Annotated in this window: 50 protein-coding genes, 1 pseudogene and 1 riboswitch (2 of these 52 running past the window's edge); of the genes and pseudogenes, 20 read left to right on the top strand and 31 right to left on the bottom strand. The window is 70.6% G+C overall.

Annotation, left to right across the window (positions count from 1 at the left end; translation table 11 throughout):
- Positions 1-815, bottom strand: the 5' portion of a protein-coding gene (locus tag K313_RS0101275) for a sugar porter family MFS transporter (protein ID WP_029210093.1). Its footprint begins 595 nt before the window's first position; the window shows 815 of its 1,410 coding nt (coding positions 1-815); it begins with the start codon at positions 813-815; the stop codon falls past the left edge of the window.
- A 490-nt stretch (positions 816-1,305) separates the two neighbouring features.
- Here K313_RS0101275 and K313_RS19570 point away from each other — a divergent pair, with 490 nt between their 5' ends.
- A complete protein-coding gene (locus tag K313_RS19570; RefSeq protein ID WP_240483910.1) occupies positions 1,306-2,094 on the top strand; it encodes an Abi family protein in 789 nt (262 codons plus the stop codon).
- 5 nt (positions 2,095-2,099) lie between these two features.
- Here the strand turns inward: K313_RS19570 and K313_RS0101265 are convergent.
- Positions 2,100-2,513: pseudogene (locus K313_RS0101265) on the bottom strand (TrmH family RNA methyltransferase); the annotation flags it as partial.
- Positions 2,514-2,831: 318 nt separating this feature from the next.
- Here K313_RS0101265 and K313_RS0101260 point away from each other — a divergent pair.
- On the top strand, positions 2,832-3,137 hold the full coding sequence (locus tag K313_RS0101260; protein ID WP_009881334.1) for a hypothetical protein: 306 nt from the start codon (positions 2,832-2,834) through the stop codon (positions 3,135-3,137).
- 106 nt (positions 3,138-3,243) lie between these two features.
- Here K313_RS0101260 and K313_RS0101255 read toward each other — a convergent pair whose 3' ends face one another.
- The 9 genes from K313_RS0101255 to K313_RS0101215 form a co-directional block, all read right to left on the bottom strand.
- On the bottom strand, positions 3,244-6,378 hold the full coding sequence (locus K313_RS0101255; protein WP_029210091.1) for a type I restriction endonuclease subunit R: 3,135 nt from the start codon (positions 6,376-6,378) through the stop codon (positions 3,244-3,246).
- Positions 6,375-7,412, bottom strand: a complete 1,038-nt coding sequence (locus tag K313_RS0101250) for an ATP-binding protein (protein WP_156911083.1) — start codon at positions 7,410-7,412, stop codon at positions 6,375-6,377. The genes K313_RS0101255 and K313_RS0101250 overlap by 4 nt, the downstream gene beginning before the upstream one ends.
- Before the next feature lie 30 nt (positions 7,413-7,442).
- Positions 7,443-8,654, bottom strand: a complete 1,212-nt coding sequence (locus K313_RS0101245) for a restriction endonuclease subunit S (protein WP_029210089.1) — start codon at positions 8,652-8,654, stop codon at positions 7,443-7,445.
- A complete protein-coding gene (locus K313_RS0101240; protein WP_029210088.1) occupies positions 8,651-10,219 on the bottom strand; it encodes a type I restriction-modification system subunit M in 1,569 nt (522 codons plus the stop codon). The genes K313_RS0101245 and K313_RS0101240 overlap by 4 nt, the downstream gene beginning before the upstream one ends.
- A gap of 95 nt (positions 10,220-10,314) precedes the next feature.
- A complete protein-coding gene (locus tag K313_RS0101235; RefSeq protein ID WP_029210087.1) occupies positions 10,315-11,214 on the bottom strand; it encodes a TrmH family RNA methyltransferase in 900 nt (299 codons plus the stop codon).
- Positions 11,215-11,227: 13 nt separating this feature from the next.
- Positions 11,228-11,995, bottom strand: coding sequence for a sulfite exporter TauE/SafE family protein (locus tag K313_RS0101230; protein WP_029210086.1), 768 nt, complete (start codon positions 11,993-11,995; stop codon positions 11,228-11,230).
- An 80-nt stretch (positions 11,996-12,075) separates the two neighbouring features.
- The gene (locus tag K313_RS0101225) at positions 12,076-13,341 is read right to left on the bottom strand and encodes an SPFH domain-containing protein (RefSeq protein WP_029210085.1); all 1,266 of its coding nucleotides are present in this window, start codon (positions 13,339-13,341) and stop codon (positions 12,076-12,078) included.
- A gap of 3 nt (positions 13,342-13,344) precedes the next feature.
- A complete protein-coding gene (locus tag K313_RS0101220; protein ID WP_019284843.1) occupies positions 13,345-13,809 on the bottom strand; it encodes an NfeD family protein in 465 nt (154 codons plus the stop codon).
- 125 nt (positions 13,810-13,934) lie between these two features.
- A complete protein-coding gene (locus tag K313_RS0101215) occupies positions 13,935-14,729 on the bottom strand; it encodes an ABC transporter ATP-binding protein (protein ID WP_029210084.1) in 795 nt (264 codons plus the stop codon).
- Positions 14,730-14,770: 41 nt separating this feature from the next.
- Here K313_RS0101215 and K313_RS0101210 point away from each other — a divergent pair, with 41 nt between their 5' ends.
- The 3 genes from K313_RS0101210 (at position 14,771) to K313_RS0101200 (ending at position 16,925) form a co-directional block, all read left to right on the top strand.
- Positions 14,771-15,532, top strand: a complete 762-nt coding sequence (locus tag K313_RS0101210; protein ID WP_029210083.1) for a hypothetical protein — start codon at positions 14,771-14,773, stop codon at positions 15,530-15,532.
- Between the two features lie 155 nt (positions 15,533-15,687).
- On the top strand, positions 15,688-16,662 hold the full coding sequence (locus K313_RS0101205) for a MerR family transcriptional regulator (RefSeq protein ID WP_029210082.1): 975 nt from the start codon (positions 15,688-15,690) through the stop codon (positions 16,660-16,662).
- Complete coding sequence (locus K313_RS0101200) at positions 16,659-16,925, top strand: hypothetical protein (protein WP_029210081.1); 267 nt, start codon at positions 16,659-16,661, stop codon at positions 16,923-16,925. The genes K313_RS0101205 and K313_RS0101200 overlap by 4 nt, the downstream gene beginning before the upstream one ends.
- On the opposite strand, the gene glgA is transcribed toward K313_RS0101200, so the two are convergent.
- Positions 16,901-18,094 carry a glycogen synthase gene (gene glgA, locus K313_RS0101195; protein ID WP_029210080.1) on the bottom strand — a complete coding sequence of 398 codons (1,194 nt, stop codon included), beginning with the start codon at positions 18,092-18,094 and terminating at the stop codon, positions 16,901-16,903. The genes K313_RS0101200 and glgA overlap by 25 nt on opposite strands.
- A 147-nt stretch (positions 18,095-18,241) precedes the next feature.
- Between glgA and glgC the strand changes: the two genes are divergently transcribed.
- From glgC to cphA, 5 genes are all read left to right on the top strand, one after another.
- Entirely contained in the window at positions 18,242-19,495 is a 1,254-nt protein-coding gene (gene glgC, locus K313_RS0101190; RefSeq protein ID WP_029210079.1) for a glucose-1-phosphate adenylyltransferase, read from the top strand.
- Between the two features lie 26 nt (positions 19,496-19,521).
- Complete coding sequence (serB, locus tag K313_RS0101185; RefSeq protein WP_029210078.1) at positions 19,522-20,289, top strand: phosphoserine phosphatase SerB; 768 nt, start codon at positions 19,522-19,524, stop codon at positions 20,287-20,289.
- 12 nt (positions 20,290-20,301) lie between these two features.
- Complete coding sequence (locus K313_RS23330; protein ID WP_156911082.1) at positions 20,302-20,463, top strand: hypothetical protein; 162 nt, start codon at positions 20,302-20,304, stop codon at positions 20,461-20,463.
- 20 nt (positions 20,464-20,483) lie between these two features.
- Complete coding sequence (locus tag K313_RS0101175) at positions 20,484-21,380, top strand: cyanophycinase (RefSeq protein WP_019284835.1); 897 nt, start codon at positions 20,484-20,486, stop codon at positions 21,378-21,380.
- 184 nt (positions 21,381-21,564) lie between these two features.
- Positions 21,565-24,378: a cyanophycin synthetase gene (gene cphA, locus K313_RS0101170; RefSeq protein WP_029210077.1), complete on the top strand. Its 2,814-nt coding sequence runs from the start codon at positions 21,565-21,567 to the stop codon at positions 24,376-24,378.
- A gap of 514 nt (positions 24,379-24,892) precedes the next feature.
- Here the strand turns inward: cphA and K313_RS19565 are convergent.
- Entirely contained in the window at positions 24,893-27,145 is a 2,253-nt protein-coding gene (locus K313_RS19565) for a tetratricopeptide repeat protein (protein ID WP_029210076.1), read from the bottom strand.
- 228 nt (positions 27,146-27,373) lie between these two features.
- Between K313_RS19565 and K313_RS0101160 the strand changes: the two genes are divergently transcribed.
- Positions 27,374-29,152: an ABC-F family ATP-binding cassette domain-containing protein gene (locus K313_RS0101160; RefSeq protein WP_029210075.1), complete on the top strand. Its 1,779-nt coding sequence runs from the start codon at positions 27,374-27,376 to the stop codon at positions 29,150-29,152.
- An 81-nt stretch (positions 29,153-29,233) separates the two neighbouring features.
- On the opposite strand, the gene fabI is transcribed toward K313_RS0101160, so the two are convergent.
- Entirely contained in the window at positions 29,234-29,995 is a 762-nt protein-coding gene (gene fabI, locus K313_RS0101155; protein WP_029210074.1) for an enoyl-ACP reductase FabI, read from the bottom strand.
- A 76-nt stretch (positions 29,996-30,071) separates the two neighbouring features.
- Positions 30,072-30,797 carry a 3-oxoacyl-ACP reductase FabG gene (fabG, locus tag K313_RS0101150; RefSeq protein ID WP_029210073.1) on the bottom strand — a complete coding sequence of 242 codons (726 nt, stop codon included), beginning with the start codon at positions 30,795-30,797 and terminating at the stop codon, positions 30,072-30,074.
- Between the two features lie 120 nt (positions 30,798-30,917).
- Here fabG and K313_RS22775 point away from each other — a divergent pair, with 120 nt between their 5' ends.
- Positions 30,918-31,349: a DUF3099 domain-containing protein gene (locus K313_RS22775; protein WP_084412305.1), complete on the top strand. Its 432-nt coding sequence runs from the start codon at positions 30,918-30,920 to the stop codon at positions 31,347-31,349.
- Positions 31,346-31,546 carry a hypothetical protein gene (locus tag K313_RS0101140; RefSeq protein ID WP_029210071.1) on the top strand — a complete coding sequence of 67 codons (201 nt, stop codon included), beginning with the start codon at positions 31,346-31,348 and terminating at the stop codon, positions 31,544-31,546. The genes K313_RS22775 and K313_RS0101140 overlap by 4 nt, the downstream gene beginning before the upstream one ends.
- Before the next feature lie 43 nt (positions 31,547-31,589).
- Here the strand turns inward: K313_RS0101140 and moaA are convergent, their stop codons facing one another.
- On the bottom strand, positions 31,590-32,627 hold the full coding sequence (gene moaA, locus K313_RS0101135) for a GTP 3',8-cyclase MoaA (RefSeq protein ID WP_051273946.1): 1,038 nt from the start codon (positions 32,625-32,627) through the stop codon (positions 31,590-31,592).
- Between the two features lie 56 nt (positions 32,628-32,683).
- On the opposite strand from moaA, the gene K313_RS0101130 reads away from it, so the two are divergent.
- The gene (locus K313_RS0101130) at positions 32,684-33,613 is read left to right on the top strand and encodes an SURF1 family cytochrome oxidase biogenesis protein (RefSeq protein ID WP_029210069.1); all 930 of its coding nucleotides are present in this window, start codon (positions 32,684-32,686) and stop codon (positions 33,611-33,613) included.
- Entirely contained in the window at positions 33,610-34,443 is an 834-nt protein-coding gene (locus tag K313_RS21885; protein ID WP_029210068.1) for a class I SAM-dependent methyltransferase, read from the top strand. The genes K313_RS0101130 and K313_RS21885 overlap by 4 nt, the downstream gene beginning before the upstream one ends.
- A 31-nt stretch (positions 34,444-34,474) precedes the next feature.
- Here K313_RS21885 and K313_RS0101120 read toward each other — a convergent pair whose 3' ends face one another.
- The 6 genes from K313_RS0101120 to K313_RS0101095 form a co-directional block, all read right to left on the bottom strand.
- Entirely contained in the window at positions 34,475-36,343 is a 1,869-nt protein-coding gene (locus K313_RS0101120; protein WP_239264801.1) for an ABC transporter ATP-binding protein, read from the bottom strand.
- Between the two features lie 114 nt (positions 36,344-36,457).
- The gene (locus K313_RS0101115; RefSeq protein WP_029210066.1) at positions 36,458-37,237 is read right to left on the bottom strand and encodes an enoyl-CoA hydratase/isomerase family protein; all 780 of its coding nucleotides are present in this window, start codon (positions 37,235-37,237) and stop codon (positions 36,458-36,460) included.
- 57 nt (positions 37,238-37,294) lie between these two features.
- Entirely contained in the window at positions 37,295-37,576 is a 282-nt protein-coding gene (locus tag K313_RS0101110) for a PIN domain-containing protein (protein WP_029210065.1), read from the bottom strand.
- 42 nt (positions 37,577-37,618) lie between these two features.
- Complete coding sequence (locus K313_RS19550; protein ID WP_034250898.1) at positions 37,619-38,884, bottom strand: DUF480 domain-containing protein; 1,266 nt, start codon at positions 38,882-38,884, stop codon at positions 37,619-37,621.
- On the bottom strand, positions 38,881-40,071 hold the full coding sequence (locus tag K313_RS24075; protein ID WP_029210063.1) for an NYN domain-containing protein: 1,191 nt from the start codon (positions 40,069-40,071) through the stop codon (positions 38,881-38,883). The genes K313_RS19550 and K313_RS24075 overlap by 4 nt, the downstream gene beginning before the upstream one ends.
- 69 nt (positions 40,072-40,140) lie before the next feature.
- Positions 40,141-41,739, bottom strand: a complete 1,599-nt coding sequence (locus tag K313_RS0101095; RefSeq protein ID WP_029210062.1) for an ABC-F family ATP-binding cassette domain-containing protein — start codon at positions 41,737-41,739, stop codon at positions 40,141-40,143.
- A 175-nt stretch (positions 41,740-41,914) separates the two neighbouring features.
- On the opposite strand from K313_RS0101095, the gene ypfJ reads away from it, so the two are divergent.
- The gene (ypfJ, locus tag K313_RS0101090) at positions 41,915-42,841 is read left to right on the top strand and encodes a KPN_02809 family neutral zinc metallopeptidase (protein ID WP_029210061.1); all 927 of its coding nucleotides are present in this window, start codon (positions 41,915-41,917) and stop codon (positions 42,839-42,841) included.
- Between the two features lie 11 nt (positions 42,842-42,852).
- Here ypfJ and K313_RS0101085 read toward each other — a convergent pair whose 3' ends face one another.
- Positions 42,853-44,559 (bottom strand): alpha-glucosidase, encoded by a 1,707-nt coding sequence (locus K313_RS0101085; protein ID WP_029210060.1) that lies wholly within the window; start codon positions 44,557-44,559, stop codon positions 42,853-42,855.
- Positions 44,560-44,595: 36 nt separating this feature from the next.
- Between K313_RS0101085 and K313_RS0101080 the strand changes: the two genes are divergently transcribed.
- A complete protein-coding gene (locus tag K313_RS0101080) occupies positions 44,596-45,213 on the top strand; it encodes an HAD family hydrolase (protein WP_029210059.1) in 618 nt (205 codons plus the stop codon).
- A 96-nt stretch (positions 45,214-45,309) separates the two neighbouring features.
- Here the strand turns inward: K313_RS0101080 and K313_RS0101075 are convergent, their stop codons facing one another.
- Positions 45,310-47,043 carry an alpha/beta hydrolase gene (locus K313_RS0101075; protein WP_029210058.1) on the bottom strand — a complete coding sequence of 578 codons (1,734 nt, stop codon included), beginning with the start codon at positions 47,041-47,043 and terminating at the stop codon, positions 45,310-45,312.
- 109 nt (positions 47,044-47,152) lie between these two features.
- Complete coding sequence (locus K313_RS21880) at positions 47,153-49,069, bottom strand: HNH endonuclease signature motif containing protein (RefSeq protein ID WP_029210057.1); 1,917 nt, start codon at positions 49,067-49,069, stop codon at positions 47,153-47,155.
- Positions 49,070-49,318: 249 nt separating this feature from the next.
- Positions 49,319-49,450, top strand: a riboswitch (FMN riboswitch).
- Between the two features lie 127 nt (positions 49,451-49,577).
- Between K313_RS21880 and ribD the strand changes: the two genes are divergently transcribed.
- The 3 genes from ribD to ribH are packed head-to-tail and all read left to right on the top strand — an operon-like array spanning position 49,578 to position 52,493.
- Positions 49,578-50,741: a bifunctional diaminohydroxyphosphoribosylaminopyrimidine deaminase/5-amino-6-(5-phosphoribosylamino)uracil reductase RibD gene (ribD, locus tag K313_RS19540; protein WP_029210056.1), complete on the top strand. Its 1,164-nt coding sequence runs from the start codon at positions 49,578-49,580 to the stop codon at positions 50,739-50,741.
- Complete coding sequence (gene ribB / locus K313_RS0101060; RefSeq protein WP_029210055.1) at positions 50,741-52,000, top strand: 3,4-dihydroxy-2-butanone-4-phosphate synthase; 1,260 nt, start codon at positions 50,741-50,743, stop codon at positions 51,998-52,000. The genes ribD and ribB overlap by 1 nt, the downstream gene beginning before the upstream one ends.
- A 1-nt stretch (position 52,001) precedes the next feature.
- Positions 52,002-52,493 carry a 6,7-dimethyl-8-ribityllumazine synthase gene (gene ribH, locus K313_RS0101055; RefSeq protein WP_029210054.1) on the top strand — a complete coding sequence of 164 codons (492 nt, stop codon included), beginning with the start codon at positions 52,002-52,004 and terminating at the stop codon, positions 52,491-52,493.
- A gap of 38 nt (positions 52,494-52,531) precedes the next feature.
- Here ribH and K313_RS23800 read toward each other — a convergent pair whose 3' ends face one another.
- The 6 genes from K313_RS23800 to sufC form a co-directional block, all read right to left on the bottom strand.
- A complete protein-coding gene (locus K313_RS23800) occupies positions 52,532-53,950 on the bottom strand; it encodes an acVLRF1 family peptidyl-tRNA hydrolase (protein WP_169516801.1) in 1,419 nt (472 codons plus the stop codon).
- Positions 53,951-53,978: 28 nt separating this feature from the next.
- Positions 53,979-54,467, bottom strand: a complete 489-nt coding sequence (locus K313_RS0101045) for a phosphoribosyltransferase (protein ID WP_019284805.1) — start codon at positions 54,465-54,467, stop codon at positions 53,979-53,981.
- Positions 54,468-54,539: 72 nt separating this feature from the next.
- Complete coding sequence (locus K313_RS0101040; RefSeq protein WP_019284804.1) at positions 54,540-54,872, bottom strand: metal-sulfur cluster assembly factor; 333 nt, start codon at positions 54,870-54,872, stop codon at positions 54,540-54,542.
- Complete coding sequence (gene sufU, locus K313_RS0101035) at positions 54,869-55,357, bottom strand: Fe-S cluster assembly sulfur transfer protein SufU (RefSeq protein ID WP_019284803.1); 489 nt, start codon at positions 55,355-55,357, stop codon at positions 54,869-54,871. Before sufU ends, K313_RS0101040 begins: the two co-directional genes overlap by 4 nt.
- Positions 55,357-56,682: a cysteine desulfurase gene (locus tag K313_RS0101030; RefSeq protein ID WP_029210052.1), complete on the bottom strand. Its 1,326-nt coding sequence runs from the start codon at positions 56,680-56,682 to the stop codon at positions 55,357-55,359. Before K313_RS0101030 ends, sufU begins: the two co-directional genes overlap by 1 nt.
- Positions 56,682-56,931, bottom strand: the final stretch of a protein-coding gene (gene sufC / locus K313_RS0101025) for a Fe-S cluster assembly ATPase SufC (RefSeq protein WP_029210051.1). Its footprint extends 533 nt past the window's final position; only the last 250 of its 783 coding nucleotides appear in the window; its start codon lies beyond the right edge, outside the window; the stop codon is at positions 56,682-56,684. The genes K313_RS0101030 and sufC overlap by 1 nt, the downstream gene beginning before the upstream one ends.

The raw sequence follows: 56,931 nt of genomic DNA, 5'->3' as shown, positions 1-56,931 counted from the left end.
ACCTCGGGGGCGTAGTAGAGGATCGCGTTGATGCCGGACATCTGGTTGAACATCGCGATGGTGAACGCGAGCAGGATGACCTTGCGGTGCTCCTTGACGAAGAACGGCACGGAGGGCGCGTTGGCCGCGGACGCGAGCGAGGAGTTGATCTCCTGGATCTGGAGGTCGGCCTCCTCGCGCGTCTGGGTGAGTCGGCCGATGACCTCGCGGCCCTCCTCGTCGCGGCCGTTGGCCATGAGCCAGCGCGGCGTCTCGGGGACGGCCATCAGCATGATCAGGAAGATCACGGCGGGCACGGCCATGACGCCGAACATCCAGCGCCAGTCGGTGGCCTCGTCGTTGACGATGATGCGGATGAGGTAGTTGGACAGGTAGGCGAGCAGGATGCCCAGCACGATGTTGAACTGCACCAGCCCGACGAGGCGACCGCGGACCTTGGCCGGGGCGATCTCGGCGGTGTAGATCGGGGCGCACACGGAGGCCGCGCCGACGCCGATGCCCCCGAGGAAGCGGAAGATCGACAGGATCAGGATGTTGGGCGCGAAGGCCGTGCCGAGGGCGCCCAGGACGTAGAGGATGCCGATGACGAACAGGACCTTCTTGCGGCCGAACTTGTCCGCGGGCTGACCCGCCGTCAGCGCTCCGAGGATCGTGCCGAGGAGGGCGACGCCCACGGCCCAGCCCAGTGCCGAGTCCGACAGGGAGAACTGGGCCTTGAGGGCCTCGGTGGTGCCGGAGATGACTGCGGTGTCGAATCCGAAGACCAGACCACCGAGCGATGCGACGAGAGCGCTGCGCAGGACAAGTGGCTTCATGGCGCATGATCCTGCCCCCACCGACCCCGCATCGCGCGCCGAAAAATGGTGCAGGGACGCGGTTTCGACGATCGTGACCCGAGCGATACCTACCGGGCCGTCAATCGGGCGGTCGCCCGGCTGGTCAGACCCCTACCCGCAGCAGGATCGAGCAGGGGCAGCTGTTCCTGTGCACAGCAGCGCGGCCGAGCCTTGGACGTGCTATGTTCGGAGAACTACATCCCCCACGCCTCTCCACGATGCGCACTTGGGGGATTTTCTTTGCCCGTGGCGAGGGAGGACGCATGGCACGTTCCCCAGGACCACCGCGCCAGCGCGGCTCGCTGACCTACGCCAAGCCGCCTTTGAGCCTCGACAAGCTCCTCGACAGACTCTCCGACCGCGGTCTGGACATCCCCGATCCCCAGCGTTCCGCGCGATACCTGCGCCATCTCGGCTACTACCGTCTCTCGCCGTACACGATCCCGTTCCAGCAGGTCAGTCCGACCACGTGTTCCGGGAAGGCACCGCCTTCGACGATGTCCTCGACCTCTATGTCTTCGACCGCGCTCTGCGGCTGCTGGTCATGGATGCTCTCGAGCGCGTCGAGGTCGCCGTCCGTGCAGCGATGACCGACCACATGTCGACCACCTACGCCGACCCGCACTGGTACGTGGACGCCCGGCACTTCGGCGACCGGGGCAAGCACTCCGGCCTCCTGGAGATCGTGCGGGGCACCTGCGACGAGCGGCTGCGCGGGACACCGGACGCCGGGGAGGACTCACTCGTCCACCGCTCGGCCCTCGAGCACTATCTGACGACCTATGCCGCACCCGAGCTGCCACCGTCCTGGCTCATGGTCGAGACCCTGACGATCGGACAGCTCGCCAGCGCGTACCGGAACCTGGGCCGACGCGCCGACCGGACCGCTGTCGCCAAGAGCCTCGGCCTCACCGCGCCGATCCTGGAATCCTGGCTCCAGACCTACGTCAGGGTGAGGAACGTCTGCGCCCACCACGGCCGCCTGTGGAACGTCGGCCTCGGTGTCTACCCAGCCATCCCGAGCTCGCCCACGATCTCCTGGCTGGTGGGTCCGGACGCCCTCCCCGAGCGGTCGAGGAAGCGTCTCTATCCCGTGCTCGTATCGCTGCAGTCGGTGCTGGACTCGGTCTCTCCGCACAGCAGCTGGGCACGACGACTCCACGATCTGATCGGCGCTCGACCACCGATGAACCTGGCCGGGATGGGCATCCCTGAGCAGTGGGTGGACGACGACTTCTGGAGAAGGCACATCGTCTGACTCCTCTACCGCAGCGCCCACATGGCCACCGCCGAGGCCGCCGCGACGTTGAGCGAGTCCACTCCCCCGGCCATCGGGATGCGCACCACCGAGTCCGCCGACGCGACGGTCCGCGCGGACAGGCCGTCGCCCTCGGTGCCCATCACGACCGCGAGCCGCTCCGGCTGCGCGGCGGCCAGCTCGTCCAGGGACACCGAGTCGTCGCTCAGCGCCATCGCGGCGACGTGGAAACCGTTGTCCCGCAGCAGGTCCACGCCGGCAGGCCAGGGGTCGATGCGGGTCCACGGGACCTGGAAGACCGTGCCCATCGACACCCGGATCGAGCGTCGATAGAGGGGATCGGCGCAGCGCGGCGTCACCAGGACGGCGTCGACCCCGAGCGCCGCGGCCGAGCGGAAGATCGCGCCGACGTTGATGTGGTGTCCGGCTACGATCGGCTGCAAGGAAACCGCGCCTGACCAGGCACAACGGCATAAGCGCTTATCGCATGAGCAATTGGATAGATCATACCGATAGCGACGACTCTGGCTTTTGTATCGCAGTGAGTGAGGATGCCGAAGCGCCGAACTGCGATGAGATCGAGACGGCTCCGGCACTTGTCCAGGTGGCGTGCTGACGGGGATGCGGGCGGTCCTGCAATGTAGATTGGAACGTCGGACACACCGAGCGAGGTGGTGGTTTCGCCGAACGGTGCCACACTGCGAGATCGCCGAGCATTCGAGGAAGGAGGGGCATTGATGATCAGCAGCCCGTTCAACACGAGCGCGTCCAACTTCGGCAACGCGGCGATGCAGACGGCCGACGTCCCGTGGGACACTCCTGTGAAGATGCGGCTGGGAGCCGACGGGCCCGGTGAGACCGGCGCGTACATCGAGGTCAGCACCACTCGTGGATTCGCCAAGCGGATCCCGATCGACGAGGCACGCTTGTCCGAGTGCCGGCAAGAGCAGGACGGTGCGGCCGGGATCGCGCTGTGCCAGCAACTCGTCGACGACCTGGCCGCGCGGATCAAGACGGCCGTGGCCGAAGCGGTGCGCGGTTGAACGGCCAGGCCGAGATGCTCGAACATGCCGCACCCTTGCGTGCCTGGCTGAATGCGCAGATTGTGGCGCGTGAGCGGCTGTGCCGCCAGCGCCCTTCGTGCTGACCTCAGTCCCCAGGCTCCCCACCCCCAGTGGCAAGTCCCCGGAACCGCTCGAAGAACCTGGAGAGCGCTTCGATGACCCGCTTCTTCTTGTCGCCATGGTTGGACTCGCGGTTGAACCGCGACACGGGTGGCAGGATGCGGGTGATCTCGGTGCCCGCTGTGCGCAGCTGGCCGTCCCGGAACGCGGCATCCACGAACGACCGCGTCTGCTCCAGCTTGAGCTTGTGCGTTTCGATGAGCTCTTGAAGCTCGGCCTCTCGCTTCGCGGCGATGTACGCCTGCCACTGCTCATCGACCGCGCCCTGCAGCGACACCGACTCGACGAAGTCCTCGACGAGGTCGCGCTTGCTGCGGAGGGTCGGGCTCGCGTCGACGGCGCGGGTGATCTCGGCGCGGACTTCCTTGTCGTCTCCGTCGCCCTTCTCGGCGCGGAGCTTCTCGACGAGCATGAGGATGTAGTCGACGTTGATCTCGACCTGCTTGACGAGCTCGATCTCGAACACGACGTCGTCGTTGATGACTTCTCTGTCGCCGTCACGATCGCGCGTGAACTCATCGCGTAGCCGCAGGTAGACGCTGGTGTAGTCCTGCCGCTGTCGCTCGGTGAGCGGATCGTTGCCGTCGAAGTCGTCGAAGGACGTGAGGATGTTCTGCAGCCGCAGGTTCGTGCCGAACAGCTGGATGAAGTCCTTCAGCGCCTGCTCCCCCACGATCTGCTGCCCGATCGGGAAGTGCGTGAGCAGTTCGGTGACCTTGTCGACGTACTCGCCGTAGTAGTCGCCGTACGGTTTCAGCAGGACGACGCCGCGGGCATCCTTGTTGCCGAACAGCTCCAACGCGGCGTTGGTCTCCTCCTCGAGATCGCGGAAGGCGACGATGTTGCCGTAGGTCTTCACCGAGTTGAGGATGCGGTTCGTGCGCGAGTACGCCTGGATCAGGCCGTGCGCGCGCAGGTTCTTGTCGACGAACAGCGTGTTCAGCGTCGTCGCGTCGAAACCGGTGAGGAACATGTTCACCACGATGACCAGGTCGATTTCGCGGTTCTTCATCCGCTGCGACAGGTCCTTGTAGTAGTTCTGAAACCGGTCCGCGCTCGTGTCGTAGCTGGTCCCGAACATGTCGTTGTAGTCCTGGATCGCGTCTTCCAGGAACGAGCGCGCGTCAAGGTCGAGCGCATCGGTGTCGAACGCTTCATCATCGAGGATGCCGTCGGCTTCGGCCTCGTTCGCACCGTAGCTGAAGATCAGCCCGACCTTCAGGCGCTTGTCCGGTGGAAGCTCCGCCATCTGCATCTGGAACTGGTTGTAGTAACGGCGCGCGGCATCGATCGACGCGGTCGCGAACAGCGCGTTGAATCCGCGAACTCGCTTCCGCTCCTTGAGTGCCTCCGCCTGACGCCGACCCCGCACCGAGTCGGCGACGTTCGTCACAACGCCGTGCTCGTAGCTGGATGAGCGCTTCGTCTTCTGATCGAAGTGCTCCAGCGTGTACGCCACGACATCCCGGATACGACGCACATCCAGAAGAGCTCGCTCACGATCGATCGCTGACACCTGCGAGTCGTCGGGGTTTCCGACCTTGATGGTGTTGATGTAGTCGATCCGGAACGGCAGCACGTTCTTGTCCGTGATGGCGTCGACGATCGTGTACGTGTGCAGCTTGTCGCCGAACGCCTGTTCCGTAGTGCGCAACTGAGGGTTGCCACCGCTGCCCGCGTTCGCGGCGAAGATCGGCGTCCCAGTGAACCCGAACAGGTTGTACCGCTTGAACGCGCGTGTGATGTCGGTGTGCATGTCGCCGAACTGCGACCGGTGGCACTCATCAAAGATGATCACCGCGTGGTCCGAGAACACTTCGTGGCTCTTGTTCGCCTTGATGAACGTCGACAACTTCTGGATCGTCGTGATGATGATCCGCGCACCCCGGTCCTCAAGCTGCTTCTTCAGGACCGCCGTGGACGTGTTCGAGTTCGCCGCGCCCTTCTCGAACCGGTCATACTCACGCATCGTCTGATAGTCGAGGTCCTTGCGATCCACGACGAACAGCACCTTGTCCACACTCGGCATCTTCGATGCGAGCTGCGCTGCCTTGAACGAGGTAAGTGTCTTGCCCGATCCGGTCGTATGCCAGACGTACCCTCCGGCGTCGACGGTGCCGAGGGTTTTGTAGTTCGTCGAGATCTGGATCTTCTGCAGGATCAGTTCCGTCGCGACGATCTGGTACGGGCGCATCACCAGCAGGTCCCGATCTGCGGTGAGCACGCAGTACTTCGTCAGGATGTTCAACAGCGAGTGCTTCGCGAAGAACGTCTTCACGAAAGCCGTCAGCTCCGTGATCGGCTTGTTGTTCGCATCGGCCCACCAGCTGGTGAACTCGAACGAGTTGCTCGTCTTCCTGCCCTTGCTGGTACTGCCAGTCTTCTTCTGCTCGGCCAGGTGCCTGTTGCGAGTGCTGTTGGAGTAGTACTTCGTGAGCGTGCCGTTGCTGATCACGAACAGCTGCACATACTCGAACAGGCCCGAGCCCGACCAGAAGCTTTCGCGCTGGTAGCGATTGATCTGGTTGAAGGCCTCGCGGATGTCCACGCCGCGACGCTTCAGCTCGATGTGCACCATCGGCAGCCCGTTGACGAGCACGGTCACGTCGTACCGGTTGGCGTACTTCGCCCCGCCCTCGCCAGTGTCACCCTCGCCGCGCCCGATCTCGTACTGGTTGATGACCTGCAGCCGATTGTTGTGGATATTCGTCTTGTCAACCAGCGCGATGTTCTTCGTCGACCCGTCGTCACGCCTGAGGATCTGGACGTGATCCTCCTGGACACGCACGGTTTTTTCCACGATGCCGTCGTTGGCACCCGCGATCTTCGTCGTGTAGAACTGCGCCCACTCAGCATTTGAGAAGGAGATCTTGTTGACCTTCTCGAGCTGCATGCGGAGGTTCGCGACCAGATCTGTCTCCGATGTGATCGGCAGGTAGTCGTAGGCTTGCCCCTCGAGGAGTCGAATCATCTCCTTCTCGAGCGCAGACTCCGACTGATACGCATCAGCCTGCGACGGATCATGAACATACTCAGCGACGACCGTGCTCTCCGAAGAGATCGCGATCAGGTCGAACTTCCGTGCCGCTAACTCGCTCATGAGGCAGCCGCCCATCTGAAAGTCTTCAGAAACTCCTGAAACTCACTCCTAAAAGCTTCTTTGAAATCTTCGGCCACGTCGAAGGTGTCGATATCAGCGAATCGGTCGTGACTGTACAGATTGAGAACCTTAGTCACCAGGGCGGCGTCCGGCCCGACCAGCAGGTCGCCCCAACCTGCTGTGTGGCCGAGGAAGTTGGCCGTCTTCTCGAGCAATGCTCGGAACTGGTTGAAATGGGCTCGCTCAATCGCATTCGCGGAGATGGCCTCTTGAATATCTTTAATAATCCCGAGGTGGTAACTGAAAGGCGAGTCCTTTGATTGCCCAGCAAGCGTCCACCCGGCAATGGTGTCTCGCGCAAGAATATACGCTCGGTCAGTCTTCCGCCGGAGCGAGTTGAACAGAACATTAAAGAAGAGAGCGTGGTGGGTGGCGATCACAAACTTCAAGTCCAACTCTGATGCTCGCTTAATAAGCGCCGCCAGTGTGAGAGCCACTGATACGATACGCACATCATCCATTGACGACACCGGGTCATCTATGACAGCGAGCGTTAACTGGTCATAATCAGTCGTTGAACGCAGGTCGGGGCTATCGCTTAGCGTCTCAATCACGTCGTTCAAGACAGAGTGATATACACTCCAAACAAATATGCTCTCCTCTGCTCGTGATATTTTGATGCCGTCCGTCGAACTATCATCCCCCTTGTGTATGCCAAAGCTAATCTCGCCACTTTCGAAGTCAAGCCTTGGTTCAATTTTTCCGCTTGTGAAGCTTTGAAAGTTATCACTAATCACACTATCAAGACCCTGCGTCACGATAGTTTCAAACAGCTCGGCCTCCGGATTCATCTTGAATACGACACGCTCGTTATCCCAGCTGAATACGTCCTCGACAAAGGAGTTGTAGACGACCACACCCTCTGGATTGTGCTCCTTGAGGCGCTGCGCCAGCCGAGTCTTGCCGACCGTATTCGGTGCGTAAATTAGAGCGGTACGCGAATCGGCAAGGCCCTGTAATACCTCCTCAGCCAAGCTCGCGACCGTCTCATGAAATCTTTTCATCTAGACAGCCTCCTTGAACGTCAGCAGGCGGTCGCGGTAGTACTCGTACTGCTTGCGACGCGCGTCGAGTTCAGCCGGGAGACCAATGCGGATGTCGTTGACGAGCGCGTCGAACCTATCGAGTGTCTTCGTGATCCGATCCTGCTCTGCACGCGGAGGCACCAAGATTCGCGCCCGTAGTAGATTTGAATTGTACAACCGCCTAATGGTGCCGCCATCAGTAACCCACTCGATCACTTTGTACCAATGTCTCAAATAGGCGTTCGTTACGATCGACTCGTCATGGTCAAGCCACACGATATTCGAATCCTGAAAGTAGGCTGCCTCTCCGTCATAGACAACAGTGCGACCGATCGTTCCGGCTGCAGAGATTAGAACATCACCACGTCTCGGGAATGAGAATTTCTCACGATAAGAGTCGAACAGTTCTCGTGAAATATATGCATCAGGTGTACCACCAAATGTGCCGATCTTAAAGAACGGCACATCTCCGCTGTCACTTGTCTCGCTCTTGAATACACGTTTACACATCGCGACTCGGCCAATGTCGCCAAGCGTGAGCTCCTTCGCTTCACCTGCGCGAAATGAAAGCAAGTTCCTGAAGAAGTAATCGTATTGGGTGCGCCGGGCTTCCAGCTCCGCTTCCAGCTCCGCTTCCAGCTGAGTGAACTTATCCAATACTCGCACGATCTCGCGCTGCACCTCGAGAGGCGGCAAGGGGACGCGGAACCCACGCATGACGCTGGCGTTCAAGTTATTGATCGTCGAGGTCGAGAGCGAGCGATCGAGGTGAGTTTTGAATCGCTCACCCGTGAGAAGATGGAACAGAAATCGACTTTCCACACGCGCATCAGTCGTGCGAAGGACCGCCATGAAGCCACCAAACGTCTGCCCGATGTCCTCGCGAATGTATGCGACCTTGCCTATGTGATCGCGGCTACCGCTGCCAGCACAGATGAGTGTGTCGCCAGCTCGCAGGCGCTGTGCGTCGCGAACACGAACATGACTTGAAACACGCTTCACGTCCTCAAAGTTGAGCGTGTTGGAGGCGAGCGTGATGTTGTTGGCGCGGAGCACCTGAATCTCCCCTGCCGAATCCTCGTCGTTCTTGCTGTAAGTGATGCCACGCACATAGTCGGCGATATCGAGAACGCCAGTATGCTCCACCCCGTCCGGGCAAAGTTCCTGGATCAGGTCATCGATGCGGCTCACTTGGAGCCCTCCAGATCCGCCACGATCTCGTCAATCGCTGTACGAAGCTCCGCCTGACGGGCAACAATGCGCGCGATATCGGCATTCAGCTCCGTGATGTCGACTTCCTCGCGAGTGTCCTCGGCCTCTACATACGACGACACCGCGATGTTGTAGTCGTTGGCGGCAATGTCCTCGTTGCTCACGACGGTGGTGAAGTAGTCCTCGGGCTCGCGCGTCGTGAACGCCTCGAGGATCCTCGCCTGGTGCTCCTCGAGCAGCTTGTTCTTGTTGCCGACCCGCTTGAACTCCGCCGAAGCATCGATGAACAGCACGTCGCCGGTCTTCTTCGACTTCTTCAGCACGAGGATGCAGGTCGCGATCGTCGTGCCGAAGAACAGGTCGGGCGGCAACTGGATCACGGTATCGATGTAGTTGTTGTCAACGAGGTACTGCCGAATCTTCCTCTCCGCTCCCCCGCGGTACAGCACGCCGGGGAACTCGACGATCGCTGCCGTGCCGTTGACGGCCAGCCAGCTGAGCATGTGCATCGTGAACGCGAGGTCGGCCTTCGACTTCGGCGCGAGGACTCCTGCCGGTGCGAACCGTTCATCGTTGATGAGCAGTGGGTTAGCGTCGCCGTCCCACTTGATCGAGTAAGGCGGGTTGGAGACGATCGCCTCGAACGGCTCGTCATCCCAGTGCTGTGGATCGGTCAGGGTGTCGCCGTGGGCGAGGTTGAAATCGGCGTAGTTGACGTCGTGCAGGAACATGTTGATCCGCGCGAGGTTGTACGTGGTCAGGTTGATCTCCTGGCCGTAGAACCCCTGGCGGACGTTGTTCTTGCCGAGCACCTTGTCGAATTTCAGCAGTAGCGAACCCGATCCGACGGCCGGATCGTAGACCTTGTTGACCTGCTTCTTGCCGACCACCGTGATGCGGGCCAGCAGTTCGGAGACTTCCTGCGGCGTGTAGTACTCGCCACCGGACTTGCCGGCGTTGGCGGCGTACATCTGCATCAGGTACTCGTAGGCGTCACCGAACAGGTCGATCGAGTTGTCTTCCCACCGCCCCAGAGGCAAGTCACCGATCGCGTCGAGCAGCTTCACCAGCTTCTGGTTGCGCTTGGCAACCGTCGAGCCCAACTTGTTGCTGTTGACATCCAGATCATCGAACAGACCCTTGATGTCATCCTCACTATCCGTCCCCAGCGCCGACGCTTCGATGTTCTTAAAGACCCGCTCGAGCGTCTCGTTGAGGTTCTCGTCGCCCGCGGCACGATCGCGGACGTTGGCGAACAGGTCGGACGGCAGGATATAGAACCCCTTCTCCGCGACGACCTCGTCGCGCGCGAACTCCGCGTCAGAATCCGCCGCCAGCCGGTAGTCGAACGACACGTCACCCGCATCGTGCTCGTTCTTGTTGAGGTACGCCGTGAGGTTCTCGGAGATGAAGCGATAGAACAGCATGCCCAGCACGTAGGACTTGAAGTCCCACCCATCGACGCTGCCGCGCAGGTCGTTCGCGATACGCCAGATCGTCTTGTGCAACTCTGCTCGCTGCGCCTCTTTGGTGGTCGGTGCCATAGGTCTGTCTCCTCCGCGCCACTGCGCAATCACGGTGTTGGGTGGTTTGCTCTCACGATATCGGGCACGACTAACTCTCGGGATTCCAGCCATCATCACCTCGTCGCGTAGAACGCCACGGCGGCGGCTGCCGTCACGTTCAACGAGTCGACTCCGCCCATCATCGGGATCGTGACCCGGCGATCGAGTAGAGCATCAGTTTCCCGCGTGATGCCGTGGCCTTCGGTGCCGAACACGAGAGCGAGCTTCTCGTGATCCTCGGCCACCAGCTCGTCGAGGGTGATCGCGCCTTCCCCCAACGTCATGCCGGCCAGGACATAGCCAGCCGCCTTGAGCTCCGCAATGCCCTTTGTCCAATCGGGGATCCGTGTCCACGGCACTTGGAAGACCGTGCCCATCGAGACCCGTACCGAGCGCCGGTACAGCGGGTCAGCGCAGGTCGGAGACACCAGCACCGCATCGAGGCCCAAGGCGGCTGCATTACGGAAGGCGCTGCCGACGTTGGTATGGTCAACGAGCCCCTCCAGCACCGCGATCCGACTGCGTCTGCGAGGCTCGGCGGCGGGTTCCGGATGGGCTAGTTTGGGACCACACACGTTGGTGTGGTCGACGATGTCCTCCAGGACGACCACGCGCCGCGCAGCCTCCAGCACAGGGCCCACCGCGGGCAGCTCGGGCCGCTGCATCGACGCCAGCGCACCACGGTGCAGGTGGAAGCCCGTGAGGTCCTCGATGATGGGGTGGGTGCCGACATACACCGGGATGTCGCAGGACTCGGCCCAGGTGACGAGGTCGGCGAGGTCGGTGAGCCAACGCTCGGCCATCAGGAAGGAGCGCGGCCGGTGCCCGGCGGCCAGCGCGCGGCGGATGACCTTGTCGCTCTCGGCGATGTAGAGCCCGCGCTCCGGCTCGGTCCGGCGCCGCAGCGCGACGTCGGTCAGCCCCACGTAGTCGAGCAGTCGGGGGTCGGCGGGGTCGGTGATCGCGATGGGCACCGAGCAAGCCTAGTCAGGGAAAGACGACGAGCTTGACGATCGCGGCGACGCCCACGACGACGATCACCGCGCGCAGCGCCGCGGCCGAGATGCGGGTCCCGATCCGGGCGCCGAGCCAGCCGCCGCCGAGGGCACCGAGGGCGATGAGCGCCGCCACGTCCCAGCGCATCTGGTCGCGGGCGACGACGATGAAGACGATCGCCGCGACGAGGTTGGTCAGGTTGGACAGCACGACCTTGACGGCATTGACCTGCTGCAGCGGGTGGGGCAGGAGCAGGCTCAGCAGCGAGATGAGGATGATCCCCTGGGCGGCCCCGAAGTAGCCGCCGTAGACGCTCGTCGCCCCCACGGCCGCCACCGCCAGCCGCATCCGCTGGGGGCTGACCACGTCCTGGTGCACGGCCTTGGTCCAGCGGTTGATGCGCGGCCCGAGCACGACGAGCACCAGGGCCAGCGCGATGAGCACGGGCACGATCACCCGGAACGCCTCGGCCGGCAGGACCAGCAGCAGGACGGCCCCGGTCACGGCGCCGACGCACGCGGCGGGCAGGAAGCGCCGCAGCAGGTCGCCGAGGCCGGACAGCAGCGAGCGGAAGCCCGGGATGCTCGTGATGGCGGCGGCGCACAGCCCGAGGCTGTTGGAGATGTTGGCCGAGACCGGCGGGATCCCGAGCAGCAGCAGCGTCGGGAAGGTGATCAGCGTGCCTGACCCGACGACGGTGTTGATGGTCCCGGCGCCGAGACCGGCGAGGACGATGACCAGGGCTTCCCACAGCGACACCCGGCCACCATAGGTGGTGACCGGGTGTCCGTGCCCCGACGGGGCACATGTTGATCAGGCCGTATGCCGTGCGCCCGCCGTCAGCGCGGCTCGCTGCCAGGCGGCGGGGTCGGGCCGGCGGGCGGCTCGACGTGGGGCGCGGCCGGCGGCTCGGCGGCGGGCATCGCCTGGGTCGGCGCCGTCGGCATACCGGCGGGGTCCGTGGTCACGTCCGGGGCCAGGTCGGGCTGGCCGGGCGTGGTGACCGGGTCCGCCGCGGGAGCCGCGGCCGACGGCATGGACGCGGAGGCGCCGCCACGACGGCGGTCCTGGGCGTGGTCCTCGGCCTCCCGCTCGGTGGCCTGCGCCTGGCTGCGGGCCTCACGCAGGGCCTCGGCCGGGTCCTGCAGCTGCACGTCGTCGAAGGCCGCGCGGGACAGCTCGGCGTCCGCCGGGGTGTAGGGGTCGGACGCGTCGCTGCCCCAGCCGCCGCCCTTGGTGTCGGTGCCGCCGAGCGCGGAGCCGATGCCCTTGAGCGCCTCGGTGAGCTCGGACGGGATGACCCACAGCTTGTTGGCGTCGCCGCGGGCGAGCTGCGGCAGGACCTGGAGGTACTGGTAGGCGAGGAGCTTCTGGTCGGGCTTGCCGCGGTGGATGGCGTCGAAGACCTGGGTGATGGCGCGGGACTGACCCTGCGCCTCGAGGATGCGGGCCTGGGCCGAGCCCTCGGCGCGCAGGATCGAGGACTGCTTCTCGCCCTCGGCGGTCAGGATCTGGGACTGCTTGACGCCCTCGGCCGTGAGGATCGCGGCGCGACGGTCACGCTCGGCGCGCATCTGCTTCTCCATCGAGTCCTGCACGGAGTGCGGCGGGTCGATGGCCTTGAGCTCGACGCGGTTGACGCGGATGCCCCACTTGCCGGTGGCCTCGTCGAGGACGCCGCGCAGCTGGGCGTTGATCTGGTCGCGCGAGGTCAACGTCTGCTCGAGGTCGAGGGATCCGATGACGTTGCGGAGCGTGGTGACCGTCAGCTGCTCGATGCCCTGGATGAAGTTGGCGATCTCGTAGACGGCGGACTTGGCGTCGATCACCGAGTAGTAGATGACCGTGTCGATGGAGACGACCAGGTTGTCGCTCGTGATCACGGGCTGCGGCGGGAAGGACACCACCTGCTCGCGCAGGTCGATGTTGGCGCGCACCTTGTCGAAGAACGGGACGAGCAGGTGCAGGCCTGCCGTCAGCGTCCGCGAGTAGCCGCCCAGCCGTTCGATGATCAGGGCGGTCTGCTGCGGCACGATCTTGATGGTCTTGGCGATGACGATCACCGCGAAGAGAACCAGGATGCCGAGGACGATCAGGGTCTCCATGGGTCAGATGCCTTCCCGGCTGTCCGCAGCGTCGGCAACGACGGCGGTAGCCCCCTCGATGGACACCACCCGGACCTCCTGGCCCGGGGGTATGGCGGGTTGCCCCGCCTGGGTGCGCGCCGTCCACGTCTCCCCCGCGAGCTTGATCAGCCCGCTCGTGGTGGTCACCGTCTCGGTGACCAGGGCTGCGCGCCCGATGTTGGCACCAGCACCGATGCTGGTGTCCGGCGCGACGGTGAACCGCCGCTTGACCATGGGCCGCACCAGGAGGACGAGCAGCAGGGCGACCACCACGGCGACGACGACCTGCACCGCGAACCCGCCGCCCAGCGCGGCCGTGACGGCGCCCGCCAGGGAGCCCCCCGCCAGCATCAGCCAGAAGAAGTCGACGCTGGCTGCCTCGATGGCCCCCAGGATCAGGGCCAGTCCCACCCAGGCCAGCCAGCCGTTGTCAGCGAACCACTCCATGTCGTCCTACTCTCCTCGTCTCCAGCACGCCGGGCACCACGGGGTGCGCCTGCGGCGCGGACACCTGTATGACGCCCCCCGCGCCCCTGCGGTTCCCGGCGTGGGGTGATCCGCGCGCGGCCGGGTCACTCCCCGTCGGGGCGGGCGCGGGCGGCATACCGCTCGCCGTGCTGCTCGAGGACCAGGGGCAGGCCGAAGGTCTCGGACAGGTTGTCCTCGGTGAGAGTGAGCTCGAGCGGCCCGGCGGCCACGACCATGCCGTCGCGCAGGAGCAGCACGTCGGTGAAGCCCGGCGGGATCTCCTCGACGTGGTGGGTGACCAGGACCAGGGCCGGTGACATGACGTCCTGGGCCAGCTCGCCGAGGCGACGCACCAGGTCCTCGCGGCCCCCGAGGTCGAGGCCGGCGGCGGGCTCGTCGAGGAGCATCAGCTCGGGGTCGGCCATGAGGGCGCGGGCGATCTGGACGCGCTTGCGCTCCCCCTCGCTCAGGGTCCCGAAGGTCCGGTCCGCCAGGTGCGCCACGCCGAGGGTGCCGAGCAGTTCGTCGGCGCGCTCCTCGTCCAGCTCGTCATAGCTCTCGCGCCAGCGCCCGATCACTGCGTAGGTCGCCGTCAGCACCACGTCGCGCACCCGCTCCGAGAGGGGGACGCGCTCGGCCGTGGCGGCGCTGGCGATGCCGATGCGGGGACGCAGCTCGAAGACGTCGACCGCGCCCAGGGTCTCGCCGAGGATGCTCGCCGATCCGCTCGTCGGGTGCATGCGCGCGGCGGCCAGCTGCAGCAGCGTCGACTTGCCAGCACCGTTGGGGCCCAGCACGACCCAGCGCTGCCCCTCCTCGATCTCCCAGTCGATCCCCTCGACCAGCGTGGTGTCGCCACGGCGGACCGTGACATCGTCGAACTCGAGGACGTCGCTCATGCTCCGACCCTATGGCACCTCGCGCGCCTACGATGGACGGGATGTCCGAGCTGCCCCTGTCGTGTCGGCTGTCCCTGTGGGTGACGAGCGCGTATGCCGGCCGCCTGCCCCTCGATCGCGCCCTGGTGGCCGCGGCGGCCGAGCTGGACCACGTCTCCGGAGCCGAGCGCGTGCAGGACTGGAGCGCCCTCGGCGAGCGCGTCGTGGCGGTGGCCCTGCCCCGCGCCGGAGCCACCGCCTCGGTGCCGCGCGGCAACCCGGAGCTGGCGGGGGCGGCGGCCGGGGCGGGCGAGTGCTGCTACTCCCCCGCGCTGGGCGTGGCGCTGGTCCCGACCGTCGAGCCGTTCGGGCCTGCGGGGGACGTCGGGTGGGCGGCGCGGTTCACGGCATACGACTGCGACCCGGTGCCGACCCACCGGCTGGAGATGCTGTCGGTCCGCGAGGCGGAACGGGCCCTGCGGGCCGAGATCGCCTCGGCGACGGAGGATCTCGCGTCGCTGGGCGCGGTGTGGGGCGCTGCCGCGCGGGACGTGGCCGACGAGGCGCTGGGCTCGCAGCGCTGGGGCCTGCCGCCCGACCTGCCCGTCCGCGCGGTGTCGGTGATCACCCTGGCCGCGACGGTCGGGCGCATCGCCGACCTGGGGCTCGAGGCGGCCGACCCGTCGCTCGTCGCGGGCGAGGCCGGACGCCGGCTCCAGGCGCTGCGCCGGCTCCAGCGGGCGGCGGACGAGGCGCTGGAGACGGCCACCAACGTGGCGGCGCTGGCGATCGCGGGCTACCTCCCCGCCGACCGCCTCCCCTGACCCCGCCTCCACGTCCCGTTGTTCGCGCTCCCCCGCCCCCTCCCACGATCGTGAGTGTTTCCTCCAACATCCTTGGACCGAACACTCACGATCTCGGGGCTGGGGTCAGCCCTGGGGATTGACCCTCCACCAGGTCGAGGGTCCAGGCTCGGCGCATGACAGACCTCCTCGGGATCGGTGAGCTCGCCCAGGCAAGCGGGCTGACCGTGTCCGCGCTGCGCTTCTACGACACCCATGCCGTCCTGGTGCCGGCGGTGGTCGACGAGCGGACGGGCTACCGGCGGTATGCCGTCGACCAGGTCGTCGCGGCCCGCGTCATCGCCGGGCTGCGGCGTATCGGCCTGCCCGTCGCCGAGATGCCCACGGTGCTGGAGCGGCTCGACGACGCCGAGCAGGTCGCCGGCATCCTCCACGCGCACCTCACCCACCTCGAGGCGGGCGTGGCCGGCGCCCGCCTCGAGGTGGCACGGCTGCTGCGCCTGCTCGGCTCTGACGACGACGTCCCAGGAGTGCCTGTGCTCCCGCCGCAGCCCGAGCTACGTTTCCCGGCCAGCGGGTTCGAGCACGCCCTGCGTCGGGTGGAGTTCGCCGTGGCGACCCACGACGAGGCGGGGGCGCTGGGCGGCATACACCTGCGCGCCGCAGGCGGGGTCTGCACGTGGGTGGCGACCGACCGCTATCGCCTGGCCACCACGACCTGCCCTGTGTCTCAGGCGGACTGGGGGGCCACCCTGGCGCCGGCGCTGCTCCGGCAGGCGCTCGAGGACCAGGCGGACGGCGAGGTGCGGCTCCGGCCCGACCTGCCGACCGTCGACGGGGACTATCCGGACGTGGAGCGGATGCGGACCTACCTCGGGCAGGGGCGACACCGCGTGGTGGACCGAGCCGCCCTCCCGGAGCTGCTGGTCGACGCCGAGCCCGGTCGGGTGCGGCTCGAGCACCTCCTGCTGGACGGCGAGCTGCTCCGGGAGGCGGTCGAGGCGTTGCCGGGAGATCAGCTCATGCTCGAGCTCGACGGGCCGCTCGCCCCGATCGCCCTGCGCGACCCGCATGACGGCAGCACCTGGACGCTGCTCATGCCGATCCGTGACGACACCATCTCCTCCGACCCGGACCGCGAGGGAGCGTGAGCGTCCTCGTCCACCGGTGCCGCACGTGCGGGCACGACGTGGTGTGGCACGAGCCGCGGGAGGCGGGCTACACCAGGTGCGGGTGCTGCCGGGCCGGGCGTCCCGACCGCGACCCGGAGCCGACGCTGCGGGAGACGAGGACCTGGCGCTCCGAGCCCGAGCCCCTGTGGGAGCCGGGCGCCCTCCGCAACGCGGGCACCATGCACGCCATACGGCTCTGCGACTGCGACCGCTGCCGTCAGGCGTCGAGGACGGCGCGATAGACCTCGAGGGTCTTGTCGCCGATCGCCGCCCACGAGAAGTGCTCGACCGCGCGGCGTCGACCGGCGCGGCCCATCTCGCGCGCCCGCTCGACGTCGGACACCGCGTCGGTGAGAGCGGCGGCCAGGTCGGCGACGAACGTCTCCTCGTCCAGCGGGGTGCCGGAGCCGTCCTGCACCTGCTCGATGGGGACGAGCCAGCCCGTCTCGCCGTCGACGACGACCTCCGGGATGCCGCCGGTGGCCGTGGCGACCACGGCCGCCTCGCAGGCCATCGCCTCGAGGTTGACGATGCCGAGCGGCTCGTAGATCGAGGGGCACGCGAACACCGTGCACGCCGACTCCAGCGCCACGATCTCGTTGCGGGGCAGGTGCTCGGCGATCCAGACGACGCCGTCGCGGCGCGTCTTGAGGTCGTCGATCAGCGCCTTGACCTCGGCCTTGATCTCGGGAGTGTCGGGCGCCCCGGCGGCCAACACGAGCTGCACGCCCTCGGGCAGCCGGGCGGCGGCCTTGATGAGATAGGGCAGCCCCTTCTGCCGGGTGATCCGCCCGACGAAGCACACGAACGGCCGGTCGGGGTCGATGCCGTACTTGTCGAGCACCTCCGGGTCGGGGCCGGGCCTCCAGTCCTCGGAGTCGATCCCGTTGTGCACCACGTGGACCCGCGCCGGGTCGAGCGCGGGGTAGCAGCGCAGGATGTCCTCGCGCATGCCCGCCGAGACGGCGATGACGCCCGCGGCGGCCTCGTAGGCCGACCGCTCCACGAAGGATGACAGCGCATAGCCGCCGCCGAGCTGCTCGGCCTTCCACGGCCGCAGCGGCTCGAGCGAGTGGGCCGAGATGACGTGCGGGATGCCGTTGAGCAGCGACGCGACGTGCCCGCCGAAGTTGGCGTACCACGTGTGCGAGTGCACCAGGTCGGCGCCGGCCACGTCGGCCGCGATGCGCAGGTCCGTGCCCATCGTCACGAGGGCCGCGTTGGCCCCGGAGAGCTCGGGCAGGTCGGCATACCCGGTCGTCCCCTCCTCGTCCCGGGGGCCGCCGAAGCAGCGCACCTGGACGTCGATGTCGCCGCGGGCCCGCAGGGCCCGGACGAGCTCGGTGACGTGCACACCAGCGCCGCCGTAGACCTGGGGCGGGTATTCCTTGCTCACGATGTCGACTCGCACGGGACGAACCTATCCGGCGACGGGGCGGGCCGCTCGTCCAGCGCCGACGACACCGGCGGCGGAGTCGAATTCCGGGCCCGCCACGATTCCCCGCCACGGCCGATCCCTCCCGTGGCAGGCCGATCCCGACGACCTTAGGGTGAGGGCATGTACAACCGCCGCGGCCACAAGAAGGTCCTCGCCATCGTCCTCGCAGGTGGAGAGGGCAAGCGACTCATGCCCCTCACCGCCGACCGCGCCAAGCCGGCCGTCCCGTTCGGCGGCAACTACCGGCTCATCGACTTCGCGCTGTCCAACGTCGTCAACAGCGGCTTCCTCAAGGTCGTCGTGCTGACGCAGTACAAGTCGCACAGCCTCGACCGGCACGTGTCCCGCACCTGGCGCATGTCGCAGATGCTCGGCAACTACGTCACCAACGTGCCGGCGCAGCAGCGCATCGGCAAGGAGTGGTACCGCGGGTCCGCCGACGCGATCTATCAGTCCATGAACCTCATCCGTGACGAGGACCCCGACATCATCGTCGTCGTGGGTGCCGACCACGTCTATCGCATGGACTTCTCGCAGATGGTCGCCCAGCACATCGACACCGACGCCGCGTGCACCGTCGCCGCGATCCGTCAGCCGCGGTCGATGGCCGACCAGTTCGGCGTCATCGACGTCGAGCCGAGCAACCCCTCCAAGATCCGCGAGTTCCTCGAGAAGCCCACCGACCCGGCCGGCCTGCCGGACTCCCCCGACGAGATCCTCGCGTCCATGGGCAACTACGTCTTCACCAAGGACGCCCTGGTCGAGGCGCTCGAGAGCGACAACGCGCGCGACGACACCAAGCACGACATGGGAGGCGACATCGTCCCGGCCTTCGTCGACGCCGGTGACGCCTATGTCTACGACTTCAAGGACAACATCGTCCCGGGCGAGACCGAGCGCGACCACGGCTACTGGCGCGACGTCGGCACGATGGACTCCTACTACGACGCCCACATGGAGCTCGTGTCGCTCAACCCGGTCTTCAACCTCTACAACATGGAGTGGCCGATCTTCACGCAGATGGAGTCGCTGCCCCCGGCCAAGTTCGTCACCGGGATGGCGTCGCGCGCCGCCAAGGTCACCAACTCCACCGTCTGCCCCGGCGTGGTGGTGTCCGGCTCCGAGGTCACGACCTCCGTGCTGTCGCCCGGCGTCAAGCTCAACTCCTACTCCACCGTCGAGGGCTCGGTGCTCTTCGACGACGTGGTGGTCCACCGCAACGCCACAGTCCACAAGGCCGTCCTCGACAAGGGCGTCGACGTCCCCGAGGGCGCGATGGTCGGCGTGGACAAGGAGCACGACCGGGCCCGCGGATACTACGTGACGGAGTCCGGGATCACGGTGGTGGGCAAGGGAGTCCAGATCGTTCCTTGAGCAAGGAGCCATGACCACGACGTCGTATGCCGGACAGCCCACCGGCATACGACGTCGCCGTCTCTAGGCTGGGCACCGTGCCCGACGACACCCCCGCCGCTCCTCTGGTCCGCCGCCCCGAGGTGCTCGAGCGCACGCGGGTCGCGCTGACCGAGGGGCCGCCGCTGCTGCTCACCGACGTCGACTCCACCCTCATCGGGGACGAGGTCATCGAGCTGCTCGCCGCGCACGCGGGCAAGGAGCCCGAGGTGCGCGCGGTGACCGAGGGCGCCATGCGGGGCGAGCTCGACTTCGCGCAGAGCCTGCACGCCCGCGTGGCGGTCCTCGAGGGGCTGCCCGTCACGGTCGTCGAGGCGGTGCGGGCCGCGGTGCGGGTGACGCCCGGCGCGCAGGAGCTCGTCGACGCCGTGACGGCCGCGGGCGGCGTGGTGGGCGTCGTGTCGGGCGGGTTCGTCGAGGTCGTCGGCCCGCTCGCGGAGACGATGCGGATCCACCACGCGGTCGCCAACACCCTCGAGGTGAGCGACGGACGCCTGACCGGGCGCGTGACCGGCGAGGTGGTGGACCGCGCCGTCAAGGCCCGGGTGCTGCGGGAGCTGGCCGAGCGGCACGGCATCCCGATGGAGCGGACGATCGCGGTGGGCGACGGCGCCAACGACCTGGACATGCTGGAGGCTGCCGGGCTCGGCGTGGCCTTCGCCGCCAAGCCCGCGCTGGCCGACCGCGCCGACGTGTGCCTGCCCGGGCCCCGCCTCGACGACCTGGTCGAGCTCCTGGGACTCCCCCGCGCCTGACCGGCGGCTGAGATGAGGCAGCCGGACGAGGACCTCGCGACCACCCTGGACGGACCGGCCCGCACCCGTCGCACGGTGGACGGGATCGTCTCGCTCTGCGGCGCGGCGACCCCGGGCTCCCGCAGCAGCGGCCTAGGGTGGCCCGAGCGCGCCGTGGTCCGTGCGCTGCCATGACACCGGGAGTTGATCCGCACATGTCCGCCCAGCCGGAGCCGACCATCCATCGTTCGCTGCTCATCATCGGCGGCGCCGAGGACAAGATGGGCCGGGCGACGGTGCTGCGGCGCTTCGTGCGGCTGGCCGGCGGCGAGCGGGCCCGCATGGTCGTGATCCCCTCCGCCTCCGCGTTCGCCGACGAGGCCGCCGAGGTCTACGCCGACGTCTTCGCCCGGCTGGGGGCGGAGCGCACGGTCACCGTCGACATCCAGAGCCGCGCCGAGGCCGACCGCACCGACGAGGGCTGCGGGGCCGCTGCCATCGACGAGGCCACCGGCATCTTCATGACCGGCGGCAACCAGCTCAAGCTCGCCCAGCTCATCGGCGGCACCGAGGTCGGCCGGGCGATCCACCGGGCCTACGAGCGGGGCGCCGTCATCGCCGGCACGTCGGCCGGCGCCTCGATCATGAGCCGGTTCATGATCTCCATGGGCGACGAGGGCATCACCCCGCGGCAGCGCTCCAGCCAGCTCACGGCCGGGCTCGACCTGCTGCCCGACGTCATCGTCGACCAGCACTTCGCGCAGCGCACGCGCTACGGACGGCTGCTGTCCCTCGTGGCCGGGTCCCCCGCGCTGCTCGGCATGGGCATCGACGAGGACACCGCCGCCGAGATCACCGACGGCCGCGTCCTCACCGTCATCGGCGACGGCGGCGTCTTCATCGCCGACGCCCGACGGGCCGTCACCGACGCCTACGAGGCCGCCGAGGACGCACCGCTGCTCGTCAGCGGCGCCGTGGTCCACACGCTGCCCGCCGGGTCGACCTTCGACCTGCAGACGGCCACCCTGATGAGCTTCTCCGAGATGCACCCGGACGTCGACGTGCGCCGCTCCGAGCGCGAGCACCCGGACGGGTCCTCGCCCGTCGCCTGAGCCGTCTCCGAGCGAGAGGGCGGCCCGTCGAGGCGGCGGTCCCGGCATACGGCCGCTGGTCTCACCTGCTCGACCTCGGGCGCAGCCTGCTCACCCCGTCTCACCCCCTCCCAGCACGGACGAAAGGGACAGGGAGGTCGGGTGCCGCTAACGTGGGGGCCGCATCCCCAGCCAGGAGGTCTCCATGGATAGCGCACGTCCCAGCCCCTCCGGGCCGGCCCGACCCGACCTGCGGGTCCTGTCCCAGCGGGTCTACCGCGGGCCCAACGTCTGGTCCTACGAGCAGGCGATCCACCTCGTCGTGGACCTCGGCATCCTGGAGGAGTACCCGACCGACCTGCTCCCGGGCTTCACCGAGCGCCTGGTCGAGCTGCTGCCGGGGCTGCAGCGGCACACCTGCTCGATCGGCACACCGGGGGGCTTCGTCCAGCGGATGCAGGACGGCACCTGGCTGGGTCACGTGGCCGAGCACGTCGCGCTCCAGCTGCAGCAGGAGGCCGGGCACGACCTGCGCCGCGGCAAGACGCGCTCCGTGCGCGGCAAGGCCGGCCAGTACAACGTGATCCTGGGCTACATCGACGAGACCGTCGCCCTGGCCGCCTGCGAGCTGGCCGTCCGCCTCGTCAACGACCTGGTCGAGCACGACGAGGCCTTCGACTTCGAGGCCGAGCTGGACGCCTTCCTCCGGCTCGCGCAGCGTCAGGCCTACGGCCCGTCCACGATGGCCATCCTCGAGGAGGCCGTCAGCCGCGACATCCCGTGGCAGCGCCTCAACCGCGGCTCGCTCGTCCAGCTCGGCCAGGGCGTCCACGCCAAGCGGTTCCGGGCCACGATGACCTCGCTCACCGGTGCGCTGGCCGTCGACATCGCCTCGGACAAGGACCTGACCGCGCAGCTGCTGGCCTCCGCCGGCCTGCCGGTGCCCAAGAGCGAGCTGGTGCGAGACGTCGTCGCCGCGGTGGCAGCAGCCCGCCGCATCGGCTACCCCGTGGTCGTCAAGCCTCTCGACGGCAACCACGGCCGCGGCGTCTGCCTCGACCTGCGCGACGAGCAGGACGTGCGCGAGTCCTTCCCCATCGCCCAGGACCAGTCCCGGCGCGGGTCGGTCATGGTCGAGTCCTTCGTGACCGGCAAGGACTACCGCTGCCTGATCATCGGCGGCCGCATGCAGGCCATCGCCGAGCGGGTGCCCGCGCACGTCGTCGGGGACGGCGAGCACACCGTCGCCGAGCTCGTCGACATCACCAACGAGGACCCGCGTCGCGGCGTCGGCCACGAGAAGGTCCTCACCAAGATCAAGGTCGACGAGGCCGCCGTCGAGCTCGTCCAGTCGCAGGGCTATGCGATGGACGCGGTGGTGCCGAGCGGCGAGATGGTCAAGCTCGCCCTGACCGCCAACATGTCCACCGGCGGGATCTCGATCGACCGCACCTGGGACGCGCACCCCGACAACGTCGACGTGGCCGAGGAGGCCGCCCGGCTCATCGGGCTCGACGTCGCGGGCATCGACTTCATCTGCCCGGACATCACCGAGCCGGTGCGCGAGACCGGCGGCGCGATCTGCGAGGTCAACGCGGCGCCCGGCTTCCGCATGCACACGCACCCGACGGTCGGCGAGCCGCAGTTCATCGCCAAGCCGGTCGTCGACCTGCTGTTCCCGCCCGGCTCCCCCTCGCGGGTGCCGATCATCGCCGTCACCGGCACCAACGGCAAGACGACCACCAGCCGCATGATCTCCCACATCTTCAAGGGGCTCGGGCGCAAGGTCGGCATGACCTCCACCGACGGCGTCGTCATCGACGAGCGCCTCGTCATCAAGGCGGACGCGTCCGGCCCGCGCTCGGCGCGCATGGTCCTGCAGAACCCCCGCGTCGACCTCGCCGTCATGGAGGTCGCCCGCGGAGGCATCATCCGCGAGGGCCTCGGCTACGACCGCAACGACGTCGCCGTCGTCACCAACGTCGCGGCAGACCACCTGGGGCTCAAGGGGATCGACACCCTCGAGCAGCTCGCGGCCGTCAAGCGCGTGGTGGTCGAGGCGGTCCCCCGCAGCGGCTACGCCGTCCTCAACGCGGACGACCCCAACGTCCGCGCCATGCGCCGCCGCTGCTCCGGCTCGGTCGTGTGGTTCTCGCTCAAGGCACCCGGGTCCGACGAGCGCACCATGATCGACGAGCACTGCCGCCGCGGTGGTCGCGCCGTGGTGCTCGAGGAGACCGAGCGCGGCGAGATGATCGTCATCCGGCAGGGTCGGCGCACCATGCAGCTGGCGTTCACCCACCTGCTGCCGTCGACCTTCGAGGGCACCGCGCGCATGAACGTCGCCAACGCCCTCGCCGCCGCCGGTGCGGCCTTCGCCCTCGGCGCGCCGCTGCAGGACATCCGCCAGGGGCTGCGCACCTTCACCACGAGCTACTACCTCTCCCCCGGCCGCATGAACCTCCTCACCGTCACCGGCCGCCAGATCATCGTCGACTACTGCCACAACGCGGCCGGGATGCGGATGCTGGGTGACTTCGCCCAGCGGTATGCCGACCGCCAGGAGGAACGCGGGGCCGGCGGCACGGTGCGCCGCATCGGCCTGGTCGCGACCGCCGGCGACCGCCGGGACGACGACATGGCCGAGCTCGGCGCCGTCGCCGCCGAGTACTTCGACAGCATCATCGTGCGCGACGACGCCCACCTGCGCGGGCGCGCCCCGGGCGAGCAGGCCGAGCACGTGGCGCGCGGCATACGGCAGTCGCAGGAGGCCGGGCGGGCCCGGTGCACCGAGGTGGAGGTCGTGCTCAACGAGCTCGACGCCACCGACCGGGCGCTGGAGATCGCCGAGCCCGGCGACCTCGTCGTGCTCTGCGTCGACAAGCACGCGCAGGTCATGGAGCGCCTCGAGCAGCGGACCAAGGTCGCGACCCCGCGTGGCGACAACGAGCAGGACGGTCGGGCGTACGACCCCGACTTCGTGCTCGACAAGGACGCCGCGGAGGCCGAGACCGCCTGAGCACCCACGTCATTCGCAGCGAGCGCGCCACCCCGATCGTGGGGCGGCGCGCTCGCTGCGTGCGGTGGCAACGGCGGGCCGCATTTTGTGAGCTGGGAGCCCATGAAGGAGTGGCTGGAGGCGTCCACGTCAGCACTTTGTGAGCTGGGAGCCCACGAAGGATCGGCTGGAGGCGTCCACGTCAGCACTTTGTGAGCTCGGAGCTCAGTTCGGGTCGTCCGGAGGTGCCAGGAAGGCGCGTGGGCGACACATGGTGAGCTGGGAGCTCAGTTTGGGTCGCCTGGAGGCGTGCGGGAGGGGCGTGGGCGGCACGTCGTGAGCTGGGAGCTCAGTTCGGGTCGTCCGGAGGCGTCGGGGAGTCGCGTGGGCGGCACGTCGTGAGCTGGGAGCTCAGTTCGGGTCGTCTGGAGGCGTCGGGGAGTCGCGTGGGCGGCACGTCGTGAGCTGGGAGCTCAGTTCGGGTCGTCTGGAGGCGTCGGGGAGGCGCGTGGGCGACACGTGGTGAGCTCGGAGCTCAGGACGCGCTGACGGAGGCGTCCCTCGAGGCAGCGGCGTCCTGCTCGCGCATGATCTCCACGCGGCGGTGCAGCCCGTCGCGGTAGTAGTCGTCGTCCGGCGTCGCCGCACGCCGCAGCAGCGCGTCGATGAGCGAGGCCACCGCTTCCTGGGCGTGCCCGGCGTCGATCTGGGCGAGGGCGCGGAAGGCGACGTACGCGCCGCTGTCCTGGCGCCGGACGTCCACGGACTCGAGCATCGCGAGCGCCTCGGCGGGTTGCCCCTGGCGGCGCACGGCCGACGCCTCGCTGATCAGGGAGCGGGTGCGCCACGGCTCGTCGAGCCCGGCCTCGCGGGCCTGCCGGAAGAGCTCGATGGCGGCCGACTCCTCGTCGCCCCGGTTGCGATAGGCCGCGAGCTCGAAGAGCAGCCGGCCGTCGGACGGCGACTCGGCCAGCAGACCCTCGATGGTCGCCACCCGCTCGGCGATGGTGGCCGCGGTGTCGGCGCGGAGCGCGCGGAGGGTCTCCTCGTGCTCGTGCTCGCCACGAGCACGCTTGACCTTGGCCCGGATCGAGGAGGCGGTGTCGGGGCGGGCGCCCTGCTCGAGCAGCCAGGCGTTGAGCTCCGGCCAGTCGGCGTGCACCATGACCGCGACGACGTCGCCGTTGCCGGCCTGGCCGAGGATGCCCTGCAGTCCCTCGAGCTCGGAGGGATAGGAGTCGACCTCGGCCACGCCGACGCGGGACAGCCCGATCCGCAGGTGGGCCTCGAGGTCCTCGCGGGTGCGGTTGCGCAGGTAGCGCTCCTTGTGGACGACGTGCACGACGTCGGCGCTCGACCCGGCCATGGCGCCCATGGACTCGAGGATCTCGTCGGTGCGGTCGCCGCCGGTGCCCACCCCGAGGTGGAAGCGGGCACCTGGCCGCGTGAGCCCGCGCGCGACCTCGATGAGGGCCTGGAGGCCGTCCTCGTTGTGCGCCATGTCGAGGATGACGGTCGCGGCGCCGCCGGACGGCACCCGCACGGTGTAGGTGTTGAGGCGGCCCGGGTTGTGCTCCCCGTCGGGGGCGAAGGTGCGCAGCCCCTCGACCACGGCCTCCCGCGGGAGACCGAGACCGAGGGCGGTCGCGGCGGCGGCGAGGGCGTTGGCGGTGTTGTGGCGGGACAGCCCGGCCATGGTCATCGGCACGTCGGTCAGCGGCAGCAGCCGGTCGACCTCGCCGTTGCGCTCCAGCACGGCGATGGCGTCGTCGAGCACCGTGATGCCCCGCCCGCCGTCGTCGACCGCCTCGCGCAGCGCGGGCGAGGACGGGTCGGTGCTGAACGCCCACGGGCGTGCCTCGGTGCCGGCGCGCATGGCCCACACGCGGGGGTCGTCGCCGTTGAGGACGGCCCACCCGTCGGGGCGGGTGACCTTGGTGACGATGGCCTTGACCTCGGCGAGCTGGTCGACCGTGTCCACGCCCTGCATCCCGAGGTGGTCCGCGGTGACGTTGGTGACGACGGAGACGTCGTTGTGGGTGACGCCGATGCCCTTGAGCAGCATGCCGCCGCGGGCGGTCTCGAGGATGCCGATCTCGACGCCGGGCTGGTGCAGCACGGCCGACGCGCCGGCCGGCCCGGAGTAGTCGCCCTCCTCGATCTCCTCGCCCTGGGCGTAGACCCCGGACGTGCTCGACCACCCTGTCCGCAGGCCGGCGGTCATGGCGATGTGGGCGACGAGGCGGGTGGTGGTGGTCTTGCCGTTGGTGCCGGTGATGGAGGCGACGGGGATCTTGGGGGTGATCGTGGTCGGTCGGGCGCCGGCCGGGGCCGTGGCGATCTGGCGGGTCGCCTCGTCCATGGCCTGCCGGGCCTCGTCGTCGTCGCCGGTCAGCAGGGCCGACAGGACCGGGCCGAGGGCCTCGGCCATCGCGACGCCGCGGCCACGGCGGCTCCACGGGAACGCGACGACGATCTCCTGCGGACGGTTGCCCGCCCGCGTCTTGGTCGACAGGCCTCGTATGCCGGCGCCCGCCCCCAGGCGCCGGACCAGCCGTCGCGCGAGGCGCAACGCCATCGCCTGACGCTCCAGGGTGTGGGCCCCGCCAGGGTCGGCCTGCCGCAGCCCCAGCCGCGCCGCGAGGCGCCGGGCCTGGGGTCGGCGGAGCTCGAGGATGCCAGGCACCTCGAGCACGACCTTCATGGCCGGACGCGTGAAGTAGAGGTTGGGTCCCTCGAGGACCCGCACCTCGGTCACGGTGATGGGCGTCACGGCGGCGTCAGTCATGGGGCCGATCCTAAGGGCAGGTCACGGCCCGGTCCTGCCGGTGCCGCAGGGGTGGGCGCACCCGTCTCAGGAGCGGCGTCGACGGCCTCGCCGCCGGCGTCGCAGGCCATCGTCGCAGGCCATCACCGAGCGGAACGTGGTTGAGCCGGACGGCGGATCCCTCTAGCCTGGGCGACGTGGACATCTCCTGACGACGTCGCCCTGCCACGCGCCGAGGCTCGGCCCCGCGTGGCGCACCAGACCGTCCAGGAGCACTCCTTGTCACAACCCCTGCACCCTCTCCAGAGCGCTGCCGCGTCCGGCGCCGACCACCTGCGCGTCGACGGCGTCTCCCGCTCCTATCCCGACCGCCGCGTCCTGACGGACGTCTCGTTCGTCGTGAGCTCGGGCGAGATCGCCTGCGTCATCGGCGAGAACGGCTCGGGCAAGTCCACCCTGCTGCGGATCCTCGCGGGGCTCGACCAGCCGGACGCCGGGTCCGTCCAGGCACCGGGCACCGTCGGCCTCTACCACCAGGAGCCGCCCTATCCGCTGGACCTCACCGTCGACCAGGTGCTGCGGGACGCCACGGCACCGGTGCGCGCGATGGCCGCCCGGGTGGAGCGCGAGGGCCTGGCCCTGGCGGACGGCGACCAGGGCGCCGCCGCGCGACTCGACGCCGCGATCGAGGACGCGCACCGCCACCACGCCTGGGACCTCGACCACCGCGTCGACCGGGTCGTGGCCGGCCTGGGGATCGGGCACCTGCCGCGGGACCGTCGCGCGAGCGAGCTGTCGGGCGGGCAGGTGTCGCGCCTGAGCCTGGCCTGGCTGCTGCTGCGCTCCCCCGACACGCTGCTGCTCGACGAGCCGACCAACCACCTGGACGCGGCGGCGACCGAGCTGCTGGTGGAGCTGCTGCGGACGTGGTCGGGGCCCGTCCTGGTGGCGAGCCACGACCGGGCGTTCATCGACGAGGCCGCGACCACGCTGCTGGACCTCGACCCGGCCCCGGTGGCTCACGCCGCGGTGGCCCACGACCAGGGTTCCCCCGGCTCGGGATTCGGGGTGACGCGGTTCGGTGGCAGCTACACCGACTACCTGGCGTCGCGGCGCGAGGAGCTGGAGCGCTGGGCGCGCCGCTACCGCGACGAGCAGGACGAGCTGAACCGGCTGCGGGCGCGCGTCCGCGAGGACCACACGGTCGGCAACCCGTCCCGCGGCCCCCGCACCGAGGCCCGCGGGTCCAAGAAGTTCTACTCCGACCGCAACGCCAAGGTCGTCTCGCGCCGCGTCAACGACGCCTCGACCGCCCTGGAGCGGCTGGAGGCCGAGCAGGTGCGCCGGCCCCCGGCGCGGCTGCGCTTCAGGGGATTTCGGGATCCGGCCTCGTCCGGGGGGCGGGTCGGTGGGCCGCAGCGCAGCGGGCCTCAGGGCAGCGGGCCGGTCCTCACGGCCACCGGGGTCGCCGTGACGGGCCGCCTCGCGCCGACCAGCCTGTCGCTGGGCGCGCGCTCCCGCCTCCTCGTGACGGGTCCCAACGGCTCGGGCAAGTCCACGCTGCTGGCGGTCCTCGCCGACGTCCTCGCCCCGGACGCCGGCGCCCTCACGCGCGACTCACGGCTGCGCATCGGACTGCTCGCCCAGGAGCCACCCGTCGTGGACCCGGGCCTGAGCGTCCGGGCGGCCTACGCCGCCGCGGTGGGCGAGGCGCTGGCGGAGCGCGTGCCCCTGTCGACCCACGGTCTGGTGGCGGGGCGCGACGCCGACCGTCCCGTGGGGGCGCTCAGCGTCGGTCAGCGCCGACGCCTGGACCTCGCCACCGTGCTCGCGGACCCGCCGGACGTGCTCCTGCTCGACGAGCCCACCAACCACCTGTCGCTGCTGCTGGTGACCGAGCTCGAGCGGGCGCTTCTCGACTACCCGGGCGCCGTCGTGATCGCCAGCCACGACCGGTGGCTGAGCGCGGGATGGTCCGGCGAGCGTCTGCGGCTCGAAGACGAGGCGGGCGGTCCGGCATACGACTGATGCCCGGGGACCAGCAGTCCCCGGGCACCAGCCCTCATCACGTCACCTCGCCGACGCGCCAGCGGTCAGGCGGTCAGGTGGTCACTGCCCCATCGCGTGGACGCCGCCGTCGACGTGCACGATCTCGCCCGTCGTGGCCGGGAACCAGTCGGACAGCAGGACCGCGCAGGCCTTGGCCGCGGGCTCGGCGTCCTTGACGTCCCAGCCGAGGGGCGCACGGTCGTCCCACACTCGCTCGAACTGCTCGAAGCCCGGGATCGACTTGGCCGCGGTGGTGCGGATCGGGCCGGCCGCCACCAGGTTGCAGCGGATGCCCTTGGGGCCCAGGTCGCGGGCGAGGTAGCGGTTGGTGGACTCGAACGCGGCCTTGGCGACGCCCATCCAGTCGTAGACGGGCCAGGCGAACTTCGCGTCGAAGGTGAGGCCCACGACCGAGCCGCCCTCGGCCATCAGCGGCTCGCAGGCGACGGCGAGCGACTTCAGCGAGTAGGCCGAGATCTGCAGCGCCGTGGACACGTCCTCCCACGTGGCGTCGAGAAAGCTGAAGGCCCCCTGCGGCGCGAAGCCGATGGAGTGCAGCACGCCGTCGAGCCGGTCGGTGTGCTCGCCGAGGCGCTCGGCCAAGGTGTCGAGGTGCTCCTGGTCGGACACGTCGAGCTCGATCACCGGCGGGGTCTGCGGGAGACGCTTGGCGATCGTCTGGGTGATCTTCATCGTGCGGCCGAAGCTCGTGAGGATGACCTCGGCGCCCTCCTCCTGCGCGATGCGCGCCACGTGGAAGGCGATGGAGGAGTCCATCAGGACGCCGGTGACGAGGAGCTTCTTGCCGTCGAGCATGCCCATGGGACAGGTCCTTTCGTATGACGGATGAGGGGTTGCCGGGTGTCGGGGCCGGCCGTGGTGGTCGCCGCAGGCGTGGTCAGTGGCCCATGCCCAGGCCACCGTCGACCGGGATCACGGCGCCGGAGATGTAGGACGCGCCGGGCGAGGCGAGGAAGGTGACGACGGAGGCGATCTCGTCGGTGGAGCCGAGGCGGCCGGCGGGGATGGCCTTCTTGTAGCCGGCGACGGTGTCCTCGGGCAGGACCGCGGTCATGTCGGTCTCGACGAAGCCGGGGGCGACGACGTTGGCGGTGATGCCGCGGCCGCCGAGCTCACGGGTGATGGAGCGCGCCAGGCCGACGAGGCCGGACTTGGAGGCGGCGTAGTTGGCCTGGCCCGGGCTGCCGTAGAGCCCCACGACGCTGGAGACGAAGATCAGGCGCCCGCGGCGCAGCCGGATCATGCCCTTGGAGGCGCGGCGGGCGCAGCGGAAGGCGCCGGCGAGGTTGGTGTCGATGACCTGGTCGAAGTCCTCGTCCGACATGCGCATCAACAGCGTGTCCTTGGTGACGCCGGCGTTGGCGACGACCACCTCGATCGGCCCGCCCAGCAGCTCCTCGGCCGCCGTGAACGCCGCGTCCACGGACTCGGTGCTCGTCACGTCGCCCTGGACGGCCTGCAGACCCTCGGGCGCCTCGCCGGACCGGCTCGTGACGACGACCTTGTCCCCCTGGGCCGCGAAGGCCCGCGCGATCGCGAGGCCGATGCCGCGGTTGCCTCCGGTGACGAGGACGGTGCGTGGCTCGGGACGGTCGGTGGTCATGGTGCTCCTCACCAGTGGGGCCTGCGGGTTCCCGCCGACGCTAGCGGACTACCCCGCGGTAGCGCTCATCGAACGCTGCACATCGGCCGGAGGCTCGGCGAACGAGCGTAGGCTTGGTCGGTGGCCAGCTCATCCCCCTCTCACCCGACGGTGCACACCGTCACGTCGGTGCAGAAGTCCCTCGCGCAGGACCGGGCCGAGCGCACCCGCCGCTACCTGATCTCGATGTCGATCCGCACCGTCTGCTTCGTGCTGTTCGTGGTGGTCGACCACCCGATGCGGTGGGTGTTCGTGATCGGGGCGGTGTTCCTGCCCTACATCGCGGTCGTCCTGGCCAACGCCGTCGACCGCAGCGGCGAGGGCCAGCTGGAGGCCGTGGACCACCAGCAGCGGATGCTGCCGCCGGGCACCTGGTCGGAGGGCGCGATCGAGGGCTCGGTCGAGGGCGCTGACAAGGGCTCTGACAAGGGCTCGGCAGAGGGCGGATCGGCACGCCCGGCAGAGGGCCAGTCGGACGAGCGCCGCGACCGGTCGCAGGACGGTGCCGTATGACGGGTGACCGCTGCTCGGCCAAGGGATGCAGGGCCGACGGGACCTGGCAGCTGCGCTGGAACAACCCGTCGCTGCACGCCCCGGACCGCCGCAAGGTGTGGCTGGCCTGCGACGAGCACAAGGTGTCGCTGTCGGAGTTCCTGTCGATGCGGGGCTTCCTGCGCGAGGTCGAGCCGCACGAGCCGCTCGGGAACTGACCAGTCGGCGGGGTGGGAACTGACCGGTCGGCGGGGTGGGGGTTCAGCCGCCGATGGCGGACATGGGCCGGTCGGGCTGCTCGAAGTCGGGGTCGCCGATGCCGTGGCCGCGCCGCTTGACCCGCATCTCCCCCGTGATCAGCGCCGCGAGGTCGTCGTCGGAGGCGCCGTCGCGCATCGGGCCGCGCAGGTCGGTCTCGGTGCGGGAGAACAGGCAGTTGCGGACCTGACCGTCGGCGGTGAGCCGGGTGCGGTCGCAGTCGCCGCAGAACGGCCGCGTGACGCTGGCGATGATCCCGACGGTGGCCTGCTGCCCCTCGAGGTCCTCGTAGCCGACCACGTCGTAGAGCTCGGCCGGGGCGCTCCCCCGCGCCGTCTCCGGGCGGGCCCGCAGCTCGAACCGCTCCGACAACCGCGCGATCAGCTCCTCCGCGGTCACCATCTGCGCTCGCTCCCAGCCGTGCTGGGCGTCCAGGGGCATCTGCTCGATGAACCGCAGCCCGTAGCCCCGGTCCAGGCACCAGCCCAGCACGTCGGCGACGCCCTCGTCGTTGATGCCCCGCATGGCGACGGCGTTGACCTTGACGGGGGTCAGCCCCGCCGCGGCAGCGGCCGTCATACCGCCCTCGACGTCGGCCAGCCGGTCGCGGCGGGTGAGGTCGCGAAAGACCTGCTCGTCGATCGTGTCGAGGCTGACGTTGACGCGGTCCAGGCCGGCCTCCGCGAGGTCCGCGGCGACGCGGGCGAGGCCGACCCCGTTGGTGGTCATGGCGATCTGGGGGCGCGGCTCGAGGGCTGCGATGCGGCGCACCACGTCCACGATCGACCGGCGCAGCAGCGGCTCTCCCCCGGTCAGCCGGACCTTGGTGACCCCCAGCTCGACGAAGACGCGCACCAGTCGGACCAGCTCGTCGTCCGTCAGCATCTCGGGCTTGGGCATCCACGGCAGGCCCTCGGCGGGCATGCAGTAGGTGCAGCGCAGGTTGCACCGGTCGGTGACCGAGACCCGCAGATCCTGTGCGACGCGGCCGAATCCGTCGGCGAGCGCCGGGCGCACGCGGGGATCCGGCAGAGTCGTCATAGGCTCCACAGTAGGCGTCCGACGTGCCGCCACCGAATTACCACGGGAAGTATTCAGTGATCCAGACCCTCCGCAAGCCCCGGTGGCTCAAGGCCCTGGCCGGAGCCTTCGTCTTCATGCTCGCCTGCATCTGGCTCGGGCAGTGGCAGCTCGGGCGCTACGAGCACAAGCAGGCGACGGTCGCGGCGATCGACCGCAACTACGCGGCGGACCCGGTGCCGCTGCGGACCATCCTCCCGACGCCCACCAGCGGCGTCACCGAGGACACCCTGTGGCGGTCGGTGACGATGACCGGCACGTATGACGGCGCGGCCCCCCTCCTCGTGCGGAACCGTCCCCGCGCCGGGGACCGCGGCTACGAGGTCGTCTGGCCGTTGCGGCTGCCGGACGGGTCGACGCTGCTCGTGGACCGCGGCTGGCTCTCGGCCGGCAGCGGCGCGGCGGCGGACCTGCCGACGATCCCGCCGGCGCCCAAGGGTCAGGTCGCCGTGACCGGGTGGTTGCGGTGGGGCGAGCAGGACCTCGACAAGTCCCCGGCCAAGGGGCAGCTCGCGTCCATCAACTACACGGTGGCGCAGCGCGAGATCGGCGGGACGGTCAACCACGCCTACCTGGTGCTCGGGTCCGAGGGCTCGGTCAAGGCGGGCGACCCCTCGACCGGGCTCGCCGCGCCCAACGGCCCGGACCGCGACGAGGGCTGGAACAACGTCTCCTACTTCGGCCAGTGGTGGCTCTTCGGCCTCGTGGCGATCGGGATGGTGCTGTATGCCGCCCGCCGCGAGCACTTGGAGGAGCAGGCAGCGCGCGGCACCGGGGCAGACGGTGGGACCGCCGGCGGGACCGGCGACAGGACGGGGAAGGTCGACGCGGTCGATGACGCGGTCGTGACGTCAGGATCGTCCCAGGTCAACCGGTCCGGACGCGCGCGGCAGACGAGGCCGCCGAAGCCCAAGAAGGTCCGGATCTGGGACGAGGAGGACGAATGAACGACGGGCGCGCGGCTGCTGACGAGCCTGGTGCCGAGCCTGCTGTCGATGGTGCCGACGGCAACGACGGCTCTGCCGCCGAGGCGAGGGCGCACCGGGAGCGGCTGGAGGCGACCTTTGCCGAGGGCGGGGCGCGCTATGCCTCGCTGCGGCCGGCGTATCCCCGCGAGGCGGTGGCCTGGGGCGTGGGGACGACCCCGTGCGACGTCGTCGACGTGGGCGCCGGCACCGGCAAGCTGACCGAGGTCATGCTCGGGCTCGGGCACCACGTGGTGGCCGTCGACCCCAGCGAGGACATGCTGGGGCCGCTGCGGGTGGCACACGGGCAGGTCGAGGCCAGGGTGGGCACGGGAGAGGCGACCGGTCTGCCGGACGCGTGCGCCGACGTGGTCACGTATGCCGCGGCGTGGCACTGGGTGGATCCGGAGGCGGCGTCGCGCGAGGCCGCGCGCCTGCTGCGACCCGGTGGACGGCTGATGCTCGTGTGGAACGTCATGGACCTGCGGGTGCCCTGGGTGGCGGGGCTCAACCAGACGATGCACTCGATGGAGGGCGGCTACGAGCCGCGGTCGGAGTCGGCGGCGCTCGTATCACGTGCGGCCTTCGGCGAGGGTGAGCACCACGACCATCCCTGGGGCTTCGAGACGACGGCGCGCGGCCTGGCCGGGCAGGTCACGACGCGGTCGTACTACCTGGCGCTGGACGCCGACCGCCGCGCGGAGCTGGCGAGGCGCGTGGCGGAGTACGTCGAGGCGCACTGCGGCGGGCTCGACGAGCGGCCGGTCACGGTGCCGCACGTGTGCGACGTCTACCGCTTCCCGCGCCTCTGACCGGACGCCGTCGCGATCGGTGCCGGCGGCGTCAGTCGGTGAACTGGGTGCGATAGAGCTCGGCGTAGAGCCCACCGCGCGCGAGGAGCTCGGCGTGGGTGCCCTGCTGGACGATGCGGCCGCCGTCGACGACGAGGATCAGGTCGGCGCCGCGCACGGTCGAGAGGCGGTGCGCGATGACCATGGCGGTGCGGCCGTGCAGCGCGCTGTCGAGGGCTCGCTGCACGGCGGCCTCGGACTCGCTGTCCAGGTGGGCGGTGGCCTCGTCCAGGATCACGAGGCCGGGGCCCTTGAGCAGCAGGCGGGCGATGGCGAGGCGCTGCTTCTCCCCACCGGAGAGGCGGTGGCCGCGGTCGCCGACCACCGTGTCCAGACCCTCCGGCAGGGACTCCACCAGCGAGGCGACCTGGGCCGCCCGCAGGGCGCGCCATACGTCGTCGTCGGTCACGCCGGGGCGGGCGTAGTCGAGGTTGGCGCGGATGGTGTCGTGGAAGAGGTGGGCCTCCTGGGTGACCATGCCGACGACGTCGTGCAGGGAGTCGAAGGACGCCTCGCGCAGGTCGATGCCCCCGATCCGCACGGTGCCCGTCGTGGGGTCGTAGAGACGGGCGACCAGCGACGTGATCGTCGTCTTGCCGGCGCCGCTGGGCCCGACGAGGGCGACCAGCTGGCCGGGCTCGACCCGGAACGAGACGCCTTGCAGGACAGGCCCGCCCGAGGCCCGGTCGCCCGTCGCGCCGCCCTGCTCGAGCGACTCCAGGGAGATCTCGTCGGCCGAGGGGTAGCGGAAGACGACGTCGTCGAGCTCCACCGACACCGCCTCGTCGGGGATGGCCCGCGGGTGCTCGACCTCGCGCACGAGGGGCTGCAGGTCGAGGACCTCGAAGACGCGCTCGAAGCTGACCAGGGCGGTCATGACGTCGACGCGGACGTTGGACAGCTGGGTGAGGGGGCCGTAGAGCCGGCTCAGCAGCGCCGCGAGGGCGAGCAGGGCGCCCACGGACAGCGAGCCGTCGATGGCCATGAGCCCGCCGATGCCGTAGACGACGGCCGTGGCCAGGGCCGCGACGAAGGTCAGCCCGGTGAAGAAGAACGTGCGGTTGAGCGCGATGCGGATGCCGATGTCGCGGACCTGGGCGGCGCGGTCGGCATACTGCTGCGACTCGTCCCGCGGGCGGCCGAACAGCTTGACCAGCAGGGCCCCGGCGACGTTGAACCGCTCGGTCATGCGTGTGCCCAGCTCGGCGTTGAGCCCCATCGACTCGTGCTGCAGCCCGGCCAGCCGGCGCCCCATCACCCGCGCGGGCAGCATGAAGACCGGGAGCAGGGCGAGGGCGGCGAGGGTGAGGACCCAGGACTTCGAGGCCATGGCGGCGACGATGAAGACGACCGACACGAGGTTGCTCACGGTCGTCGACAGGATCGAGGTGAACGCCGACTGCGCGCCGATGACGTCGGAGTTGAGCCGGGTGACGAGGGCGCCGGTCTGGGCGCGGGTGAAGAACGCGATCGGCTGGTCCAGGACGTGCCCGAACACCTGGGTGCGCAGGTCGTAAATGAGGCCCTCGCCGATGCGGGCCGAGAACCACCGCTGCACCAGGGCCAGCGCGGCGTCGACGAGGGCGAGGCCGGCGAGGACGATCGCGATGGTGATCACGACCGAGCGGTTGCCCGGGATGACGCCGTCGTCGACGACCTTGCCGAGCAGCAACGGGGTCGCGACCACGAGGGCCGCGTCGATGAGGATGAGGACGAGGAAGACAGCGATCTGGCCGCGGTAGCGGTCGGCGTAGCCGACGACGCGACGGGCGGTGCCGGGCGCGAGGCGGCGGTCCTTGACCGAGGAGTCCTTGGTGAGGGACCGCATCATCTGCCAGTTGCCCATGCCGGGTCCGCTCATGCGCCGGTCCTCTCGTGTCGGTGGTCGGTCAGGCCGGCGCCCGCCGGTCAGGTCTGGCGGCTGCCAGGTCCGTCGTGCTCGCAGCAATCGTCACAGCAGTCGTACCAGGTGTCCTCACGGCTGCCCCTGCGCCAGGGCGCCGAGCCGGCGCACCTGCGCCTCGCGCTCGTGCCGCAGCTGGTCCTGCGCCGACCCCTCGGTCGCGGACCGCAGCAGCGGCTTGAGCTCGCGCAGGGCGCCGGCCGGGGCCTCGAGCAGGGCCTGGACGAGGTCGTCGGTGGTGGCGTCGAGCTCGGCGCGCGGCACGGCCACGGTGGCCAGGCCGATCGCGGTCGCCTCGGCCGCCCCCACGAACCGCCCGGTGGCGCAGATCTCCAGCGCCCGAGCGTAGCCGACGCAGGCCACCAGCGGTCGCGTGCCGGCGAGGTCCGGCACCAGGCCGAGGCTCGTCTCCCGCATGGCCAGCTGGGCGTCGTCGGCGAGCACCCTCAGGTCGGCGGCCAGGGCCAGCTGGAAGCCCGCCCCGATGGCGTGCCCGTGCACCGCCGCGACGACGACCTGCGGCATCTCCTGCCACACCCGGAACGCCCGCTGGAAGCCCGCGATCATCTCCGCCGTGTCGGCGGGAGCGCTCGTGGCGGTGGCCACGAGGTGCGGCTCGCCCGGCATACCGGCCGGGGAGAGCATGCCCCGGTGCAGCCCCGCGGAGAAGCTGGTGCCCTCGGCCCGCAGCACGACGACCCGTATGTCGTCGCCCACCGCCTCCCCCGCCGCCGCCAGGGCGCGCCACAGGGACGGTGTCTGCGCGTTGCGCTCCTCGGCGTTGGCCAGGGTGACGGTGAGGACCTGCCGGCTGTCGTCGACGGTGACGCGTAGGTGCGGGTGATCAGTCATGCCCAGACCCTAGCGCTGGCACCTGGCCACCTCGGTGGGATCTCAGCCGGCCGTCGGTCACTCGACGACGATCACGTCGACCTGCGAGCCGACGGCCCGGGCCACCCGTCGGTCGGCCGTCACCGGCGGGGCGGCCGCCGCCCCCGCCGCAACGACGACGAACGCCGCGGCGTACGGGGTCACGTCGTGACGGAGCGGCCACACGGCCGAAGCCAGGGGCGGCAGGTCGACGTAGGTGATGGGGAGGGCACGCAGCCGATCGACGGCCGCGCCGGCTCGGGCCGCGGGCAGCTGGCCACTCGCCGACCATCCGCGCAGGACGGACAGGACCTCGATCACGAGCAGCTGCGGCGCCAGGAGGTGGGTCAGAGGGTCAGAGGGTCAGGTGCGGCGGGCGAGGACGTAGAGGCGGTCGGTGCCGACCTCCACGTCGGCCAGCGGGCCTCGCACATAGCGCTCCTCGACGCGCAGCCCGGCGGCCTGCACCGCCGCGAGGACACGGCCCGGGTCGTGGAGCGCGAAGTCCAGGTCGACCGGGTGGCCCCACCACTCGTCGTGGTGGCGCACCTCGACGCCCACGTGGGTCGCGAGGGCGAGCAGCCCGCCGGGACGCAGGGTCCGGGCCAGGCCGCCGAGGGCGTCCGGCAGCTCGGAGGGCGCGAGGTGGACGAGGGAGTACCACGCCACGACGGCGGCCCAGCCGTCGGCGGCCGGCGGGCGCAGGACGCGCCTGAGGTCGCCGACGTCGAAGGTCAGGTCGGGGTGCGCGTCCCGGGCCAGCTCGACCATGCGCGGCGAGACGTCCAGCCCGTGGGCCTGCGCGCCGGCCACGGCGAGGGCCGCGGTGACGTGCCCCGGGCCGCAGCCGACGTCGAGCACCGGTCCGCCGTCGGCCTCCTCGCCGATGCGCGCCAGCAGCCAGCGGTCGAACGGCTTGTGGGCGAGCTCGTCGGAGAGCTCGCGCGCGTAGTCCTCCGCGACGTCGTCGTAGGCGGCGAGCACGCGTGCGTCCCGCGCCTCGCGGCCGTCCCGCAGGACCACCTCCAGGTCGACCGCGGCCTGGGCCGGGCCCGCGGTCCCGCGACCGCTCCCCCGTATGGCGTCGTCCCCGGACGAGCTCGGGGGCGTGGCTACAGCGGTGGGGGCCGGGCCCAGCAGGTGCGTCCACCGCGGGTCGTGCTGCCCCGGCCGACGCTCCAGCTGGGCGACGAGCGGCTCGGGCCGGCGGGACAGTCGCGCGAGGCACTCCTCCACCTCCGTGCGGTCGGCGAAGGGGTGCAGGCGCTCGGTGCGGGTCCGCAGCTCGCCCGCCGCCTGCGGCCCGCGCAGCAGCAGGACCGTGACGAGGGCGCGCTCGTCCGGGGCGAGCCCGTGCACCTCGCTCAGCAGCTCGTGGTGCTTCAGGGTGCGGGAGCCCTTGCCGGCCCAGACGACCCGCACCAGCCCGCGGCCCTTGAGCTCGCGGATCCGCTCCTCGAGGGTCGGGTCGTCGTAGTCGGTCACGGGGTCGCGGCTGCTCGACTGGTTGCAGGCGCCGCGCAGCGCGTTGAGGGTCAGCGGGTAGCCGGCGGGGACGGTGACCTGCTTCTCGAGCAGGCTGCCGAGGATGCGCTGGTCCAGGGCGTCGAGGGTGGGCAGCTCGGTCATGAGGTCGTCCTCCCGACCAGCTCCTCGGCGACGTCCCAGAAGCGGTGCCTCAGGGTGAGCCGGTCGGACTCGATGATCTCGTAGACGCCGAGCCGGGCGGACAGGTCCATGAGCAGCGCCCGGTCGACGTCGGAGGGGATGGTCGGCCGCCCCGCGAACAACGCCTGGTGCTGGGCCTCGGTGGCGGAGGCGCGCCAGGTGCGGATGACGCTGCGGCATACCTCCTCGATCTGCTCCGGGGTCGCCTCCAGGGGCGCGGGGAGGTGCGGCTCGGAGGACCGCCCCGTGGTCGAGGAGTAGACGAGGGACGAGCGGGCCACGTCGGGGGACGCCGCTCGCGAAGGCGTCGGGGACGTGGGGGACGTCGGAGACGTCGAAGACATCGGAGAGGCCGTGGACGTCGAGGAGCTCGAGGACGTGGAGGTGTGGCTCGGAGCTGTCCCGCCGGCGGGCCGGGGGCGCGCGGCGAGGTCGGCCGGCGAGGGGCAGGGGGCCTCCGTCGAGGCGGCGACCTGGTCGGGGACGTGACCAGGGCCGGGGATCGGGCCGGGGGTCGGATCATGGATCGGATCAGGGATCGGATCAAGGGCCGGATCAGGGACCGGCCCCGCGGCCGCCGGTCGGGGCTCGAACGGCGGGGCCCGATGGACGGTGTCGTCGATCGCGGCGGTGTCCACGAGGATCAGGCCGTCGGCCTCGCGCTGCAGGTGCCGGGCCACCGCGTGCGGGCGACCCTCCGCGTCCGGCACCCCGACGAGGATGACCTGCACCCCGTGCCCCTGGGCCTCCTCGACGGCCTCGGTCAGGTCGTCGTCACCGCAGAGGAGATACATCACGTCGACGATCCGGTTGCGGGCGTGCGTCACCAGGTCCAGGCCGAGGCGCAGGTCGACGCCCTTCTGCTCTCCCGCCGGCGACAGCCGCCCGAGCCGCAGCTTGACCCGCGGCAGCATGCCGATGGCGAGCTGCGACGAGCTGGGGGCGCCGTTGACGTTCCCGCCGGAGTCGTACCAGTTGACGCGCAGGAGCGGGAGCCCGCTGTCGTCCTCGACCTGCGCCAGCAACCGCTCGATGAGCGCCTGGTGGTCGACGCGGACGCCTCCCCGCAGCGAGGTGCCGGTGACGCGCGTCGCGCTGGAGGAGAGCAGGTAGCCGGCGTCGACATACAGGGCGCAGTAGGAACGCATGTCCCCGATGGTCGCAGGCCCGGCGGTCGACCGCACGGACCGGGCCGACGCGCGCGAGCCGCCCTCGGCTCAGGCGAGGGAGATGAGCTCGAGGTACTCCGGGCCCCAGAGGTCCTCGACCCCGTCCGGCAGGACGAGCACCCGCTCGGGCTCGAGCGCCTCGACGGCGCCCTCGTCATGGGACACGAGCACCACGGCGCCGGTGAAGGTCCGCAACGCGCCCAGGATCTCCTCGCGGGAGGCCGGGTCGAGGTTGTTGGTGGGCTCGTCGAGGAGCAGGACGTTGGCGCTGGAGACGACGAGGAGTGCCAGGGACAGGCGGGTCTTCTCGCCACCGGACAGGACGCCCGCGGGCTTGTCGACGTCCTCGCCGCTGAACAGGAAGGACCCGAGGACCTTGCGGACGTCGGTCTCGCCGAGGTCGGGGGCGGCGGACTTCATGTTCTCCAGGACGGTGCGGGAGGTGTCGAGGTTCTCGTGCTCCTGGGCGTAGTAGCCGATCTTGAGGCCGTGCCCGGGCAGGATCTCCCCCGTGTCCGCCTCGTCGACCCCCGCGAGCATGCGCAGCAGGGTGGTCTTGCCGGCGCCGTTGAGGCCGAGGACGACGACCTTGGACCCGCGGTCGATGGCCAGGTCGACGTCGGTGAACACCTCGAGCGAGCCGTAGCTGCGGGACAGGCCCCGGGCCATCAGCGGCGTCTTGCCGCAGGGCGAGGGGTCGGGGAAGCGCAGGTGAGCGACCTTGTCCTGCTGCCGCTCCCCCTCCAGCCCGCTCAGCATCCGCTCCGCGCGGCGGGCCATGTTGTGGGCGGCGGTCGCCTTGGTCGCCTTGGCGCCCATCTTGGCGGCCTGGGTCAGGAGGGTCGAGGCCTTCTTCTCGACGTTGGCGCGCTCGCGCTTGCGGCGCTTCTCGTCGGTCTCGCGCTGGGCGAGGTAGGCCTTCCAGCCGAGGGAGTACTGGTCGATCGCGGCGCGGTTGGCGTCGAGGTGGAACACCTTGTTGACCACCTGGTCGAGCAGGTCGACGTCGTGGCTGATCACGATCAGCCCGCCCTTGTAGCCCTTGAGGTAGTCGCGCAGCCAGATGATCGAGTCGGCGTCGAGGTGGTTGGTCGGCTCGTCGAGCAGCAGGGTCTCGTTGCCGGAGAACAGGATCCGCGACAGCTCCACGCGGCGGCGCTGGCCACCGGAGAGAGTCGACAGGGGCTGCCCGAGGATGCGCTGGTCCAGGCCGAGGGCCGACGCGATGGTGGCGGCCTCGGACTCCGCGGCATACCCACCCGCGGCCTCGAAGCGCGCCTGCAGCTTGGGATAGCGCTCCATCGCGGCCTCGTGCGTCTCGACGTCGGCGCTGGCCATCGCCCCCTCCGTCTCGCGGAGCTTGCGCACGAGCTCGTCGAGCCCCCGCGCGGAGAGGATGCGGTCGCGAGCCAGGACGGTGAGGTCGCCGGTGCGGGGGTCCTGCGGGAGGTAGCCCACCGTGCCGGAGCGGGTCACGGATCCGGCCGCCGGCTGCCCCTCCCCTGCCAGCACCTTGGTGAGCGTGGTCTTGCCGGCGCCGTTGCGACCGACCAGGCCGATCCGGTCCCCGGCACCCACGCGGAACGAGGCGCTCTCGATGAGGATGCGGGCACCGGCCCGCAGCTCGATGTCGGTCGCGGCGATCACGTGGCAGGGCCCCTCGGGATAGGTGGTGCGGTGGTGGGTATCAGGTCGGCGGTGAACCGCCCCCGAACGCCCCGTCTCCGCGGGGCAACCGGGTTAGTCTACGGGCAGGTTTCGGCCCGCCCCCAACGCGATCCCCCACGTCAGGGCGGCGGACGATCACGAGTCAGGAGCAAGGATGAGCTTCAACGAGGGATCCCAGCTCGACACCTCCGGCGTCGACTCGGGCAGCGGCGGCGGGGGCATGAGCCCGGGCGGCATGATCATCGGCGGTGGCGGTGGCCTCGGTCTGCTGGGTCTGATCGTCGTGCTGCTGCTCAACATGTGCGGCGGCGCCAACATCGATCCCGGCTCGATGGGTGCCCAGCCCGGCCCCCAGCAGACCCAGGCGTCCGGCAGCGACGACGCCTTCGCCAAGTGCAAGACCGGCGCCGACGCCAACAACGACGTGCAGTGCCGCGTCATCGGCACCAAGAACTCCGTCGAGGCGTACTGGAAGAAGGTCCTGCCCGAGCAGGCCGGCCGCAACTACACGACCGCCAACATGAGCCTCTACAACGGTCGCACCCAGTCGGCGTGCGGCACGGCGTCCAACCAGGTCGGGCCCTTCTACTGCCCGTCGGACCGCAAGGTCTACATCGACGCGTCCTTCTTCAACACGCTCACCCGCGACTTCGGCGCCGACAGCGGAGCCCTGGCGCAGGAGTACGTCGTGGCGCACGAGTACGGCCACCACATCCAGAACCAGCTCGGCCTGCTGCAGAAGGCCCAGCAGGACCCCCAGGGTCCGCAGTCCGGCGGCGTCCGCGTCGAGCTCATGGCCGACTGCCTCGCGGGGATGTGGGCCAAGGACGCCTCGACCGTGCCCGGTGCCAACGGTCAGCCCTTCCTGAAGCCGCTGACGCAGGACGACATCGACTCGGCCCTGTCCGCGGCCAAGTCGGTCGGTGACGACAACATCCAGTCCAAGATGGGCTCCGGCCAGGTCAACCCCGAGTCCTGGACGCACGGCTCGTCCGAGGCGCGCCAGCGCTGGTTCATGACCGGCTACACCAAGGGCAGCCTGCAGGCCTGCAACACCTTCGCGGTCGACCGGGTGGAGTGACCCGGGGAGCCTCAGCGCACCTCGCGGCGCAGGACGACTGACTCCCACCCCGCGAGGGTGGCGGACCCGTCGGGGTCACGCACGAGGGCCTCGGCGCTCGTGGCCAGCACCGGGTCCAGGTCCTCGAGGTCGCCCCACCCCTCGAGCAGCTCGGCCGGGACGCGCAGCGGCGCGCGCGTGAACGACGCCAGGACGAGCAGCTGCGCGCCGTCATACGACCGCGAGTAGGTCCACAGGTCAGGGTGATCCATGGCCAGCGGCTCGATCGACCCGTGCGCGACCAGGGGGTCGGCGTGGCGCAGGGCGATCAGGCGCTGGTAGTGCGCGAAGACCGAGGTGGGGTCGTCGACCTGCGCCGCCGCGTTGATCTCGGTGTAGCCGGGGTTGGCCTCGATCCACGGCGTCCCGGTCGTGAAGCCGGCGTGCGGCGAGTCGTCCCACTGCATCGGGGTGCGGGCGTTGTCGCGGCCCTTGTAGCGCAGCCCCTCGAGGAGCGCCTCGGGGTCGGCGTGCCCGTGCTGGGTCGCCTCGAAGTAGTTGAGCGACTCGATGTCGCGGAAGTCGGCGATGGTCGCGAAGGGGCTGTTGGTCATGCCCAGCTCCTCGCCCTGGTAGATGTACGGCGTGCCCCGGAGCAGGTGCAGGACGGTGGCCAGCGTCTTGGCGGACCGCTCCCGCCATACGGGATCGTCGTCCCCGAACCGGGAGACGGCGCGGGGCTGGTCGTGATTGTCCCAGTAGAGCGAGTTCCAGCCGGTCTCGGCGAGGCCCACCTGCCAGCGCATGAGCGACTCGCGCAGCCGCGCCATGTCGAGCGGCTGCACGTCGAACTTGCCGCCCGGCCCACCGTCGAGGTCGACGTGCTCGAACTGGAAGACCATGTCGACCTCGGCGTTGGCGGGATCGGTGTAGGACCGGGCCTGCTCGACGGTCACCCCCGGCATCTCCCCCACCGTCAGGTAGGCGTCCGGGTGGCATGCGAAGACCTCCCGGTTCATCTCCCGCAGGAACTCCTCCAGGCGGGGGCCGCACGCGACGAGCGGGAATCCGTTGCCGAAGGGCTCGCCCGGCGCCTGCTCGCCGTCCGGCAGGCCGGGCACCTTGGAGATCAGGTTGATGACGTCCATCCGGAAGCCGTCGACGCCTCGGGCGAGCCACCACCGCATCATCGCGTAGACCGCCTCGCGGACCTGCGGGTTCTCCCAGTTGAGGTCCGGCTGCTTGCGGCTGAACAGGTGCAGGTAGTACTGACCCGTCGCCTCGTCCAGCTCCCAGGCCGACCCGGAGAAGAAGGACTCCCAGTTGTTGGGCTCGTCGCGCCAGACGTACCAGTCGCGCTTGTCCGAGTGGCGGCTCGAGCGTGCCTCCTGGAACCACGGGTGCTCGTCGCTCGTGTGGTTGACCACCAGGTCCATGAGCAGCCGTATGCCGCGCTCGTGGGCCGCCGCGATCAGCTCGTCCAGGTCCGCCAACGTCCCGAACACCGGGTCGACGTCCTGGTAGTCGCTGATGTCGTAGCCGTTGTCGTCCATGGGCGAGCGATAGACGGGGCTGAGCCACAGGACGTCGACGCCCAGGCGCTGCAGGTGGTCGAGCCGGCCGATGATGCCGCGCAGGTCGCCCACGCCGTCGCCGTCGCTGTCGGCGAAGCTGCGGGGATAGATCTGGTAGACCACGGCCGAGGCCCACCAGTCGCGGGGCAGGTCGGTCTGCAGCATGCGTCCTCCGTCGGTCGGGTGCGAGAGGATCAGGGTATGACGACCCGCACCGTCGGCTTCGACCTCGACCAGACCCTGGTGGACTCCACCGAACGCATCGTGGAGTCCTTCCGCTCGGCCTTCCGCACCATGCGGATCGCCGACGTCCAGCCCACCGCGTTCACACCGTGGTTCGGCTACCCCCTGGAGGAGATCCTGCAGCGCGTGGCCCCCGGCACCGACCCCGCCGAGTTCGTGCCGCTCTACCGGCGCGCGTACGACGAGGAGCGGCCGGGCGAGGCCGGGCCGATGCCCGGGGCGCGCGACGCCCTGGAATGGTTGCGCGACAACGGTTTCCGGACGGTGGTCGTGTCCGCCAAGCACCACCCCGTCGTCGACGTGGCGCTGGTCGACGCGGGCCTGCGCGAGCTGGTGGACGCGTACTACGGCGACCACTTCGGGGAGCAGAAGGCCATCCCGCTGCGCGAGGAGGACGCGGCGTTCTACGTCGGCGACCACGTGGCCGACATGCACGCCGCGTCGCTCGCGGGGGTCCTGGGCATCGCCGTCGTGTCCGGGGCCCACGACACCCGAGCGCTGCGGGAGGCGGGAGCGGCGAGCGTCATACCGAGCCTCGCCGCCCTGCCCGCCACCATCGAGCGCCTGCTGGACTGACCCGCTGGCTCCCCCCTGCTGGGGTCAGCGGGTCAGGGCTGCGGCCGGTGAGGGGGCGTGGCGGACTCAGCCAGTGACGGTTCAGCCACTGACAGGTCAGCCGGTGACCAGGTCCACCGCCCGGATGTCGAGGCTGCTCGAGGCCCTCCCACCGGTGAGGTCGATGCCAGTGACGGTCGACGCAGTCACGGAGCGCGGCATCATCAGGCGGACCGTGCCGATCGCGTAGGTGCCGTTGGCGTCCGCGCCGGCGCGGTTGCGCAGCGCCGGGTGGGTGGCCGGGACGTCGATGACGGTGGGGCGCCCGGACGCGGTGCGGACGGTCACCCGCAGCGGGGAGCCGGCGCGTCGGTCGGCCCGATCGTCGTTGGGGCTCAGCTGCAGGACGAGCTCGCGCACACCCCTGGTCCTGGCGGCCACCCGCACGCCACCGGAGGGGGTGACGGTGACGCGAGCGACGCGGCTCGCGTTCTGGACGTCTCCGCGCTGCGGCTCGGGGCAGGCGTTGGCGGGCTTGGCAGGATTCATCGGGTCGACGTACAGGCAGGGCCGCACCGAGCCGCCGCGGCCGATCGGGCGCATCGAGCCGCGCATCCCGCCGAGGTAGGCGTTGACGCGGGGAGCGTTGGTGACCGCCAGCCAGCGAGCGGGCAGGCCACCGAGGGTGGTGGGGAGGGGGGCGGCGGCCGTCATGGGTAGCGTCGTGCGCGTGCGGCGCACGGTGGCGTCGAGCCACTGGCGGGCGGCCGAGCTGAGGAAGCGCTCGTGCGCCGCCGGTCCCGGGCAGGTGGCGTCGCACCCGGCACGGTCGTCGAGTCGCGTGGAGGACAGGGCGCGGTTGACGTAGTTGTGGCCGAGACCGGGCACCACGCTCATCAGGGCCGGGGTGCGACGGCTCGCGCCGGCGTGCTGCGTGAGCCAGAGCTGGCCCGTGAACTTCGTGTCCTTGTCCCGGTCACCCACGATCCCGAGGAACGGGACGTCCGGGATCATCGGTGTGAACCGCCCGTGGTCGTCGGGGGCGTCGAACGCGCCGCCGTAGGCCATGACCGAGACGATCGGGGAGCTGCTGCGCGACCAGGCCTGCACCAGCGGGCCGGCAACGTAGGCCGAGCGGGAGTGGACGATCAAGGCGGTGCGACGGGCATCGATGGCGCCGTTCAGCCCCTTGCCGAAAGCGGTCGCGCGCCCCGCGCTGGCGGCCACCGTCTCGTCGCGCAGCCGCCCCACGATCGTGCGGTAGCCGGCCTGCTGGTCGTAGGGCTGGGCCATGCCGATGCCGATGAACAGCGGTGCCAGGTCAGGGATGAGCACGCTGTAGCCCTGCTTGGCGAGCGACTCCCCCAGGTAGGTCATGCCGCGGTCGTATCGCACGTCCTTGCCTGGGCACGGGAAGGCGCTGACGTCATCGGCGCAGCCGGGCGAGCGGAGGTGGGACATGATCACCAGGGGTGCGTTGGCGCGCGGACGGTCCGGGGTCACCAGGACGCCGCGGACCGGGGACCGGAACTGTCCCTTGCGCTTGCCCAGCTCCACGTCACCCAGGTCGACGTCCCGGATGACCGCACCGGCCCGCCGGACGGTGGTGGTGGCGGCGCGCTTGCGGTTGACGGGCGAGTGCGGGCCGTCGTTCTCGCCGTCGACGACCGGTGCGGCGGCTGCGCGCGGGAGGCGGGCCTGCTCGACCTGGGACGAGGCCTGGGCCACGGGTGCGGCAGCGAACGTGCCCGCGAGCAGGGTCGCGACGACGGACGAGGACACCAGGGCGGAGGACGCGATCGATCGCGTCGAGGTGGAGCGACGCGACGCGGGGGTGTCGGACGACGACATGGCAGGGGCCTTTCGGGGCTGAGTGGTGCGTGGAACGCGGTTGCACCCCCTCCGACGCCGCACCTATCTCCATGGTTGGTGGACGTCACCTGTGAATCCGGACCCCGCTTCAGGCTGCCAGCGTCAGGACGACGATGAAGCCGCGAGCGCGGAGCGCGCGCACCTTGTCGAGGTCGAGGTGTCGCCATGTCGCCAGATCAGGAACGAGCAGTCCGGGCAGACTCCCTCGCGGCCCCTCGCCGCCGGACCACTCGTCCAGCCCGGGTGCTGGACGCACCTCAGCGGCAGCACGGTCGGCGTCCCGGTGCTCGTGCGCGCCGCCCTCGACGCGCTGTCCCGTGCGGGTCGTCACGTGGAGCCGGCCCTCGCCGTCGAGCCGGTAGTCCCAGTGGCCTCGGGTCTTGAGCTGGTGGTGGTGGCGGCACAGGGCCACGAGGTTGGCCGGGCTCGTCGGACCCGTGGGGTAGGGGGTCACGTGGTCGAGGTCGCACACCTGGGCGGGGCGGGTGCAGCCGGGTGCGCGGCAGGTGAGGTCACGGGCCACGACGTCGTCGCGCATCGTCGGTGTGGGGTGGTAGGAGACCGTGCGGCGGTCGTAGAGGATGCCCGTCACGGGGTCGTGGACAAGCCGGTGCCACCTGCTGTCGGTGCGCAGGGCGATCTCGCGCGCGGTCTTGGCAGGGATCGGACCGATGCCATCCAGGTATCCCGGGTCGTCGCGCAGGCCGAGCAGGGTCAGCAGGTCGACCCGCACGTCGACGTGGGCAGGGGCACGCAGGTCAGCCAGCGCCGCGGCGGTGCGGGCGATCTGCGCGGCCGCAGCCTGTGCGGCACGCGCGCGCTCGCTGTCCGCGGCGGCCAGCTCCTTCTGCTGATGCAGCTCGGAGGCGACCTGCTCCTCGTGGTCGCGGAGGATGAGGTCGGCGAACGGAGATCCGGGGTCTGGGTGCACCCACGGGTCCGGAGCCGCAGGGGTGACGTCGGCACCCGAGCTGCCCGCTGCGGCAACCACATCGGGGGCCGACCTGGCCGCCAGGGTGCCGAGATCGCCACCCCCGGGTCCCGGTGCCCACGGCCGATCGGCTCCCTGCGGCGCGGCTGCGCCGGACGTCGGTGGGAGGAGATCCCTGGTCTCCGGCTGGATCACGTCTCCGGTCCCTGGCCGGGCCGTGGTCGTCCCGTGCGTGAGCAGGGCCAGAGCGATGTCAGCACGCAGCTGCGCCAGCCGACGTGAGTCGCCGCCCTGCTTGGCGGCCCGGGCGAGCTGGTCGATCCGGCCCTTGGCCGCCGCCACCTGATCCGGGTGCCCGGAGAGGCCGAGCTGGGCCACGCCGTGGTCGTCGACCCGGCTCCACACGTCACGCTCCTCGAGGCGCCGGGTGCGCTCCTCCTCGGCGGTGCGCACCCGTGCCGTCTCGTGGACCACCCGCTCGCGCAGCCGGCGCAGGAAGCGCGCGTGGCTCAGCGTCGCCTCGGGCGAGAGGTCGTCGGGGGCGTGCCCGTGCTTGGGCGCGAGGACTCGGTCGAGGACGCGCTCCGCCGCCTCGTCGGGCAGGGCGGCCGTGTCGTCGCGCACGGCGGTGGCGCGTTCGAGGGTGGTGCGGCCATGGGTCAGCGCGCTCAGCAGCGCCCCCAGGAACTCGCGTGGCGAGGCGGCCAGGCGCGAGCGCCGCTGCACCTCGTGCAAGGCCAGGCCCGTGGCGGTGACGATCTCGGCGTCGGCCACCCGATGGCCCTCCGCGACGGCCTTGGCAGCCCGGCTCGGGGACGGGTCGGGACCCGCGAGCGCGCCCAGCTCGGTGGCGATGCTGTCCTGCAGCTCCGCGTGGGCGGAGATGGCCAGGGCCTGTAGATATCCGGTCAGGCGTTGGACCGCCACCACGCGGGCCAGGGCGACCTGCTCCAGCACCTCTGAGTCCGAGCGCGGCTCGGCCCCAGGGGGTGTGTCGGTGGTGGCGGCCAGGATCGTCTCCAACGCCTCGACGATCACGTCGGGCAGACCGAGGGAGCGGGTGTCGATGATCATGTGAACCGCCCCCTTCCCCGACCGCAACGCCCCACCGTGGGACCTGGTCCCAAGATACCGCGTCAGGCCGGTCCAGGCAAGGGCCTAGAGGGATATTTCCGCAGGTCAGAGCCGGTGCAACCCGGCCGATGCCGCCTGCCGTGCAGGCCCCGGGAGTGCGGCGAAACCGAGGCGCACAGTCATCCGCCCCTCCGATGGCCGCGACGGACGTCGAGGTGGGTCCACAGGCCGTTGTGGCATAGTCGACGGCACGTGCTCCGGGGTCGGTGCAATTCCGAGCCGGCGGTGACAGTCCGCGACCCGACCACCTCTCGAGGTGGGCGGTTGACCTGGCGGAACTCCAGGACCGACGGTGAAAGTCCGGATGGGAGGCAGCACGAGAGGTGCCCGAGAGGGTGCCTCGACGCAGGGCACCCTGCGGCAGGCCGTATGCCGGCCCGGCCAGCCAGGGTGTCCGTCGCCGTCATTCCCCGGGGCTCGCGCACCAGCAGCGAGCGAGAGGGACGAGATGACCGGCCAGACCGCCGCCGACGACCGGGGCGAGCACGGCGAGCACGGCGAGCACCCCGAGCACGGCCAGCACGAAGAGCACCTCGAGCAGCACGGCCACGGGGACCGTGAGCAGCGCGAGCGCGACCTCGTGCTCCTGCACCGCGCCGTAGCCCTGGCCGCCAACGGCCCCGCGGCTGACGCCAACCCGCGTGTCGGTTGCGTCCTGCTGGGCAGCGACGGCGAGGTCGTCGGCGAGGGCTGGCACCGCGGCGCCGGCACGCCGCACGCCGAGCTGGCCGCGCTCGCTCAGGCCAGGGCCGGAGGCCACGACGTCCGCGGCGGCACCGCCTACGTCTCGCTGGAGCCCTGCAACCACACCGGACGCACGGGCCCGTGCGCCGAGGCCCTGGTCGAGGCGGGGGTCCGACGAGTCGCCTATGCCCTTCCCGACCCCAACCCCGTGGCCGTCGGGGGTGCCGACACCCTCCGCGCGGCCGGTGTCCGGTGCGACCTGGTGCCGGTGGAGGGGGCCGCCACGATGGTCGAGGCCTTCGTGCACGCCGTGACCCACGGCCGGCCCTTCGTCACCTGGAAGCTCGCCGCCACGATCGACGGCCGCTCGGCGGCGAGCGACGGCAGCAGCCAGTGGATCACCGGCCCTGCGGCCCGCGCCGACGTGCACCGGCTGCGAGCCACCGCCGGAGCGGTCGTGGTCGGCACCGGCACCGTGCTCGCCGACGATCCCCGCCTGACGGTGCGCGACGCCGACGGGTCCCACCACGAGCGGCAGCCGGTGCGCGTGGTGGTGGGCCGTCGCGACATACCGCCCACGGCCCGGGTGCTCGACGACGGCGCCCCGAGCCTGCTCGTCCGCGAGCGCGACCCGCACCTGGTCCTCGCCACCCTGCACGAGCTGGACGTCCGTCACGTGTGGCTCGAGGGCGGCCCCACGACGGCCGCCGCCTGGCTGCGGGCCGGGGTGGTCGACCGGGTCGTGGCGTATGTCGCACCCGCGCTGCTCGGCGCCGGCGCGGCCGCGGTGGGGGATCTCGGGGTCGCCACCATCGCCGACGCGCACCGCCTCACGACCACCGACGTGGCCGTCCTCGACGGCGACGTCAGGATCACCCTCCGGCCCCAGCCGGTGCACCATCGCGTCGATCACCCAGGAGGACAGTGATGTTCGTCGAGCCACCCATCCAGGACGCCCTGCAGGCGCTGCGGGAGGGCCGGCCGGTCCTCGTCCTCGACGACGTGGACCGGGAGAACGAGGGCGACGTCGTCCTCGCCGCGCAGACCATGACCACCGAGTGGCTGGCGTGGACGATCCGGCACTCGTCCGGCTACGTCTGCGCGCCCATGCCCGACGCCTGGGCCGATCGGCTGGCCCTGCCGCTCATGGTGGAGCGAAACGAGGACAGCCTGCGGACGGCCTACACCGTGACCGTCGACGCCGCGGCCGGGGTCACGACCGGCATCAGCGCCGCCGACCGGGCCACGACGCTGCGCACGCTCGCGGAGCCCGACGCGCGACCCGCCGACCTGATCCGGCCCGGCCACGTGGTGCCGCTGCGCGCTCGTGACGGCGGCGTCCTCACCCGCGCCGGACACACGGAGGCCGCCGTCGACCTGTGCCGCCTCGCCGGCCTCTCCCCCGTCGGCGCCATCGGCGAGCTCGTCCACGACACCGGGGAGATGATGCGGACGCCCGACGTCGTGGCCCTCGGCGCCCAGCACGACCTGCCGGTCATCACCATCGCCGCGCTGGTCCGTCACCGCCAGGTGCACGACCGCGTGAGCCTCGCGGCCGGGACCACGGTGCCCACGCGGCACGGGCTGTTCTCGGCATACGGCTATCACGACCTGGTCACCGGGGCCGAGCACGTGGCCCTGGTCAGCCCCCGCGGGACCGACGTCGATGCCGCGCCGCTGGTGCGCGTCCACTCCGAGTGCCTGACGGGCGACGCGTTCGGGTCGCTGCGGTGCGACTGCGGGCCGCAGCTCGAGCACGCCCTCGCGCGGGTAGCGGCCGAGGGCGGGGCCGTGGTCTACGTCCGCGGGCACGAGGGCCGCGGCGTGGGGCTGCTGGCCAAGCTCGCCGCCTATCACGAGCAGGACGCCGGCGCCGACACCGTCGAGGCGCAGGAGCTGCTCGGCCTGCCCGTGGACGCCCGCGAGTACGCCGGCGCGGCGGCCATCCTCCACGACCTGGGTCTGACGCGAGTCCGCCTGATCACCAACAACCCTCGCAAGGTCGACGCCCTCACCGACGCAGGCATCGAGGTCGCCGCGATCGAGCCCTCGCACGTCCCTCCCAACCCCGCCAACGCGGCCTACCTGCGCACCAAGCGCGACCGCCTCGGCCACACGCTCCCCCTCGACGCCGACCCCCTCGACGCCAACCCCCTCGCCCACCCGACCCTCGCCCAGGAGGCATGACATGGCCGGCCACGGCTCCCCCACCCTCACCGTCGACGGCAGCGGCCTGCGCGTCGCGATCATCGCGTCGTCCTGGCACGACACCGTCATGGACGGACTGGTCGACGGCGCCCATCGAGCCCTCGAGCAGGCCGGTGTCACCGACGTGGACCTCGTGCGCGTGCCCGGGTCCTTCGAGCTGCCGGTGGCCTGCGCGCGCCTGGCACCCTCGTATGACGCCCTGGTCGTCCTCGGCGTCGTGATCCGCGGGGGCACACCGCACTTCGACTACGTGTGCAGCGCCGCCACCGACGGCATCACCCGGGTCGCCGTGACGACCGGGGTGCCGATCGGGTTCGGGCTGCTCACGTGCGACGACGACGCGCAGGCGCTGGACCGCGCCGGGCTGCCCGGGTCCCGTGAGGACAAGGGTCACGAGGCGGCGACGGCGGCCGTCGCGACGGCGAATACGCTGCGCGAGCTCGCTCCGCAGGGTCGCCGGCAGACCACCTGACGACCCAGTCCGTCGAGGTCCGTCGAGGTCCGTCGAGCTCAGTCCCGCCAGGCGGGGTCGCGGCCCAGCAGCGCCACGAGCTGGTCGACACGATCGCGGGAGCTCGTCGACACCGGCGCGCCGAAGATCCCCTCCACGCCGCCGCCCGAGGTCACGCGGTTGGCATAGCCGAGGCACGCGTCGACCGCCTCGGGCACGAGCGTCACCGGCACCCCGGCACCCCGCGCGAGGTCCCAGGCGTGCACCGTGAGGTCGACGAGCATCTGCGCGGCGTACTCCCGCACCGGGATCCTCCCCGAGCTCACCGACACCTCCTGGTCGTCGTCCCCCACCGCCCCGAAGGCCAGCACCGACCGCGTCTGCGCCGGTCGCCACGCCTCCACGGGATCGTCACCGAGCACGTCGCCGTCGTAGTCGTCGCCCACCTGCTCGACCGTCTCGCCGCCGAGCAGCCGTGGCGCCCAGAGGTGCTCGCTGGTCAGGTGGTTGAGGACGTCGCGGACCGTCCAGTCCTCGCAGGGGCTCTGGCGGCCCCACGCGTCGGCGGGGATGCGCTCGACGAGGTCGGTCACCGCAGCGGCAGCGGCGGGGATCAGCTCGCGGGCATCGGACATCGTCTCTCCGGTCATGCCCTCCACCATGCCACCGCGGCGCGCTCCCGTGGAGGTCGGCTCGTGGATGGTCACGCGGACGGCCCGGGCCCGTCTCAGCTCCTCGCGCAGGATCGCGTGGGTCGGGTCCGGTATGCCGAACGCCTCCCGCCTCGGCAGCCCCCGCCAGGCGGCGAGCCGAGGGTCCTCGAGCACCCGCTCGACCAGCCCGCGGTCACCGCCGAGCACGAGCGCCTCGGCGCCACCGAGCGAGACCGATCCACCAGGCGCTCCTACCCCGCTCGGTGCTCCTCGCCCACCGCGCGCTCCTCCCCCACCGCCCCGATCCCCTGCGGGTCCAGCCCCCGAGCAGATGCGGACGACCTCATCGGCCACGTGCCGCACCAGGGCCTCCGCCTGATTGCGACGCCGCCTCTGGTAGCGCTGCTGCGACCACCCTCCTGCCGCCGTGCGGGACTGGACATAGCGGCTCCCCGCCGTGTGCGCCACGAGGTCGGTGGCGTCCGCGAGGCCCACGGCATATCGGCCTCGTCGCAGCAGGACCAGGGCGAGGCGCGGCTGCGGGCCCGGCCAGCCGACCAGGGTGCGCAGGGACGAGACCGCCTCGCTGCCCGTGGGGTCCAGCGCGTCGAGGCGGGCGACCGCACCGTCCGCCGCCCGCACGACGACGCTGCCCCGGTCGTGGCCCCAGCGGGCGGGGCCGTGCCGGTCGAGGAAGCCGCCGACCCACGAGGTCAGGCGCGCCGGGTCGACGTGGACGTCGTGGGGGCCGTGAACGTGGTGGAGGTGGTGGTCGGCGCCGTCCTGAGGGAGCGCACGGGACGCCCCGGCAGCGTTGCGAGGCACGACACCGCCGGTGGGCACGACACCCAGCTCAGGCGCTGCGGGTGACGGGCGGCTCGACCGACCAGGGGAAGTCGATCCAGGCGTCGGTGCGCTTCCACGCGTAGTCGGGCTTGATGATCGAGTGCGGCTTCTCGTAGATCACGGCGGTGCGCGACTCGGCGACGTGGTCGCGGCAGAACTCGTGCACCAGCTCGAGCGTGCGGCCGGTGTCGGCGACGTCGTCGGCGATGAGGACCTTCATGCCGGACAGGTCGATGGCCTTGGGGGTCGGCGGCAGCATGACCGGCATCTCGAGCCGCTCGTCGACCCCGGTGTAGAACTCGACGTTCATGACCGAGCAGTTCTTGACCCCGAGGGCGTAGCCGAGCGCCCCACCGATCAGCAGGCCGCCCCGGGCGATCGACAGGACCACGTCGACCTCGTAGCCGTCGTCGACGATCGCCTGCGCCAGCTCGCGCATGGACCGCCCGAAGTCGGCGTAGGTGAGGATCTCGCGGTCGGCGGGGGGCGTCGTCATACGGCCCATTGAACCGCACGAGGCCCCCTCGCTCCGAGTCGAGCGAGGGGGCCTCGTGCGGTGCGTCGACGGTCAGACGTTGAAGCCGAGGGCGCGCAGCTGCTCGCGGCCGTCGGGGGTGATCTTGTCCGGGCCCCACGGCGGCATCCACACCCAGTTGATGCGGTGGTCGGCGACGAGGCCCTCGAGGGCCTGCGCGGTCTGGTCCTCGATGACGTCCGTCAGTGGGCAGGCCGCCGACGTCAGCGTCATGTCGATGACCGCGTTGGACTGCGGGTCGACGGTGATGCCGTAGACGAGGCCGAGGTCGACGACGTTGATGCCGAGCTCGGGGTCGACGACGTCGCGCATGGCCTCCTCGACGTCCGCGACGTTGGGCGGCAGGGTGGTGGTCTGGTCGCTCATGCTCGTGACTCCTTGCTGGTCTGGCTGGTGCTGGAGATGTCGACGCCGGCCTGGGCGAGGGCGTCGACCATGGCGGTCCATCCGAGGAGGGCGCACTTGACGCGGGCGGGGTACTGCGCGACGCCGGCGAAGGCCACGCCGTCGCCGATGACCTCCTCGTCCCCGTGGTCGGCACCCTTGCTGGTGAGCATGTGCCGCATCGCCCCGAAGGTCTCGAAGACCTCGGACAGCGGGCGGCCGATGCACTCCTCGGCAAGGACCGACGTCGACGCCATCGAGATCGAGCACCCGAGCGCGTCGTAGGACACGTCCTCGAGGGTGATCTGGTCCGGCGAGCCCGCGGTGCGGTCGACGTGGACGCGCAGCGTCACCTCGTCGCCGCAGGTCGGGTTGACGTGGTGCACCTCGGCCTCGTAGGGCTCGCGCAGCCCCGGGTGCCGGGGGCGCTTGGAGTGGTCGAGGATGAGCTCCTGGTACAGGTCCATCAGCTCGCCTCCTGCTCCTGCGCGACGTCGAGCCCGAAGATCGCGGGGACCCTGTCGAGGGCCGACAGCAGCGCGTCGACCTCGTCCACGGTGTTGTATGGCGCGAAGCTCGCCCGCGTGGTCGCCGCCACGCGCATCCGCCGGTGCAGCGGCCAGGCACAGTGGTGACCGACCCGCACCTCGACGCCCTGGTCGTCCAGGACCTGACCGACGTCGTGGGCGTGGGCGCCGTCGACGACGAAGGCCACGGTGGAGCCGCGGTCCTCCAGGGTCGTGGGGCCGACGACCCGCACCCACGGACGCTGCGCGAGACCGGCGAGGAGCCGCTCGGCGAGCATCGTCTCGTGGGCGTGGACGCGGTCGATGCCGAGCTCGTCGAGGTAGTCGCACGCCGCGGCCAGGCCGACGGCCTGCGCGACGTTCATCGAGCCGGCCTCGAAGCGCAGCGGCGGAGCGGCATACGTGGTCTGCTCCATGCGCACCACGGCGATCATCGAGCCACCGGTGATGAACGGCGGCATCGCGGCGAGCAGCTCGGTGCGTCCCCACAGGACACCGACCCCGGTGGGGCCGAGCATCTTGTGACCGCTGAACGCGGCGAGGTCGACCCCGAGCTCCTGCACGTCGACGCCCAGGTGCGGCACGCTCTGGCAGGCGTCGAGCACGGTGATCGCGCCGACCTCGCGGGCGCGGGCCACGAGGGTGTGCACCGGGTTGATGGTGCCGAGGACGTTGGACACGTGGGTGAAGGCCAGCACCTTGGTGCGCTCGTTGACGACCTCGTCGAGGTTGCTCAGGTCGAGCCGGCCGTCGTCCGTCACGCCGAGCCAGCGCAGGGTGGCGCCGGTTCGTCGGGCCAGCTCCTGCCAGGGCACGAGGTTGGCGTGGTGCTCCATCTCGGTGATGCAGATCTCGTCACCGGGACCCATCGAGAACCGCTGCGCCACAGCGGGGTCCGCGCCGTCCATCGCGCCGTCGAAGCCGGCGTTGCTGAAGGCGTAGGCCACGAGGTTGAGCGACTCGGTGGCGTTCTTGGTGAAGACGATCTCGTCCGGCGTCGGCGCACCGACGAACCGCGCGACGGTGGCGCGGGCGCCCTCGTAGGCGTCGGTCGCCTCCTCCGAGAGCAGGTGCGCGCCGCGGTGGGCGCCCGCGTTGACGGTCTCGTAGTAGTGGCGCTCGGCGTCGATCACCTGGGACGGCTTGTGCGAGGTGGCCCCGCTGTCGAGGTAGACGAGCGGGTTCCCGCCGCGCACGGTGCGCGCGAGGATCGGGAAGTCGGCCCGGATGCGGGCCGACTCCTCCGGGGTGAAGACGTCGGTCATCAGACCGTCGCGGGCGCGGCCGCCGGCGCCGGCGCGTTGACGAAGCGGTCGTAGCCCTCGTCCTCGAGCCGGTCCGCGAGCTCGGGCCCGCCCTCCTCGACGACCTTGCCGTCGACGAAGACGTGGACGAAGTCCGGCTTGATGTAGCGCAGGATCCGCGTGTAGTGCGTGATGAGCAGGACGCCCACGTCGCCACCGGACTTCACCCGGTTGACGCCCTCGGACACGATCTTGAGGGCGTCGACGTCG

Source organism: Arsenicicoccus bolidensis DSM 15745, assembly GCF_000426385.1.
Classification (GTDB): Bacteria; Actinomycetota; Actinomycetes; order Actinomycetales; family Dermatophilaceae; genus Arsenicicoccus; species Arsenicicoccus bolidensis.
The sequence above is the reverse complement of the archived record's forward strand: the minus strand, read 5'-3'. Positions and strand labels throughout refer to the sequence as shown.

What these genes read in the sequence shown, in the direction of transcription:
- K313_RS0101030 (WP_029210052.1), bottom strand. Translation starts at nt 56,682, where the DNA reads ATGACCGACGTCTTCACCCCGGAGGAGTCGGCCCGCATCCGGGCCGAC.
- K313_RS0101075 (WP_029210058.1), bottom strand. Translation starts at nt 47,043, where the DNA reads ATGTCGTCGTCCGACACCCCCGCGTCGCGTCGCTCCACCTCGACGCGA.
- K313_RS0101115 (WP_029210066.1), bottom strand. Translation starts at nt 37,237, where the DNA reads ATGACTGATCACCCGCACCTACGCGTCACCGTCGACGACAGCCGGCAG.
- ribH (WP_029210054.1), top strand. Translation starts at nt 52,002, where the DNA reads ATGGCCGGCCACGGCTCCCCCACCCTCACCGTCGACGGCAGCGGCCTG.
- K313_RS0101045 (WP_019284805.1), bottom strand. Translation starts at nt 54,467, where the DNA reads ATGACGACGCCCCCCGCCGACCGCGAGATCCTCACCTACGCCGACTTC.
- ypfJ (WP_029210061.1), top strand. Translation starts at nt 41,915, where the DNA reads ATGAGCTTCAACGAGGGATCCCAGCTCGACACCTCCGGCGTCGACTCG.
- K313_RS21880 (WP_029210057.1), bottom strand. Translation starts at nt 49,069, where the DNA reads ATGATCATCGACACCCGCTCCCTCGGTCTGCCCGACGTGATCGTCGAG.
- K313_RS19550 (WP_034250898.1), bottom strand. Translation starts at nt 38,884, where the DNA reads ATGACCGAGCTGCCCACCCTCGACGCCCTGGACCAGCGCATCCTCGGC.
- K313_RS0101120 (WP_239264801.1), bottom strand. Translation starts at nt 36,343, where the DNA reads ATGAGCGGACCCGGCATGGGCAACTGGCAGATGATGCGGTCCCTCACC.
- ribD (WP_029210056.1), top strand. Translation starts at nt 49,578, where the DNA reads ATGACCGGCCAGACCGCCGCCGACGACCGGGGCGAGCACGGCGAGCAC.
- moaA (WP_051273946.1), bottom strand. Translation starts at nt 32,627, where the DNA reads ATGACGACTCTGCCGGATCCCCGCGTGCGCCCGGCGCTCGCCGACGGA.
- K313_RS0101205 (WP_029210082.1), top strand. Translation starts at nt 15,688, where the DNA reads ATGACAGACCTCCTCGGGATCGGTGAGCTCGCCCAGGCAAGCGGGCTG.
- K313_RS0101260 (WP_009881334.1), top strand. Translation starts at nt 2,832, where the DNA reads ATGATCAGCAGCCCGTTCAACACGAGCGCGTCCAACTTCGGCAACGCG.
- K313_RS0101210 (WP_029210083.1), top strand. Translation starts at nt 14,771, where the DNA reads ATGTCCGAGCTGCCCCTGTCGTGTCGGCTGTCCCTGTGGGTGACGAGC.
- K313_RS0101040 (WP_019284804.1), bottom strand. Translation starts at nt 54,872, where the DNA reads ATGAGCGACCAGACCACCACCCTGCCGCCCAACGTCGCGGACGTCGAG.
- K313_RS0101220 (WP_019284843.1), bottom strand. Translation starts at nt 13,809, where the DNA reads ATGGAGTGGTTCGCTGACAACGGCTGGCTGGCCTGGGTGGGACTGGCC.
- fabI (WP_029210074.1), bottom strand. Translation starts at nt 29,995, where the DNA reads ATGGGCATGCTCGACGGCAAGAAGCTCCTCGTCACCGGCGTCCTGATG.
- K313_RS0101255 (WP_029210091.1), bottom strand. Translation starts at nt 6,378, where the DNA reads ATGAGCGAGTTAGCGGCACGGAAGTTCGACCTGATCGCGATCTCTTCG.
- K313_RS24075 (WP_029210063.1), bottom strand. Translation starts at nt 40,071, where the DNA reads ATGCGTTCCTACTGCGCCCTGTATGTCGACGCCGGCTACCTGCTCTCC.
- glgC (WP_029210079.1), top strand. Translation starts at nt 18,242, where the DNA reads ATGTACAACCGCCGCGGCCACAAGAAGGTCCTCGCCATCGTCCTCGCA.
- cphA (WP_029210077.1), top strand. Translation starts at nt 21,565, where the DNA reads ATGGATAGCGCACGTCCCAGCCCCTCCGGGCCGGCCCGACCCGACCTG.
- K313_RS19565 (WP_029210076.1), bottom strand. Translation starts at nt 27,145, where the DNA reads ATGACTGACGCCGCCGTGACGCCCATCACCGTGACCGAGGTGCGGGTC.
- fabG (WP_029210073.1), bottom strand. Translation starts at nt 30,797, where the DNA reads ATGACCACCGACCGTCCCGAGCCACGCACCGTCCTCGTCACCGGAGGC.
- K313_RS23330 (WP_156911082.1), top strand. Translation starts at nt 20,302, where the DNA reads ATGAGGCAGCCGGACGAGGACCTCGCGACCACCCTGGACGGACCGGCC.
- K313_RS0101140 (WP_029210071.1), top strand. Translation starts at nt 31,346, where the DNA reads ATGACGGGTGACCGCTGCTCGGCCAAGGGATGCAGGGCCGACGGGACC.
- K313_RS0101080 (WP_029210059.1), top strand. Translation starts at nt 44,596, where the DNA reads ATGACGACCCGCACCGTCGGCTTCGACCTCGACCAGACCCTGGTGGAC.
- K313_RS0101225 (WP_029210085.1), bottom strand. Translation starts at nt 13,341, where the DNA reads ATGGAGACCCTGATCGTCCTCGGCATCCTGGTTCTCTTCGCGGTGATC.
- ribB (WP_029210055.1), top strand. Translation starts at nt 50,741, where the DNA reads ATGTTCGTCGAGCCACCCATCCAGGACGCCCTGCAGGCGCTGCGGGAG.
- K313_RS0101175 (WP_019284835.1), top strand. Translation starts at nt 20,484, where the DNA reads ATGTCCGCCCAGCCGGAGCCGACCATCCATCGTTCGCTGCTCATCATC.
- serB (WP_029210078.1), top strand. Translation starts at nt 19,522, where the DNA reads ATGCCGGACAGCCCACCGGCATACGACGTCGCCGTCTCTAGGCTGGGC.
- K313_RS0101215 (WP_029210084.1), bottom strand. Translation starts at nt 14,729, where the DNA reads ATGAGCGACGTCCTCGAGTTCGACGATGTCACGGTCCGCCGTGGCGAC.
- sufU (WP_019284803.1), bottom strand. Translation starts at nt 55,357, where the DNA reads ATGGACCTGTACCAGGAGCTCATCCTCGACCACTCCAAGCGCCCCCGG.
- K313_RS0101240 (WP_029210088.1), bottom strand. Translation starts at nt 10,219, where the DNA reads ATGGCACCGACCACCAAAGAGGCGCAGCGAGCAGAGTTGCACAAGACG.
- K313_RS0101085 (WP_029210060.1), bottom strand. Translation starts at nt 44,559, where the DNA reads ATGCTGCAGACCGACCTGCCCCGCGACTGGTGGGCCTCGGCCGTGGTC.
- K313_RS21885 (WP_029210068.1), top strand. Translation starts at nt 33,610, where the DNA reads ATGAACGACGGGCGCGCGGCTGCTGACGAGCCTGGTGCCGAGCCTGCT.